Genomic DNA, 54,199 nt, shown 5'->3' with positions numbered 1-54,199 from the left:
CGGGCACGTTGGCGACCTCGCCATAAGTGCCCCAGCGCGCGATATCGAGCGGGGGGATGACGCTGACGGCTTCGCCTTCCGCAAACCCGGTCACGTCCGCGCCGACCGTAACGACAGTGCCGGCAGCCTCATAGCCAAGGCGGCTCGGGAACTCGGCTTCCTGAAGGTAGGCATGGTTGCGGAACATCACCTCGGCGCGGTTTATGCCTATCGCCTTCACCGCGATCTGCACTTCGTCGGCCGCGGGCGCGGGGACGGCCACATCTTCAATCCTGAGGACGCTGGCGTCGCCATATTCGTGGATACGGACGATGCGGCTCATTGGAGATTCCTTGATTATTGAATGATCGTTCTGTAAGGGAGAAGACCACCCGTTTCAAGATATTATTTATCGATCGTTCCATATCATGCACCAGAGATGACAGAGACGAAAGCCCGTCGCCGCGCAGGTCGCCCTCGTGTGTTCGACACTGACGCTGCGCTCGACAAGGCGGTGCGGCTGTTCTGGCAGCGCGGCTACGAAGCGACATCGATGGCCGATCTGGTGGCGGAGACTGGCGTCGCCGCTGCCAGTCTCTATGCAGCGTTTGACAACAAGGCGGGGCTGTTTGCGGCGGTGATCGAGCGCTACGCCGCGACGTTCAGCGTCCACCTCTATGCACCCATCAACGATCCGGCATTGTCCACCTACGAGGCCGTCAAAGGCCTGCTGGAACGAGCGGCGTCATCATTCTCGGAACCTGAAACGCCGGCCGGCTGCTTCATGTATTCGGCAGCGGCAGCCGTTTCGCCGGCGTCCGCCGCCATCGAATGCCTGCTGCGCGACAAGCGCATCGCGGCGGAGGCCCTCCTGATCGAGCGTCTGCAACGCGGCGCCGCGCAGGGCGAGCTTGCGGCCAACTCCGATCCGGCCGTGCTGGGCAAATTCATCAATACGGTCATGGAAGGCATGTCCGTTCAGGCGCGCGACGGCGCTACGATCAACGAACTGCTCTCCATCGCCAAAATGGCACTCGATCGATGGCCGGCCGCGATATGATCGCTACATGGTGGTCATCTGCCAATCCGCCTCCCGCGACCGAACAGTCGAACTCATCTCATAGGACAAAAGCACATGAAACACGTGACATTGCCCGGCGGGGAAGTGGTTCCTTCGATGGGTCAAGGCACCTGGAAGATGGGCGAACGTGCCGAACGGCGATCCGATGAGATCGCCGCGCTGCGCACCGGTGTCGAGCTGGGCATGACGCTCATCGATACCGCTGAAATGTATGGCGATGGTGCGGCGGAAACGCTGATCTGCGAAGCGCTCGGCGATCGTCGCGACCAGTTGTTCCTCGTCAGCAAGGCGTATCCACAGAACGCATCGCGCTTCCGCCTTGCCGGTGCGTGCGAGGCGAGCCTGAAGCGGCTCGGCACCGATCGGCTCGACCTCTACCTGCTCCACTGGCGTGGATCGGTGCCGCTCGCTGAGACGATAGAGGCAATGGAGGCGCTGAAATCGGCAGGAAAGATTCGGCATTGGGGTGTCAGCAACCTCGATACCGACGATATGGGCGAACTTGTCGCTGCCGGCGGGGATGGCTGCGTGACCGATCAGATCCTATACAATCTCGTCCGTCGAGGCCCTGAGTTGGACTTGTTGCCGTGGCTCGCACAGCACAACGTGCCAGTGATGGCGTATAGTCCCGTCGAGCAGGGACGCCTCTCAAGCCATCCCGCCCTCGACAAAGTAGCGGCCCAGGTTGGCGGAACCCCTGCGCAGGTCGCACTTGCCTGGACGTTGCGCCACGATAGCCTTATCGCCATCCCGAAAGCGAGTTCGATTGCACATGTGCGGGAGAACCGCGCTGCCGCAGATATCGTCCTCTCCGACGCCGACCTTGCGACACTCGATGCGGCATTTCCCCGGCCAGCGGGCCGTCGCCCACTCGAAATGCTGTAGCGTCAGATGGCGACATCGTCTTTCAAAGCAACCGAACGGAAATCGGACCGCCTCGAGGCATTCATGGACGCGGTGCTGGCAATTGCCATCACCCTCCCGGTGACCGAACTACACGCACCAGAGCCGACTGACGGCGACCTGGCAGCGGCATACCTAAAGCTGGCACCGGAATATGCCGCCTACGCCCTTAGCGTGATCCTGATCGGTCTTTACTGGGCTTCCAGCCACTTCACCGGCAAGCTTCTGCAAAAAACCGATCATGGCTACAATCTGCTCAGCATCGGCTTTCTTGCCGCTGTCAGCATCACGCCATTTCCTGCGCGGCCGCTCATCGAGCATCTCGGCGGTGACGCGGAAAGCAAGACCGCCGTTTTGGCCTATCTGGGCGTGGCAGCGGCGCCGGCGACGTGGTGGTTCGTGCGTTGGGTCTATGCAACCGCGAGGGGGCTTCCAGACCAGCGCCTGACAGACGCCTACCTCAGGCGAACAACCCTCAAATTCGCCGTCACCGCCGGAGCCTATTGGGCAGCCTTTGCCCTGGCAATCTGGAATTGGCGTGCTGGACTGATCGTCGCGGGGATCGTTACGTTGAGCTATATCGTTCCGCCAGCAAAGCCCAGCTACAAGCCAGGCCAAGAACCGGAGAATGGTTGAGACCGGCTATAGACCCGGCGAGGCGGATGCTCACATCGGCTAATCAATCCAGGATCTTATCGATCGTGATCGGCAGGGACCGCACCCGCTTACCGGTCGCGTGATAGATCGCGTTAGCAATCGCAGCGGCGGTGCCGACGATGCCGATCTCGCCTAGGCCTTTCACCCCAAGCGGAGTGCTGCGGACGTCGCAGCGCTGGTCGACCGCCTCGACCGGTACCTGCGCTCGCTCGAGCACGAGCTATACAAGCCGATGTTCGAGGCAGGGATCGAGGCGTGATTGGTGGTCAGTTGCCCCGGGTGGTGGAGTAGCCGTAGGGGCTGACCACGACGGGGACATGGTAGTGCGCGGCAGGATCGATGACGCGGAACACGAGCTCGATCTCGGGGAAGAATGGCGCCGCTTTCCGTTCGGGTAGCCCGACATGTCGAACTGCAGTCTGTAGATGCCCGGCGCGAACCGCGACGGCTACCTACCCGACGCCGATCTCTCGGTCGAAATCGAGCAAACCTGTAGTCCTGCATTACGATCTGGCATCTTGCATCACCGCGAGCAGCTATCGAAACCGGCGTTTATCACCTACAGTCCTGCAAGGCAGGGTCGCCGGTCCTGCGAAACTGATGGTGGGGGTGCCGTTGCGACCTGTGTCAGCTGCGATCTGTGTTCCGGTCCGCAACGAGGAGACTGCGTTACCGAAGTTGCTGGAGGCGATCGGGCGACTGGACCTGGGCGACGTCGAGGCTGCCGTGTTCTTCCTCCTTGATGATTGCTCGGATGCGAGCGAGCAGGTAATACTCGAGCATGCTGGTCGCATGGCCCTTCCGTTCACGGTGGCTCAGGGAGACCCGTGCCCTGATGCCAATGCCGGTCGTGCCCGCCGGGCCGCCATCGCCCTCGGCCTGCATCATGCGACGAGCACGCCCCACGGTATTCTCCTGACGACCGACGCCGACAGCCAGCCCCGTGCCGATTGGGTCAGGGCGGCACTGCAGGGCCTGGCCTCGGCCGACCTTGTCGCCGGGCGAATCGTCCGGATCGCAGCGGAGCGGGATCCGGTGCAGGGGAGGGTCGAGCGCTACCTCGATCGGCTTCACGCCTACCGACGATCGGTCGACCCCGTTCCGTGGGACAGTCCGACCGGCTCCCACTGCTCGGGAGGCGCCAACATGGCCTTCCGACCCGGAGCCTATCAGGCACTGGGTGGCTTCCAGCCGGTGCCATGCGGCGAGGACGCCGCCCTGCTCGACGATGCCGGGCGCGCCGGGTTGCGCGTGCGCCGCGATCCCGGCATGGTGGTTGCGACCTCCTCACGGCGGCTCGGCCGGGCGCCGGGCGGCATGGCGGCTGCGCTCAGTGCCATCGACCATCACGGGGCACCCTCAATGCCGCATCCCCGAGGGGCGGCATGGCAATACCGACAGCAGGCGGAGGCGCGCCGCATCTGGGCCGGGCTCCCCGATTCCTTTGTCGCAGCTCGCTTCGGCGACCGTATCGGATTGACCGGTGACCATGTGATCGGCGTCGCGCGCGACTGCCCCAACGCAGAGGCGTTCGCCATGCGTGTCGTGCCGGCGCTGCCCGATATACCCGACGTCACCCTCGTCGAGGCCGAGCATGCCCTGGCAACGCTCGAGAACCAGCTTTGCGAGCAGGCGGTATGACGACGGCCGGAGCTCTGCGTCATGGGATCGTCGCGGCGGGGTGGGCGACCGATCCCGCCGGCGATCCGACGACGCCCAAGGCATATCTGGACCTGCTCCGCCCTCTTTACGCTGCGGGACGCCGGGATCTCCCCATCGGGCGCCTGCTTGAGGGGCATGTCGATGCGGTGCAGATCGTGTTTCGATACGGCACGTCGTCCCAGGTCGCTGCGTTGCGGGCGCGCATCGCTGCGGGAGCGACGTTGGGTATTTGGAATGCGGGCCTGCCGGGTGAGCCGCTGGTGCTTACCGGCGGACGGCTGACCGGCGGCAAGGGCTATGCATCGGGGGCGGGGATACTGACTCACGCGCTGGTAACCGCGGATAGCGAAAGCGGACCGCAGCTGCTCCTGCTCGACCTCGAGGCCGATCCGCCTGCCATCGATCGGGAGTGGTGGCAGACGATCGGCATGCAGCGCTCGGAGACACATCTGGTACGCTGGTCCGGCTCTGTGATCGGTGAAGACGGCCGTATCGGCGAGCCCGGCAGCTATGCGCGGGAGCCGTTCTTCAGCGGAGGCGCGCTGCGCTTCGCCGCGGTTCATGCCGGCGGCATCGCCGGCCTGCTCGATGCAGTGCGTGACCACCTGACCACCCACGAGCGCGCTTCCGATCCGTTCCAGGCATCGCGCCTCGCCGACCTGTTCCTGCTTGCCCAGGGTGCAGCGGCGAGCATCCGCGACACGGCGGACGCCTGGTTCAGCGGGACGGATGCGGAACGCGTCGCCCGGGTGTCCGCTGCGCGGCTATCGATCGCCGGCTCTGCCGAGCGCGCCCTCACGATCGCGCAGGAGGCGGTGGGGCTGCAGGGATTGTTCCTGTCGCATCCGCTGGCGGCAAAGATCGCCGATCTCATGGTGTACCTGCGCCAGCCTGCGCCCGATGCGCATCGCCTTCGCGTCGGCCAAGCTGTCGCCGAGCACATCCTCGACCCCATCCTGTGAAGATCGCGCTGCGAAACGTGCGTGTCGCGCTGGTGATCGCCCCGCACCCGGATGACGAGGTCATCGGCGCGGCAGGCCTCATTGCGCGGCTTCGCCGCCATGGAGCTCGGGTCCGGGTTGCGGTCGTGACCGATGGTGCCGCATCTCACCGGGGCAGCCGAAAATGGCCGAGGACGCGACTGGTCGCGGCTCGCCAGCGTGAGAGCCTTCATGCGCTACGTCGTCTCGGCATCGTTGCTGGCGACGTCTCGTTCCTCAATTTGCCCGATGGCCAGTTGCCCTCGATCCCGGGGCGCTGTTATCGCGCGCTGCGCCGCCAGGTCGCACGATGCCGGGATCTCGATCTCATCGTCGGACCGGCCTGCGATGACGACCATCCCGATCACCGCGCCGTAGCCGCGGCCGTAGCCGGATGCCCGGGTGGCGCCAGTCGGCTGACCTACCGCGTGTGGCCGCCTCGCCCGGACAGGTCCGGACCGGCATGGCGCATCGCTGTGCCCGGGGGAGTTTCGGTGAAACGGTCCCTGATCCGCGTCTACCGGACGCAGCTCGGCGCCGTTTCCGATGACCCAGCAGGCTTCACGATCGCGAGACACGAGCTTGCGGCCTTTGCTCGTCCGGTCGAGCGCTACCGGCCGGGTTCGAAGTGACGAGCCCGATCGATCTTGCCGGGTTCGCCGCCAAGTTCGCCGGCGACGACGATCCCTGGCGCACCTTCACCGCCCGTGACGAGGCGGTGAAGCGTGCCGCGATCCTGCACGCGATAGGTCACCGACCGGTCGGACGGGTGCTGGAGCTGGCCAGCGGCAACGGATCCAACAGTGCCGCGATCGCGAGGATGGCGTTGCGCCTCGATGCGACCGAGGGCACGAGGGAGGGGGTCGACCTGACGGCACGCGCCGTTGCCGCCTGGCCTCGTGCGTGCGCATCGCTGCTCGTGCTCCCCGGTCGACCGCCACGTCTCGTCTATGACGTGATCGTGATCGCCGAGATCCTGTATTACCTCTCAGCGCGAGAGATGGCCCGGGTTGCGCGTGAGATGGCCGCTCGCCTGCGCCCAGGCGGCATCATCGTGCTCGCGCACCACAGGATTGATTTCTACGATTTCGTCCAGCATGCGGCAGGGATCCACGCCCGGTTCCTCGCAGAGACCGGGCGTTGTTGGACGGTTCGCACCGCGGGCCGCACCGGCCGCTGGGTCGTTACCGCGGCCCGCGCCGATGGTATGACCCGATCCCGTTGAACGCGAGCGAGGCAGCACGTCCCACGTCCGTGCGATATGAGGCTTGCCGTTAAGTGGAGCGGCAGGACGTCCACCTGCCGCTCCCGCCAGGGTCGTCAGGCCGCCGCGTCGAGATCGACCTTCATCTCCCGAGCCCAGAACCTGAGGTCACGACAGGTCGTGACGAACGCCTTGACGTCCTTGCTCTTGCTTAGGGCTACGAAGCCATCGTCAAGCTCCGGCACCCGAGAAGCGTCGAACAACGTGGCGGCTGCATCGGTGTAGCCGATGAACTTGCAGTGGCCGAACGCGTCCGCCACGAAGTCCTTGGAGGCCGCATCCTTGGCGAGCAGCGCAGCCCCTTCCTCGGACGGAAGCACCGCGACGGCATCGAAAAGGACCGAAGGTCCGCCGTCGATCTTCTGCTTGGCCGCGACCTTGGTGCCGTCGTCGAGCGTGACCCCGCCGATCTTCGGCGCGACCACCTCCCAGACCGCGCCTTCGGCTTCCAGCGCCTTGGTCAGCGCATTGAACAGCTCGGCGCTCGACCCATCGGTCAGCAGCAGGCCCATCTTTCGCCCGGCGAAATTCGCCGGGCCGTTGGCGACGATCGAGAGCGCCGACGATGTCGGCAGGTCTAGCGTCGGCTTGGCCGCCTTGGCGGCGTCCGGCAGGTCGAGGCCGAGCCCGTCCGCGACGGTAGCGGCGAGATCCTCGTCGATGTTGCGCAGGTGGCTGACCGCCCGGGCCCGGATGTCGACACGATCTACCTTCGACAGCTCGAACACCAGCGCGTCGCCGATGTGCTTCTGCTCGATCGGCTGCTGGCTGAGATAGAACTGCCGTGCCTGGCTGTAATGATCGGCAAAGGTTTCGGACCGAATCCGCTGCTTGGTCCCCTGAACCTCGGCGGGGAAGCTGGTGAAGCCGATCTCCGGGTTCTCGCGCGGACCGCCTTCCGCGCCCCAGCTGTTCGGCTCATAGTTCACGCGCCCCTTCGGATTGCGCATCGCCATGTGGCCGTCCTGCTGGAAGTTCATCACCGGACAGCGCGGGGCATTGATCGGCAGGTGGGTGAAGTTCGGGCTGCCGAGCCGCTTCAGCTGGGTATCGAGATAGGAGAAGTTGCGGCCGTGCAGCAGCGGGTCGTCACTGAAGTCGATGCCCGGCACGATGTTCTGCGTGCAATAAGCGACCTGCTCGGTTTCGGCGAAGAAGTTGTCGACGTTGCGATTGAGCGTGAGCGTACCGACGATGCGGACCGGCACGTCCTCCTCGGGGATGAGCTTGGTCGAGTCGAGATGGTCGAAGGGAAGCTTGTCGGCGGTTTCCTGATCGAACAGCTGGACGCCGAGGTCCCATTGCGGGAAGTCACCGCTCTCGATCGCCTCCCAAAGATCGCGGCGATGATAGTCGGGATCGGCGCCGCTGATCTTGACCGCCTCGTTCCACAGCACCGACTGGAGCCCCTGGCGCGGCTTCCAGTGGAACTTGACGAAGGTCGACCTGCCTTCCGCGTTCACCAGGCGGAAGCTGTGGACGCCGAAGCCCTCCATCGTGCGGAAGGAGCGGGGGATCGTGCGATCGGACATGATCCACATGATCATGTGCCAGGCTTCCGGGGTGAGGCTGGCGAAATCCCAGAAATTGTCGTGTGCGGTTTGCGCTTGGGGGAACGCCCGGTCGGGCTCCTGCTTGGCCGCATGGACCAGATCGGGGAACTTGATGGCATCCTGGATGAAGAACACCGGGATGTTGTTGCCGACGATGTCCCAGTTGCCCTGCTTCGTGTACATCTTGACGGCGAAGCCGCGCACGTCGCGCGCCAGATCGCGCGAGCCCTTGTTGCCCGCTACCGTTGAGAAGCGGACGAACACCTCGGTCTGCTGCCCGACCGTGCTCAGCACGTCGGCGCGGGTGTAGTCGGCCAGACTGTCGGTCAGTTCGAACACGCCGTGCGCGCCATAGCCGCGTGCGTGGACGACGCGCTCCGGGATGCGCTCGTGATCGAAATGGAAGATCTTTTCGCGGAGGATGAAGTCTTCGAGCAGCGTGGGGCCCCGCAGACCCGCCTTGAGACTGTTCTGGGCGTCTGCGATCGGGATGCCCTGCTGCGTGGTCATGGTAAGTGCCGCGTCCGAGGTCGTCTGGCGGGTTTCACCGCCATGGCCCTGCTGCTCGGCATAGTTCGTCGGCTGGTCGGCACCCGCCGGCAGCGGCGGTGCCTTCTTGGCCGTCTCGCCCTTGAGTTTCACCGCGCTTTTGATGCTCTTGCGTGCCATGGACGTAATCCTCCGATCATGCCCTTAATGCCACCAGCGCCACGGCGGTGCGAGGCATAAATCTTTGTAGCGACTGGGAACCGACCCGGAGGAGCGAAATCAAGTTATGTCAGTCGAGCATGGTCGCCGGTTCGGACGACAGGCGCGGGCTCGGCAACGTAAGTGTTCATGGCTGCGCAGAACCCGACTGCGGCTTCCTTGGTCCTGGATCACAGCCAGGGAAAGCCGATATGGACCGGTTGAGGATGTCTTAACGCCTTGCCGTTAGCCGAGCATGATGTACTCCCAGGTCGTACAGGTTTTCGACTGCGTCTGGCACGACCACGATCCGTGGTTGGTGCTGCTCGCGGGCCTGGTTTGCCTCTGCGGTATCTATGCGTCCTTTGCCCTGGCCGACCATGCCGTACGCTCAGGGCGGAAGACGCGCAGCCTGTGGGAACCTGTCACCATCGTGTCGGCCGGCTGCACGGCCTGGGCGACCCACTTCATTATCTTGCTGGCTTTCAAGCCGGGCATGCCGTCTGCGTTCAACCCGCTGGCCGTACGGCCGTTTTACGGCCGCTCGTTGATGTAAACGAATCAAATGGACGGGGACCCATGCCGCGGCTCAAGGCGTTGAGCGTCATAGACATGGCCCTGACGACAGGGACATCCACTCAGATGAGGAAACGACATGCGCGCACTATGCTGGCACGGTAAAGGCGATGTCCGCGTCGACACCGTTGCGGATCCCGAGATCAAGCACCCGCGCGATGCGATCATCAAAATAACCGCCTGCGCGATCTGCGGGTCGGACCTTCACCTGCTGGATGGCTACCAGCCCACCATGGAAGCCGGCGATATCCTCGGCCACGAGAACATGGGCGAGGTCGTGGCGCTCGGGTCCGAGGTAACCAACCTCAAGATCGGCGACCGTGTCGTCGTGCCGTTCACGATCAGCTGCGGCGATTGCTGGTTCTGCAAGAAGGGTCTGTTTGCGGCCTGCGATCGGACCAATCCGAACGCCGATATGGCCGCCAAAGCGATGGGCCATTCGCCCGCCGGGCTGTTCGGCTTCAGCCACATGCTGGGCGGCTACTGCGGCGGCCAGGCGGAGTATCTCCGCGTGCCGATGGCGGATGTCGGTCCGATCAAGATTCCCGACAACGTTACCGATGAGCAGGCTCTCTTCCTATCGGATATCTTCCCGACCGGCTACATGGCCGCCGAGAATGCGCAGATCGAGCATGGCGACACCGTCGCGATCTGGGGCTGCGGTCCGGTCGGCCAGTTCGCCATCCGCTCCGCGCTGATGATGGGCGCCGGCCGCGTGATCGCGATCGACGAGGTGCCCGAGCGACTCGCCATGGCGGAGGCCGGTGGCGCTGAGACAATTAACTTCGCCGAAACCGATGTCTATGACGAGCTGCAGGCGCGAACCAAGGGCCGGGGCCCCGACAGCTGCATCGATGCTGTCGGCTGCGAGGCGGCCGCGCACGGGGCGGCGGACGCGGTCATGGACAAGGTGAAGGCAAGCATGATGCTCGCCACTGATCGCGTCCACGTCCTGCGGCAGGCGATCATGAGCTGCCGCAAGGGCGGCACGGTCTCCGTGCCCGGCGTCTACGTCGGGATGGGTGACAAGCTTCCGATCGGTGCAGCGATGAACAAAGGACTAACGATCAAGCTTGGGCAGACCCACGTGCAACGTTACACCAAGCCGCTACTGGATAAGATCGTCGCGGGCGAGATCGATCCCAGCTTTGTGATCACGCATCCGGCCAGTCTTGAGGACGCGCCCGAGATGTACGCGAAGTTCCGTGACAAGCAGGAAGGTGTAATCAAGGTTGTCATGCGGCCGCACGGCTGATTAGCGGAACAACCGGGAACAGGACGCTCATCGATGCCGATCGCCGCCGCCGCTGTGGATTATGTTCAGCGGCGGTGTCGATCAGCTTGCAACCAAGTATGTCGGCAGATCTAGGTGTCAGTCAGGCTGCAACGGATGATTCTTACGGAGAGGCAACGAGCCATAGCCGCAGCGCTTCTTCCTCCATCGGACGGGCAAAATAGTAACCCTGCGCCTCCTCACATTCCAACTCGGCCAGGATCGCCGCGGCTGCGGCGGTCTCGACGCCCTCGGCAACGACCCGGTAGCCGAGATCGTGCGACAGCGTGATCATCGATCGGACAAGCGCCTGTCCACGCTCGTCATCGGCCAGATCTCGAAACGAACGACTGATCGATCGGGCTGGTGCCCACCATCGCGGTCGCGCCGATCGGACATACCGCGACGTTCCTGACCGTGGTGTCCATGGCGGCGCTCGGGCTCGGGGTCGATATCCGCACCGTCGCCAAGGCTGGCGGACGGGTCACGCTGGCGGTGGTGCTGTCGCTCCTCTGCTTGGGCGGAATCAGCCTGATGCTGATTTGCATGTTGAAGCTGTCGTGAGGGGCGGCGCGAAGGGCGTGAAGTTTGGCTTTTCCAGTTTGGCCGCTTACACCTCACCCGATCAACACCTTCTCTCTCGAAGGTGGTGGTGGGACACCCTTGAGGCACTTGCACGCTGCCAAGGTCGTCTGTGAAAAGGGGACGCCGGCGTATTTCGGCAATTGGTACCGCTCCGTCGCCTGTGTTTCGTGGCGGGGCGGTATCCGAACTCATCGGCTGCGTAACAACATACAACCGATCAGCCCGCCGCATCGCTGGTCGGATCCTCGCGTCCGGCATGCGATCGACCGAAGCACCAGATCGCCCCGTATCCGATCATCAACCCGATCAGGACCAACAGCGGGGTGGCGGCTTCAGCGATCGAAGCACCCATCTGGTTGAAGCGAATGAACAGGTGCATGGCGGCCGTAGCCGGCGAGAACCAGGCGATCGCCGCTAGCCAGCCCGGCATCTCATCGAGCGGCCATGCGAAGCCGGCCAGGAAGACGAGCGGCACCGAGGTCGGCATCAGGAGCTTCAACGTATCGTCGCCGCTGCGGAACAGGCTTCCCGCGACGAGGCCGAGAGCGGCTACCGTGGCCGCGAACACAGGAAGGGCGAGCAGCAGGCCGGGCACATTGCCGGTGCGTGGCACGTCCTGCACCCAGAACGCGAACCCGAACACGAACAGGCCGGCAAAGATGCCGATCAGTGTCATCGCTATCCAGGTGCCGAGGGCAGTTGCCCGGTCGCGCTGCCAATCACCACGCCGACGTCGTTCAGCGATCAGCCGCGCCGACGCGAAGGGCAACGTTTGCTGAAGTATGATGTTGGCGATCGCCGGGAACACGTAGTCGCGATAACCACCGGTGGTGTTGAACAGCGGCTGCATGACGATTGTCGCGCCGGACCCACTGCGATGAGCGATGAGGGCCCCAGTCACTTCAACCGCCTGCTCTCTCACGACATCGCCTAGCGCGCGGGCGATCCCTTCAGCACGCACGAAGTACGCCCCGTTGACGATCAAGGCCGCCCCCGCCCCGGGCCGCCCCTTCAGTGCCGCTCCGCCGAGACCTTTCGACAGGTAGAGAATGCCGTAGGCACGCCGTTGGCGCACTTCTTCACGCGCCGCCATGATGTCGGGTGTCAATCGGCGTCCAAAAAGGACCCCCTATCGGCGTGCAAAAGGGACCCCCTTCGTCGAGCAGCGTGACGGGTATGACGGGCGCTTTGTTCGCGCTGGTTGCGGCGTAGGGCGGGCGTAGCCCGACCGGAGGCGCAACCAGCGCGAAGCGTTCTCTGCCGGTGGTCCTGGGCGTCAACTGCGGTGCTTGAAGCGCCAGCTGTCATTGCCCGTTTCGACGATGTCGCAATGGTGGGTAATGCGGTCGAGCAGCGCGGTGGTCATCTTGGGGTCGCCAAAGACGGTCGGCCACTCGCCAAAGGCGAGGTTCGTGGTCACGATGACCGAGGTCTGCTCGTAGAGCTTGCTGACGAGGTGGAAGAGCAGTTGGCCGCCCGAGCGGGCGAACGGCAGGTAGCCAAGCTCGTCGAGCACCACCAGATCGAGCCGGGAGAGCTGGGCTGCCAGCGTGCCGGCCTTGCCAAGACGCGTTTCCTCCTCAAGCCGGTTCACCAGGTCCACCGTGTTGAAGTAGCGCCCCCGGGCGCCGGCCCGTACCACATTGGTGGTGATGGCGGTGGCGAGGTGCGTCTTGCCTGTGCCCGTCCCACCGACAAGCACGACGTTGCGTTGGCCCGGAAGAAACGAGCCGCTGTACAGCGAGCGCACCAGTCCCTCGTTGATGGGGGTGTCATCGAAGACGAAGGCGTCGAGGTCCTTCACCGCGGGCAACCTGGCGGCCGACATCCGGTAACGGACCGACGCTGCATGGCGGTGCGTCGCCTCGGCACGCAGCAGGTCGGTCAGGACCTCCATGGTCGTGCGCTTGCGCTGGAGACCGGTGGTGACCGCCTCGTCGAAGGCGCCAGCCATGCCCTTCAGCCCCAACTCGGTCATGGCCGTCATCATCTCATGCCGCTGCATGGAGACCTCGCAGGCTGTCATAGCGGTTGCAGTCGGCGCGGGGCGGATGGCGCAGCGCCAGGTCCTCGGGGGTGACAATGGTTAGCGGTCGTGGCGGTTCTCGCCTGCGGGCCAGGATGTTGACGATGACGTCGTCGCTGGCGGTGCCGGCCAGCAATGCTTCGCGCACGGCCGCTTCCACCGCCTCGAGCCCGTCATCGAGCACTGTCGCCAGCACCCGCACGAACCGCCGGTCGGCGTCGTCGCCGGCGCCGAGCTTGCGCCGCAGCCGTGACAGCGCAGGCGGCAACTCCCAGCCCTGGAACGGTGCGCCGTTGCGCAGGGCGCCCGGCTTGGTCGCCAACACCGGCAGATAATGCCACGGGTCGTAGATGGTCCGGTCCCGGCCAAAGAACCGGGGATGGTCGGCGACGACTTCACCGTCGCAGCGCACGACGATGCGGTCGGCATAGGCGCGGACCTGAACGGCACGTCGCACCACCCTGGCAGAAACGGAGTAGCGGTTGCGGTCGAAGCTGATGAGGCAAGTGCCGCTTACCGCATGCTCGCTCTCGTGGAAGCCGTCGAAGGGCGCGACAACAGGCTGGAGCACCGCCCGTTCGGCTGCCCATGCCTGGGCGACCGTCAGTTCCTTCCGCTCGGGATGCCGGTGCATGTCGGCCCAGCGCCGACACTCGGCCTCCAGCCAACCGTTCAGCTCCTCGAGGCTGGTAAATCGCAGGCGTGGCTGGAAGAAGCGGCCGCGCGCGGTCTGTACCTGGTTCTCGACCTGACCCTTCTCCCAGCCCGACGCCGGTGAGCAGGCGGTCGGCTCGACCATGTAATGGTTGGCCATGACCAGGAAGCGCCGGTTGAAGACCCGCTCCTTGCCCGTGAACACGCTCGTCACCGCCGTCTTCATGTTGTCGTAGATGCCGCGCGTCGGCACGCCTCCGAAGAAGGCGGCGTGAACACGCTCTACATCACGCCAGGCTCGCCATGGGAGAACGGCTACAACGAGAGCTTCAATGGCTCGCTGCGTGACGAGCTGCTTAACGGAGAGATCTTCTACAGCCTCGCCGAGGCCAGAGTGCTGATCGAGGCGTGGCGGCGCCACTACAACACCATCCGGCCACATAGCAGCCTGGGCTATCGCCCACCCGCACCAGAAGCGGCGACGCCGCCATTGCCGGCCTCCGGTTCCGCTTCGCTCCACCTGCGCCCGGCAATGGCGGCGGAGACGACAATGCACTAACTATCTACCCGGACCACCCGGTGGGGGCTGCTCACGAAGGCTATTGCGACGCACTCTCAAATCACCTATTGCGTTGGTGAGAGAGATTCGCAAAAGGGTCAACGGTGAGAAATCTTGGTATTGGAACTGCACTCGGCTTCGGGCTGCTCACCGTCCCGGCAATGGCTCAAGACCAGTTCCTGCCGGGCCCCGGCAGCACCTCGCAAACGATCATCGTGACCGGCGTCCGCGACGGCTATCAGATCGATGCGACCAGCACCGCCACGCGCACACCGACCGAGCTCAACGATGTCCCCCAAGCGGTATCGATCATCACGGAAACGCAGATCGACGACCAGGCGATGCGCTCTATTGCCGATGTACTACGCTATGTCCCCGGCGCCGTAATCTCTCAAGGTGAGGGACACCGCGATCAGATCATCCTGCGCGGGAACAGCAGCACCGCGGACTTCTTCGTCGATGGCTTGCGTGACGACGTGCAATATTATCGCGGCCTCTACAATGCAGAGAGGATCGAGGTTTTGAAAGGTCCCAACGCGATGATCTTCGGGCGCGGCGGCGGCGGGGGCGTGATCAACCGCGTCACCAAGCGCCCTGTCGCCAACGCCTTCATCAGCGGCAGCGGTTCGGCGGACACATATGGCGCATGGTATGTCGACGCCGACATCAGTCAGCCACTCAGCGAGTCCGTCTCCACCCGGATGAACGCCGTTTACGAGGAGTTCCGAAACAATCGCGACTTCTATGACGGGCGCCGGGTTGCGATCAACCCGACCGTCGCGCTCTCGCTCGGCGGTGCGACTCGGATCGATCTGGGCTTCGAATATAACAGCGACAAGCGAACGATCGACCGAGGCGTCCCCTCGGCCGTCCAGGGCTCGCTCACGAGCCCATCACGTCCGCTTACCGGCGTCCGCGACACCTTCTTCGGTGTGCCGGGGTTCAACGTCAGCGATTTCGAGGCCAAGGTCCTAAATGGCCGCGTTGAGCACCGCTTCAGCGACAATCTGACCCTGACCAGCCGGATCCTGTACGGTGATTATGACAAGCTCTATCGGAACGCCTTTGCGGTAACCCCGGTCACGCCGCGCGGCGGCGTCCGCAGCGTCGGCCTCGAAGCGTATAGCGATCCCACGACGCGCACGAACCTGCTCAACCAGAACGACCTTGTGTGGACCGTCACCACCGGCCCCGTTCGCCACGTGCTGCTCGCCGGCTTCGAAGTTAGCGACCAGCGCACGCGCAACCAGCGGATCAACGGCTTTTTCGGGGGTGGCGATATCGTCAATGGGGGGCGGCGCGTCTTTGTCGGGTTGGCCGACCCGATCACGGTGCCGCCGGTTACGCTGCGCACCGCCGCCAACACCGGCTACCGGTCGGTCCGCACGAACGCCGACGTCACTGCCTTCTACGTGCAGGACCAGATCTCGATCGGCGACCATGTCGATGTCATCGGCGGCGTTCGCCGCGACCGCTTCACGCTCAACGTCGACGACCTGGTTGCCGCACAGAGCTATAGCCGCACGGACACCCTGTGGTCTCCCCGAGTGGGCGTGGTGCTCAAGCGGGTGCAACCTGTCTCGATATACGCCAGCTATAGCCGGTCCTTCCTGCCGCAGTCGGGGGATCAATTCTCATCACTCGATATCACTAGCGCCGCGCTGGAACCGGAAAGGTTCGACAACTACGAGCTTGGCCTCAAGTGGGATATCCTGCCCACGCTGAACCTGACGGCCGCCATCTACCAGCTCGACCGCACCAACACCCGCGCGGCCGACCCCAACGACGCCGCGCGGACGGTGCTGACGGGTGCTCAGCGCAGTAAGGGGTTCGAACTCGGCCTTAGCGGTGCGATCACAGCACAGTGGCAGATCAGCGCGGGCTATGCGCTGCAGGACGCGACAATTCGCAAAACGACGAGTGTCGCCCCGGCCGGGCGCGAGGTTCCGCTGGTTCCCAAACAGCAGGCTTCGCTGTGGACCCGCTACGACCTCACCCCTCGCCTTGGGGCCGGGGTCGGGGTCTATCACCAGTCGAAGAGCTTCACCTCCATCAGCAATACCGCCATCCTACCCGCCTTCACGCGCGTCGATGCCGCGGCATTCTTCAAGCTCACCCCCCAGATCGAGGCGCAAATCAACGTCGAGAATCTGCTTAACAGCGATTATTTCTCGTCCGCCTACAACGACAACAACATCATGCCCGGCGCGCCGACGACGGTGCGCGCGACGGTTAGAATGAGGTTATAACGGCCAACTTGGTCGGTTGCGAGCATATGAACCTTGCAAAAGTTGGTGAGACGCCGCTGGCCGGTTTAGAAACCAGTCTTCGCCGATGGATCACAGGACTGGCGCATGAACTCCAGGGCATCACCGACGCGGCGCACCGCGTCGTTGTCCCCGACGAATATATCGAGACCCTCGTAGGGCTGCGCGCCCCCTTTGATCTCCACCGACGCCTGGGGCGCGTTGGCCGAGTAAAGCGGTCGGATCGCAACCACCTGATCGAGTTTCACGCTGAGGGCGCTTTTGTCGGCGAGCGTGAGCGTAACGAGGCAACCACCTTTCACTCCTACGCTCGTGATCCTGCTGCTCCGCACGAAACCCGGCCAAGGCTTTGCGACGGCTGTGCCGCGGGTCAGCATGTCCTGGATGAATTTCGAAGCACCCGCCACGGTTCGTGGCGCGGCAGGCACCGCTTGCTGAGCCGCCACGGGCGCGGCGCTGCCGAGCGAAAGTGCGCAGATCAATAGGTGAGGACGAAGGAGCATCAGTGAACTGTAGCCGACCCTAGTCTTGCGTGGCGATAGGGAAAGGCGGTGCGGGCGCCCGATGCCGGGCAGGAAACAACGGCACGCCACCCCTGTGATGGCCGTAGCCGTAATCACCTACGTCGAGCTGAAGAAGGCAATTCGCATAGCTCTCCGTTCCAGGCTGGAAGCCATAACTCGCACACGCCGCCCGATGGCGAGCGGCCATTTCTCGCGGACTGACACAGCCAGAAAGCACGAGCGACGTCGAGATGGCGAGAAGCTTGAAAGCGTCACGCACCATTGTCCTGGTCCAAACACGGGCGGAACCCAAAGGGAAGAGCGCCGCCCTAGGCGCAGAATGAACCAGTCCGCAACAAAAGCCAAATGCCATTGTGGCCGGGACTCGCGATGGGAAAGCGGTCGACAACAACGTCACATTAACCTTCTTCCTTCACGGTGGAAGCCGGACCAACCCCGACGCGAGCATAGATGTCGCTTTTCCTCGATCAGACGTTTGCGAGCACCGGGTTAGCTGCGATCCTATTCGGCATCGTCGGCCTCGGCTGCGTGGTGAGCTGGCCGCTCCTACCCTCGCGCCGGGGAGCGCTCATGGTGCAAGGCACCGGCGCGTGCGCCTTCGCGCTGCACTTCGCGCTGATCGGCGCGCCTACCGCTTCGGCCGCATGCGTTCTTTCCCTGATGCAGCTCACCGTCGCGCTGGTGGTTCGTGACCGGGTTGCCAAGCTCGCGCTCGACGGCGCGACGTTGCTCGCGCTGCTATTGCTTACCGTGGCGACCTGGCATGGGCTCCTATCCGGCCTTGCCGCTTGCGGCGGGGCTGCTTCCTTCATGGCACGGACCCAGCGATCAACGACGCGGATGAAGATGGTCTTTCTCGTGGCCGCCCCCTTCTGGCTGGCCCACAATCTTCTCATTGGCGCACCGTTCGCCTTGGCCGTTGATCTTGTATCTGTCGCAGGCAATCTGCTTGGGCTTTTTGCCTTTTGGAAGCGGAAACAGCGTGGAGCGGACGGGCCACGCAGCCTAAGCTGTCCGACGCAGCTTTCCCCACGTCACGCTTTCCGCTCTGGTCACCTATCCCTCGGCAAACTCGCGATTCCAAAGCGCGCGCGCGCGTTACAGGGAGCCCAAGTCTTCACATGACACAGGCGATATACGCGCCCCCACTCCCGCCGGCGCGTTCGATAGCTCAAGTAGGCGGAAAGCGGAGTTGGAGCGAGCCACGCCCGGCGAACCTTGCCGACGCTAAAGCTTTGGTACGCTTGAAGATCGCCCTCGCTCGCGAAGCGGAACATATGATCTTCGATGTCCGAGATCGAGGGGAACTCCTGCGCCGCACAACTGTGGAGCTGAGCGCCGCCGTAGCCGGCGAACGAGGCATCTTCGTCCTGCAACGCATAGGCGACCTCGTCGGCTACATAGATGTGCGGAGCGTGTGCATCGAAGGCGCTGCCGAATTTGCCTCGTTTAATCTGGCTATCCGGACACGGTGGCAGGGACGTGGGCTCGGAACAAGTCTGGTGAAATCCGCCGAGGAATGGGTACGTCGCCGCAGGATACCTTTCCTGATCTTCCACGTTGCTGTTCGCAACGACCGGGCGTTCGCACTCTACCAACGGCTTGGCTATACCGTGTGCGGAGATGTGGTGGCGGCCAACAAAGAATCGGGCGCTACACGTAGCGGCGTGTGCTCGCAAACAGCCTGATTTCCTGCTCACGCTTTCTGCCACTGGCGGGGAGCGTCCTGCTCGAATTATCTGCCAGTGTGCTCGCCATCACCGGCGCTGCTTGCAAACGGGGCGTTGTGCTCACGCTCCGTGCCAATGGGCTCTCCAAACCCGTAGCCGGCAAGCGCTTTTGCGAAGCAGGTTTCCAGAACAGTTCTGACAAGCGGCGGGCCGCAGAAATGCGTTGTCGTCATGGCCCGCCCGCGAGGTCGTCAGAAAGGAAGGTTTTCGCGAACAGGGCCAGCGCATAATAGGCGATGACACCACGCAAGCGGAAAGGGTGCGATGACCAAAACCGAAATGCTGGAGACGATGAAACGCCTCGACGCCCATGCGAATGCCCTGCTGCTGATCGGTGCTTCCGATATCGATCTGCTCGGCGGCATGTTCGACGTGATGCCGGACTTCAAGGCGCTGCTCGATGCCGGATACGGCGAAGAGATCGAGAGAAACGCCGGTCGCTTCCCCGGCCTGCACCGCTACGCCGTCATGCTCTCAAATATCGCCGAAGGGATCGCGGACGGCTCCATCCGGGTGCCACGCTGACGCCACTCCCGCTGGCAGATAATGTGAGCAGGCGACCATGACTGCGAGCAGCGCCGGATGATGGCGAGCACATTGGCAATTAGCGTGAGCAGACTGCTCCGCCCATTGTCAGATAATCCGAGCAGAAAATCGCTCCGTTTGCGAGCACACGCCGCTACGATTGCAAGCGCCTACATGTGTAAGCGTGGCGTGAGGACCGCAGTTTATGCGGCTTGGGCTGTTGGCTGATCTGTCTGGGGCACCCAGTTCCACGGCATCAGCTCGTCCCAGCGGGTGGCGGGCCAGTCGCCGGCGACCCTGGCGATGACATCGGCGATATAGGCCTGCGGGTCGACGCCGTTGGCCTTGCAGGTCTGGATGACGGTGTAGATGGCGGCGGCTCGCTCGCCGCCTGCGCGCGAACCCGCGAACAGCCAGTTGCGCCTTCCCACGGCGACGCCGCGCAGGGCCCGCTCCGCGATGTTGTTGTCGATCTCCAGACGCCCGTCACCCAGGAAGCGGCACAGCGCCGGCCAGCGTTTGGTGCCATAGGCGATGGCTTTGGCCATGTCGGACTTGGGCGACAGGCGGCGAAGGGCAGCGTCGAGCACCTCGCGCAAGGCGTCGACCAGCGACTGGCTTCGTTCCTGTCGCGCTCGACGGCGTACATCCGGCGGCTGACCACGCACCTCCGCCTCGACGGCATAGAGCGCGCCGATGCGCTCCAGGATATCGGTGGTCAGCGGCGTGGAGAGGCGCTCGTGCAGGTCGAACACCTTGCGCCGGAAGTGTGCCCAGCATGCCACCTCTGTGACGCCACCGCGGTACAGGGCGTCATAGCCCGCATAGGCATCGGCCTGGAGAAAGCCGCGAAAGCCGGCGAGATGCGCCTGCGGGTGCGCCGCGGTGCGGTCGGGCGTGAAGCGATACCATGTTGCGAGCGGTGTCGTGCTGCCGGACGCCTGGTCGTCGGCGGCGTACACCCACAGCCGCCCGGTCGCGGTCTTGCCACGGCCGGGTTCGAGCACCGGCACCGGCGTGTCGTCGGCGTGGATCTTGTCGGCCTTGAGCACCTCGTCACGGATACGGCTGACCACCGGGTCGAGCAGTGCTGCAGCTTGCCCGGCCCAGCCCGCGAGCGTCGAGCGGTCGATCTCGAGCCCCTGCGCGGCCATCATCTCGGCCTGGCGGTACAACGGCAGATGGTGGTCGAACTTGGAGACGACGACGTGCGCCAGCGTCGCGAAGGTCGCCTTGCCCCGCGCCACAGCGCTGACCGGCGCGGGTGCCTGGACGATCTTCTCGCAAGACCGGCAGCTGTATTTGGGGCGGACGTTGCGCACGACCCGCCAGCGCACCGGCACGATGTCGAGCATCTCGTGCGCGTCCACGCCCAGCCGGCGCAGCGCACCACCGCAGTCCGGGCAGGTGCAGATACCGGACGCCGGCTCGTGGACGACCTCCTCGCGCGGCAGATGCTCCGGCAGACTGCGGACCGGTGCCAGGCGCGGCGCTACTCCAGGCGCCGCAGTCTCGACTTCGGAAACATCCCGCTCCGTTTCCAGCTCTTCCAGCGCCAGCTCGAGCTGTTCGATCTCGCGGCCCAACTTCTCGGAGGAGGCACCGAACTGCATCCGCCGCAGTCGGGCGATCTGCCCGCGCAACGTGTCGATGAGCAGATCGCGGGCGGCGAGCGCGGCATTCGCCCGGGCGAGCGATGCCTCCAGCGCGGTGATCCGCGCGGTGGCATCAGCAGGGGAAACAGGCGCTTCCAGCACCCGCATTTCATAACAGATCACGCATCGACGGGCGAGAAAAAGCGTCGCAAAACCGCCGTTTTCACCCCGCCAGCGTCGGCGTGAACGTCCGCTCTGGGCGACGCCAGTCGATGCCCTCCAGCAGCATCGACAATTGTGCCGGCGTCAGCGTCACCGTGCCCGTCGCGGTCACCGGCCAGACGAACCGGCCCCGGTCGAGCCGCTTGGAGAACAGGCACAGGCCTTGCCCATCGAACCACAGCAGCTTGACCAGATGACCCCGCTTGCCCCGGAACGCGAACAACGCGCCCGAGTGCGGGTTCTGGGCCAGCACCTGCTGCACCAGTACCGCCAGGCCATCGAACCCTTTGCGCATGTCGGTGACGCCACACGCCAGGAACACCCGCGTCGGCAACGGCGTGGGGCTCAACGCAGCACCGACAACACTCGCGCCAGCGCGCCGGCGTCCACCGACCCGTCCACGCTCACTCGGACGCCACCCGGAAATTCGATGCAGATGAGGCCGGACGTGGATGTCGCCGGCTGCGGCGCAGGTGCGGCGACATCGGCCACGCGCACCTCGGCGAATGCCGGCAGCGCAGGCGCGACCCCGCCCAGCTTGCCCAGCCGCGCCTGCTTGCGCCACGTATAGATCAGGCTGCTCGACACCTCGCGCCGGGCGATGACATCACGGACCCGCACGCCCGGCCGGAACGCCTCGGCCAGGATCTCCAGCTTCTCCGCGTCCGCCCAGCTCCGTCGGCCCGATACCCGGCCGACCACCTCCACACGACCAGTCGTACGAGCGCTCGTATGACCAGTCTCAGAACCGAAAACTTCCCGCACCGCCCGCGCCCTCGTCAAAGACGATAAGCATCCCGGCTACGGCCAAACGGGCAAGGCGGCCCTCAGGCCACGCTTACTACATGTATCCATAATCGCTCCCGCGACCGGCACGATGCTGCCGCCAAATCGTTGATGGCCTGACGGAAATTCGAGGGAGAACATCGAATGCGTAGCCTGGTTGCTGTGTTCACGGTCGGGATATTCGCGATCGCGACCCCTGCCGGCGCGCAGGACATGCCCGGCGCAGTCGATCTGGGCGCGCAAGCGCGCACCCAGGTTCAGTCAGCGACTGCTCGTGGCTATGCCGAACGGGGCGGGGCGGCGACCGCGCGAGGTCCGAACGGGGTGCCACTGTCCGCTCGCGCGAAAAGCTATTGCGACAGCTATTCCGCACGGTTGCGCCAGTACGGCGCGAAGGATGGGCGAGTGATGAAGCTGGCAGCGGCCTGCCGGCAGGCAGGCTATCGCTATTGATCTCACCGCGCGATCGGCACCTGATCGATCCGCGTGGTCCAGGACGGGCTCTTGAAAGCACGCTTGGTGTCGTAGCTCTTCTGGCCAAAGCCCTCGGAGGCAAGCCGCATCGTGTTGCGGCCGAACCGCCCGTTGAGCCCGTCGATCGCGGCGAGCAGGGCAGGGGATCGCGGATCGGGCACCGCGAACAGGTCGGCCTGGTGCGCGGTCATCGGCTCCAGCCCCTCGAGCATGACGCCGCACTTGGTGTAGACGCCGCCAGTTTCGTACATGACATCCGCCATGCGGCCCGCCATACCGCCGATCACGCGCGGATCATTGGTCGCCGGCGACAGCCGCGCTATGCGCGAGGCGGACGGCGCGTTGGGCTTGAACCGGCTTCCGTGGGCAAAGGCGATCAGGCGGGTGGCAGCGAGATCCTGCGCGCGGATCTTCTCGGCCGCGCGGACCGCGCGGCGCACCATCGCCTCGCGCAGCGCCGCGACCTCGCGCACCGGCTCACCGAAGCAGCGGGTCACCGCGGTCGCCTTGGACGGGGGCGGCTCCGGCTCGAAATCGGTGCATTCGACGCCGTTCAGCTCGCGCACGAGCCGCTCCAGCACCACCGTCCCCACGTCGCGCGCGACCTCCGGGGGGAGGGCGGCAAGATCGGCCGTCGTCCTGACGCCGAGCGGTCGCAGCCGCTCGGTCATCGCTCGCGCGATGCCCCAGACCTCCTCGACCGGCCATTGCGCGAACAGGCGCCGCCGCAGCTCGATGTCGTGCAGGTCGACCACGCCCTTCCAGACCTTCTCCGACGCCTTAGCGAGGGCGTTGGCAACCTTGCTCAGCGTCCGGGTCGGGCCAAGCCCGATGCGGATCGGCAGGCCCGTCGCACGCTTGACGGCCGCGATCACGCGGTGCGCGGCCGCCACGTCGCCCAGGCCGTTCGGGAGCACCGGCAGGCGAAAGAACGATTCGTCGATCGAGTACACCTCGACCGTGCAACTGTGCTCGGCGAGGACCTGATTGAAGCGACGATTCATGTCGGCATACAATTCGTAGGAACTGCTGCGGTATTGGATGCCATGCTCGCGGACGATATCACGAATCTTGAACATCGGCGCACCCATCTTGATGTGCAGCGCCTTGGCCTCCTCGGAGCGCGCGATGGCGCAGCCGTCCCCGTTACTCAGCACGATGAGCGGTTTATCGCGCAGCGACGGGTCGAATACCCTCTCCGACGAGCAATAGAAGTTGGAGACGTCAGCGATCGCCCACATGGCGGTCAGCCCTGCAGGTTGCGCACGGAGGCGCGGACGACGCCCCACACTTCGACACTCTCATCCGCGATCACCGCGTCGTAGCGCATCCGCGCGTTGCGGGCCTCGAGGACCGGCTTGCCGTCGCGCCAGACCAACTGGCGGATCACGAAGCCCCCGTCGACCACGGCGATGACGATGCGGCCGCTAACCGGCGTGGCGTCGCGATCGACCACCACCACGTCGTCATCATAGATTCCAGCGTCGATCATGGACTGTCCGCTGACCCGGAACACGAAGCTGGCGGCGCGGTCGAGGCGCAGCAGCGCCACGAGATCGATCGCGGTTTCCTCCCAGTCCTGGGCAGGCGAGGGGAAGCCAGCGCCGGCCGCGCTCACCACCCTCAGGCGAAACGCTGGCGGCAGATCGGCGATCGGCATCGGTTGGGACAGGGGAATCACACACGCGGACATGCGCGCATGATATGCTGGATAAGAACATGAAGGGAACGAGATTTTCCTTTTGTTCTCATTTCGCATGACTCATAGAGTCATGGATGCCGATCCGCCCCGAAAACCGCTGGCTGTACCCGATCGACTGGCCGCTGCTGTCGGACCAGATCCGGTTCGTGCGGGCAGGAGGGCGCTGCGAACGCTGCCGGCGACCGCATCTTCGGCACGTCGCGCATCTGGGCGATGGGCGCTGGTGGGATAGCGAAGCGCGATGCTGGCGATCGGGAGAGGGGCGACGGGTGAAGGTCGGCGACCTCTTCGCGCTCGACGTCGTGCGGATCACCTATGTCGTGCTGGCCTGCGCGCATCTGGATCATGATCCTGGCAATAGCGCGCCGCGCAATCTCGCCGCGCTATGCCAGCGATGTCACATGCTCCACGATGCCGAGGAGCATCGCTGGCAACGCTGGTGGAATGCGTTTCGGCTGCGCGCGCTGCAGGATCTTTACGAAGATCCGCGACACGCTCGCGCGCGAGAACGACGGCGCGGCTAACTCGCGACTGACTGGCAAGCCTTAGCTGCGAAAAAGCCACGTCAGTCTCTGCAAGAACGATGCCGGAAATCTGCCAAGCCATTGATTTAACATAAGATATATTATCGAACAAAACAGGAACGTGGCTTGTGTAGACGCAACGTACAAATGGCACACTCCCGCTATTTAGAAAAGGCACAGCCGTTCTGCAGCGGGCCTCCGGTGCCATAACCATCCTCGGACATCGAGGATGTGTGAGCGATGACGGTGCTGACGATGAGTGCTGCCGAAGTGAGCCGGTTCGATACGCTGAAGCGGCTCGACCGCGGTGAGATCCGGCCGGTCGATGCCATGGCGCTGCTGGGCCTGCAGCGCAGTCAGCTGTACCGCCTGCTCAAGCGCCTCCGACGAGATGGCGCTGCCGGCCTCGTGTCCCGCAAGCGCGGGCGGCCGAGCAACAGGCGGTTCAGCGACGCTTTCCGCGACCATGTCGTTGGTATCGTGCGTGAGCGCTATGCTGACTTCGGTCCGACGCTGGCATGTGAGTACCTGGCCGAGCAGCACGGCATCACGCTATCGCGCGAGACGCTGCGGCAGATGCTGATGGCGGCCGGCGTGTGGAAGGCCAAGGTCGCGAAGCGCGCCCGGCTTCACCAATCGCGCTACCGGCGCGAGTGCCGCGGTGAGCTGGTGCAGGTCGACGGGTCGGATCATGACTGGTTCGAGAGCCGCGGTCCGCGTTGCACGTTGCTGGTCTATATCGACGATGCCACCAGCGAGCTCATGCACCTGGAGATGGCCGAGAGCGAGAGCGCCTTCTCCTACATGCGCGCGACCCGCAGCTACCTCGAGCGGCACGGCAAGCCGGTGGCCTTCTATTCGGACAAGCACAGCGTCTTCAGGAACAACAACGCGACCGCCGACAGCGACGGCATGACGCATCTCGGCCGAGCGCTCGACAGGCTCGATGTCGAGATCATCTGCGCCAACTCGCCGCAGGCCAAGGGTCGGGTGGAGCGTGCCAACGGCACGCTGCAGGACCGGCTGGTCAAGGCGATGAGGCTGGCGGGTATCTCGCCTATCGACGAAGCCAACGCCTTCCTCCCCTCCTATATCGCCCGGCACAATGCCCGCTTCGCCTGTGCGCCAGCGGACCCGCGCGATGTCCACCGCCCGCTGGCCGCGCATGAGAATGTCGAGGCGGAGATGGTGTGGCGCGAGGAACGGACCGTCACCGCTTCCTTGGCGCTGCACTTTAATAAGGCGATGTTCATTCTTGAGCCGACGCCCCTCGCCCGCTCGCTGGCGCGCAAGCGCGTGCATGTGTGCGAGTACCCGGACGGCCGCATCGAGATCCGCCACGGCGAGCGCGTGCTGCCCTACCGAGTGTTCGAAAAGATGCGGCGCGTGAACCAAGCCGCCATTGTCGATAACAAGCACTTGGGTGCCGCCCTCGCTATGGCTCAGGCCATCCAGGCAGCCACACCGCATCATGCCAAGCGCAACAACAGCGAGCCGGCGCGGAGCTCGGGTTCAGTCGGTGTATTCACCCGCCCCGCCCCTGTAGGCGAAGTCGACCGGCGTCGGCTGTGTACGCCGAAGCTGAAGCGGGGCCCTCGCCTCTCCAACGAGGAACTCGTGGCACGCGGCCTTGGCGAGTACGTCCGTTAGCGCTCACCTAATGCACTATTAGCACTATGGTGTTGCCACGCTGTTCCTCGCTCCTGATTTGCGCTAGATATTCGATTGCAGGGGCCTTCCCCCACGCCGGGGAAACCATGACCGCTTCAACCGCCTTGTTGAATCGCTTGCGCGACAGAACCGTCGCCAGACCGCGCCCGAAGCCGATCCGCTACGGGGCGGCTGTTCTTGCCGTGTCGGTGGTGGCCCTTGTGCAAGCGGCGATGCTCGGATCGTCCGCGCCCTGGTTCCTCTACACGCCGGCAGTCGTCCTGCTGACGCTGTTCCTTGGCCGCGGTCCCGGCATCCTGGCGACGATCCTGTCGGCGATCGGCGCGGGCCTGGTGGTGATGAGGGCTGACGAACCGCTGCTGCTCACCCCCGTTCATTGGGGCGCATCGGTCATCTTCGTTCTGACGACGCTGGGACTGGTGACGCTGGTGGAGGCGTTGCGCACCGCTTTGCTCGATGCCGATCGGCTCCGTGAGGAACGCGAACGAGCGCTGGTCGTCACGGCCGAACGTGAGGCATTCCTGTCCGGCGTGCTGGGCAGCTCAACCGACTGCATCAAGGTGCTCGATCTCGACGGCAAGCTGACCTTCATGAGCGAGGGCGGAAAGCGCGTCATGGAAATCAGCGACTTCAACGCCGTGGCCGGTTGTCCGTGGCCCGACTTCTGGCAGGATGCCGGCAACGCAGAGGCAAAGGCGGCGGTCGAAGCAGCGCGGAAGGGCGAGGCCCGCAGCTTTATCGGCAAGGCCGACACTTACCGGGGCACGCCCAAATGGTGGCATGTCGCGGTCAGCCCGATCGCCGGGCCGGAAGGGCGTCCTGACCGCATCCTGTCCGTGTCGCGCGACATCACCGAGCTGCGCGCCAGCGAGGAGGAGCGCGAGAGGTTCGTGCGTCTGGCCGAGAACAGCGCCGATTTTGTCGGCATGGCCCGCACCGATGGCAGCGTGTTCTACATGAACGATGCCGCCAAGCGGCTCGTCGGCTTGGAGGGTGCCGACATTACCAGGCTTACCATCGCCGACTTCTTCCCACCCGAGCAGGTCGAGACGGTCGCGCGTGAGGTGCTGCCGGCCGTGGACCGCGACGGCAATGGGTCGGCGAACTCGACTTCCGGCATTTCCGCACCGGCGAGCTGATCCCGGTCCTCTACTCCGTCTTTCCGGTCACCGACGCGACCGGCGCGCTGATCGGGTACGGCACCGTCACCCGCGACTTCCGCGAACGCCGGCGCGCCGAGGACGACATGCGGCTGATGAACGGCGAGCTGGCGCACCGCCTCAAGAACGTGCTGGCTGTCGTCCAGTCGGTCGCGGCGCAGACGCTGCGCGGCGTACCCGAGGCGGAAGCGGCGAGCCGTAACCTGTCCGCCCGTCTGGTGGCGCTGGGCGCGGCGACCGACGTGCTGACCGGCACCTCGTGGCGCTCGGCCGATCTGCGCGAACTGGCGACACGCGCGCTGTCTCCGCATGGTCGCATCGGCGAACGCATTCTGCTGTCCGGCCCGGCCGTGACGTTGAGACCTGAGCTGACGGTTGCCTTCGCGCTCGCCCTCCATGAACTCGCGACCAACGCCGCCAAGTATGGCGCGCTATCGAACGACATTGGCACGGTGACGCTGGCATGGTCGGTGGACGGGGATGGCGACGATGGGGTGCTGGCAGTGTCTTGGCGCGAGCAGGGCGGTCCGCCCGTCACACCGCCGGAGCGCAAGGGCTTCGGTTCGGTGCTGATCGAGCGCTCGCTGCGCTCCTATTTCAGCGGTAAAGCTGCAACCGACTACCGGCCGGATGGGTTGGTGTTTGAACTCGAAGCGCGGTTGAAGGACGCCGCGATCACGACCGGGAACTGAAACGTGGGCCAAAGTACGCCGATCGGCAGCAAGACGATCCTGATCGTCGAAGATGAAGCCTTGGTACGATTCGACCTCGTAGACTTCTTCTCAGATGCAGGCTGGCGGGTTTTCGACGCGGAGAACGCCGACGCGGCCATCGCCATTCTCGACCTCCACAAGGAAGTTCGGGTTGTCCTGACCGACGTGCAGATGCCAGGATCCATGGATGGGGTGAAGCTAGCGCACTACGTACGGGAGCGCTTCCCCCCCACCGTGTTGTTCGTCGTCTCCGGCAATGTGCCGATCCGAGATGACGAACTGCCGGAACGCACGACATTCTTGCCAAAGCCATTCGATCCGCATCGGCTGTTGCGTCAGATCGAAGCGGCACAAGTGGGGTAAAGCTTACCCGGCACGTTAGTGGCCAGATAGGCTGACCGAGCCCGCTGCTGGCGCAGCGGGTCCGAGGGCGCAAGAGCCGCGATGACGGCGCCCCAGCGGGGGCAGCACTGCGCTGCTTGGGGGGCTACACGCTGCCCCCGCTGCCACGAGGCGGTGTCATTTCTATTTGGCGGGGAATGTGTCTTTTCTAACTGGCGGCAACAACAGGAACGTGGCTTGTGCCGGGTTGGCAACAGCGGCTTAACCAGCGGCCGAACTCTTAACTTGGCTCAATAGTCGAGGTTGCGTTTTTCCATCTGTGCGGCCGCGAGGTCCGCGACCGGACCAGCGCCTTCGGCCAGCTCGTAGATCGCTATCACAGCCCTGTCGTCGAGACGCTCGACCATTGCCTGGACCGCTGACCAGTTAGCCACGTCGAGCGCGACCGTCGTGCTTTCGTTACCGGACACGGCGATCGGCCGCATCAGCCATCTTCGACCAGCGATCGGCCGAATGCAGCATACGGTCCCTAGCATGGGGCAGAACGAGCTGCTGGGCCTCGGCAAGGTCGGCCGCTGCCCTCGCGCGGTAGTCGGCTGCGGTATCGGCCATGAAGTCCCCTCAGTTTAGGCCAGCGTTCTAAAACCCTGGCCCGTTTATCACTTGCCGTTCATCCGATCGCGGACCGCCTTCGCCGGCGCGAACGTCAGCTTGCGTGACGCCGCGATCGTGATCGCCTCGCCCGTCGACGGGTTGCGCCCCTGGCGCTCTGGGGTGTCCTTCAGCTTGAACTTGCCGAACCCGTTGAGGCTGACTTCCTCGCCGGTCGCGACAGCCGCGGTGATGTTCGCAAGGATCGCATCGATGACCTTCCTGGCGTCCGCCTTTGCGAGGCCATGGGTATTGGAGAGCTGTTCGGCCAGATCGGATGTCGTCGTCATGAACACGTCCCGGTGGTGAATGATTGGACCGGCCTTAGCCCGGTTCACGTCGCGCCGCCATCGGGAGTTGCCTCCTGCGCGCTCATCTCGCCCTCATAGGGGCGGACGAGCTTCAGGGCGTCTTCATAGCTGCCGTCGAGCCATGCCGTGAAATCGCGAGGGTGAAGGATCGCCGGCATTGCCTTGGGATGCCAGGGATCGACGGTGGCGTTGGGAGAGGTGGTGCAGAAGGCATAGGCATCGCCGCGCTCGGTCGGCCGCCACAGACCGGCGAAGAAGGCGATGGGCTGGTCGGGCAGCGAAAACCACATCTGGCGGGGTTTGCCATCGTCGCCCGTCCCGCCGTCGGGATGCGGCTCGGCGAAGTGCGTGAACGGGACCAGGCAGCGCCGATCGGGATTCGCGATCGACGGCTTCCACATCGACGATGCGAGATTCCGCGCATTGGTGACGAACTTGTCCAGCTTGACCGCCGGGTCGCGCTTGCTCGCTACCTTGGTCGGGAAGCCCCATTCCATCGCGACCGGTTCGAGCGGACGGTTACCCTCCCCTGCCCGCCTGACGACCAGTCCGTAGCGCGCTGTCTTCTTGCCCGTCGGGAAGATCTCGCGCGGCACCGGGTAGGTCTCGTCCTCGGGATAAGGCGGCTCGAATCCGACCGCCCGCATCACCGCGGCCTGTTTGGCGCTCAGGCGATATCGGTTGCAGATCGATCGGCTCCTTCATCGTGCCCAGGTTAGAAGAACTCCCGGCCACCACGATACTCGCGCCAGGCATTATCCCATTTCGTGCCGACGTCGCCACTAACCGGCCGCGCGCCGACGTCGAATCCGGCCATCACGTCGTCGATATGCGGTGCCGGCGCCGGCGTGTTGAACGGCGCGATCCCGCGCGCCTTCAGGTGCCAGACATAGGCGCACTCGTGATCGGTGACCGGCGCGGCCTTCCCCCACGCCACGTCCTGGAACTGGCGCTGCGCCGCGCTCCTCGGCCGGCGCTCGCGCAGACGCAGCGCATCGTAGAACAGCAGATGCTCGCGCAGCAGCGCCTCGTAGCGTTCGATCGTGCGCGGGTTTTCGCCGTCCTGCTCCACCGTGCCCACTCCGTCAGTACGGGTGAAAATCCTCGCCAAACTCAATCCGATATGCTAGGCTTTGCAAGCCTAATTCTGACCAGCACGGTCAGCCACGGATTGAGGAAGGAGCGGCCATGTTGAACCACGAACCTGGCCAGATGGACTGGGATCGGTTCCCAATCGGTGGCTCGTCTTCAAACGGATATATCAATCCTAGCAACATGTACGATCAAATGACGCATGTAGGCCGGGAGGCATTGGCTGAAGCCACTAGACACGATGAATTTGAGCCACCCGAAGTGAGCGACAACTCACATGCAAAGCTTTTCTTTGTGTTTATTGCAATAGTAATGGCTTTCGCCTTCATCTTCACTCCCGGCCATTCCTAAGCTGGAACCGCCTCGGATCGACCGGAGCGCCATCCTTCCATAATTCATAATGAAGGTGCGAACCGGTCGATTTCCCGGTGCTGCCAACACGCCCGATCACCGCCCCAGCTTCGACCGTGCTGCCGACCTGGAAGCCAGACCGATCCTGCATGTGGAAGTATTTGCTCTGCGACCCGTCGCCGTGCTGCAGGACCACATAATTGCCGGCCCCGTTGGCCTGGAAGTCGTTTCGGATGACCTGGCCCGATGCAGGTGCGCGGATCTCCGTCCCTGCTGGCGCGGCAATATCCACCCCTCGGTGATGCCGTCCGGGCTCGCCAGTGACCGGGTCGATCCGACCACCCATTCCCGAACTCAGCCGCCCCGAAATCGGCAGCATCGCACGTTCACCGCGCGGGACTTCGTAAACATGGCTGGTGCCAGCTCCGATCCCGAGATTGTCACGGACCCAGTTGCGCGCGCCCTCAACACCGGGAAGTGTCGTCGTGATCCACGCATCATTGCGCTCTTGGACATGGTCACCTAGCTGACCCGCCGTCCCTCTCGCCTCGTCGACACCGTTGCCGACCTCGAATGCACCACGGGTGATGCGCGCTGACGCATTCGGGATCGCGTCTGCGACATTGCCGGCCAAGTCGAGATCGCGCGAACTTTCGCGGATCGACACGTCCGGTCCTTGTGCCCTGACACCGGCTGCGCGCTGGTTGCCCCATTGGTTTACCGCACCCGGGGTCGCCGATGCGGGGCCATGCAACTGCCCCGACAGACGCTCAGGCACGCTTACACCCAGTTCGTCGCGGACCGATGCGACGCGGCGCTCCATAAATTCGCCAAGCAGGATATCGCGCACCTGTTCCTGTTGCGGCGTGCGCGGCATGACCATGCCTGGCGTCCACCCGAACTGCGACAGCGTGTCGTCGCCGAGAAGCCGCTCCTGGGCATACACGACAAACTCCTGGCTCTCGTTCCGATTGAGCGACCAGCCCCGCGCCGAGGCCTCCCTGACATCGTTGCTGACCCGCTGGAACGTCTCTTCGGCTCGAGTTGCTTCCAACGACGCCGACCGCGATTCCCCGACGCTGACGCCCAGCTTCTGCGACAGCGACCGAACCTCGCTATCTCCGCTCGTGCTAGATTCACGCATGAATTCGTCGCGTGCTGCCCGGGCCTGCGTCGAGTTAGTTTCCTTTGTAATGTAGTCTTGTAATTCCCCGTAGGCGTTATCGGCCGACAGCGTCCTGTTCGTATTTTCGGTCGCGATCGATGCGATTTTACCGCTGAGGCCAGCCCTTCCGGTGACGCCCCACAACTTCTTAAGAACTTCTATGCCGGCGTTCGCGTCGCCTGTGGTCTGCGAAGCACGGGCGACTTGCTGTGCATCGGACTCACTAAGACCAAAGCGATTGCTCAGTCCGGTGGAAAGGCTCCGAGATGCCTCCGTCATTCTGGTGATGCTGTTATTGAACCCCGACCCCGTCTCGGTCGAACTACCACGCCGATGCTCAGCGGCCGTCAACAGATCCGTCGCCGTCGTCGCCGTCGCGTTCCAGGATTGCGATGCCGCGCTGCGGAGCGACTGGGTGTGCGTCTGCCCGTCCGAGAGCGCCCGGCTCATGCTGCTGTCGAACCCGGCGGTCCGCGTCGGCGTGAATGCGAGGTTCGAGATGCCCTGGCGGGTATCGAACGCGTTGGTCCCGTCCGCGAAGCCGTACGTCACGCCACCGTCGGCGTTGGTGAACGTGCCGACCGAATAGCCCGAATTGAACTTGGGCTGATCGTCGAACTTGTTCGCCTGGGTCATGCCCGACGTCAGGTTCTGGAATGAGGTATTGCCGTACGAGTAGTTGCCGGTGGTGCGCTCGGTCGCGGCCTGTTCGGCCGCGCTGTGCGCCGGTTGCAACATCGAGGTCGCATGCCCCGCGATCGCCATCGCGCCGCGCGCCATCCCGCCGGCGATGAACGGCACGCTCATCATCAGGAAGCCGGCGAGCGTCGAGATCGATTCATTGACGCTCGCCATGCCGTCCGAAACCAGCAGCGTCGGCCCGATCGGCGCCGCCGCGTGATAGAGGCTCGCCGCCCTGCTCATCACGAACATGTGCAGGATGACGTAGAGCGGCCCCCAGGAGGCGAGGTAGAAGAACCCGGTCGCATAGCCCTTGAGCGTCTGCAGGCCGGTCCTGGGGAACAGGAACAGCGGGAAAAGCACCGGGAACATCGCGTAGAATACGACCGTCAGGACGATGCCGAGAAGCGGCACCCAGGTCATCGCCTGCGTAGCGATCGAGGTGTAGGTGTTCTTGGCCTGGGCGTCCGCGCGCTGCGACGCATAGGCGTCCCACCCGGCGTCTGAGAAGCTCTCGCGCGCGGCCAGGAACGCGTCAATCATCGAGATCTGTTTCAGGTACGAATAGGCATCGGTCGAGGTGCCGTGCATCTGCGCCGCGACCACCGGCAGGTCATCGCGAATGCGCTGCGCCGCGATCGTGTCGGCGATGCCAGGATAGGCGTTCCTGGCGAACGGGATCAGATCCTTGTCGTAGGCCGTCTGCCACTGGGCATCCATGCGCGAATAGGCTTCGTTGCACGGGATTATCGAATTTTCGGTGGTGCCGGGACCGGTCGAACTGATCCAGCGCTGGCTGCGCGCCGGCGACCCCGGCCCGATCGACTCCCACAGGTTGCTGGTCTTGGTCAGGTCGTCCATCGCCTTGAAGCCGAGCAGCACGTCATAGAAGGTGCATTGCTTCAGATGCTCATCGAGGTTGGCGCGGAACACGCTGTCGGTGATCTGGAACGTGCGTGCCTTGTCCATCAGCCGCGCGCCGTAGATCATGCCGTTGTTGGTCAGCGCGAGCGCGTTGGGCATGACGAACACGGTCTCGGCCGAGCGCGTCATCCAGTCGCCGACCTGGCTCGTAAACGAGGCCATCACGCCCAGGCCCAGCGGCACGTTGTCGACCACCGAGGGCGCGAGCGCGGGGTTGATCCGGTCGGTCACCTTCACCGTGACGGTCGGGACCATCAGCATCATGTAGATGAGCGTCGACTGGAGGAACCAGTTGAACCACGCCCGCCAGTCGAGCGAGAAGGCGACGACGAACAGCGAGTAGATGAAGCCCATCACCATCACGACCTGGAGCATCGAGCGGTAGCCCCCGCCCCCGGTCCATGCCGCGACCGCGTTGAAGACGTTGACGATATATTCGCCCCCGCCGATCGTGAAGACTTCGAGCCCGCCCATCGCCGTCGCTCCCTTGCCGCCGTTTACCGCAAGCCCTGCGCGCTGAGGCCGCGTCCGAACCGGAGCGAAGCCGACAACTGCGGGCTCATGGTGTTCTTGAGGGTGGATTCCATGAACTGGGTGTACTGGATCACCCGGTAGGTATTGGAGATCTGCCCGGCCATCTTCTCGCTGCGCCGCGACAGCTCGGTCTTCACGCTGTCGACCTGGGCGCGCCACGCCTTGAACTCGTCGGTCGAGACGAACTTCGCGCCCGCCTGCGCCTGCGAGATCGTGTCCAGCATCCGGTCGAGCATCGACATCAGCATGTCGATCGCGACCATCTCGGCGAGCGTCGCGCGATCGCCGCCCGAGAGGCCCATGTGCGCCGCCTCGTTGACGACGAGGATCTTGTAGAGCGGGATCGACGTCATGCCCAGCAGCGCGATCTCGTCACCCGACAGCGCGGCGTTGGAGCGGATCTTGCCCGACATGCTGTCCATCGCCTTCAGGACGCGCGTACGCAGCGCCTCGTTGGTCGAGATGCTCAGCTTGGTGGGCGTGGGCTTCAGACACCCCTTGTCGTCGGTCGTGTCGCACTGCCACACATCGGTCGGTGCCGAGGCGGTGCCGTCGAGCAGCGCCTGATAGGTGTCCCAGCTGGCCGGCGCGATGAACTGGAACGCGCCCATGCTGTCCTTGGCCTTGGTCGCGTCATAGATGATCGTGCCGACCATCGTCATGAGGAACTCGGCATATTCGCGGGACGGCTTGGTCGCGCTTTTGGCGTTCAGCGCATACCAGGTGTAATTCTTCGACTGGACCAATTCGGCATCGTCGCCGGCACGCGCGATCGTATCCTCACGCTCGCCCTTGTTGGTGCAGCCGTGGCGCGCCGCAGCCGCGTCGGAGAAGAACCCCTTCGCCCCGCCGACCTGCTGGCAGATCGTCGAGGACGCCCCGTCCATCGCCGGCCACAGCGAGCCGACCGCCTGCTGCGCCGCTTCGCACGAGGACATGTTGAACGCGTTCAGCTGCTGCACGCGCTGGCTCATGTCCTTCATCACCCCGCCGATCTGCGCGGAGATGCTGTCGATCGCGAGCTGGAAGGCGAAGCCGATCGCGTTGTTGGCGGTCGCCTTGAGCATCGCCACGATCTCGTCGGCGTTGATGAACGAGAACGACCCCGCGAACAGGTCGATGCCACCGCAGCCGCCACGCGCGCTGGGGAGCGCGACGCTGACCGGGTTGATCGACTTCTGCGGAAAGCGGCTCCACAGCGAACCACCCGAGTAATAACCCGCCGACTGCCCCTGAAAGGCGGTCGGGCCGGTCACGTTGGCGGCCGCGCCCGACTTGTTGAAATAGCTGTTCATCTCGCCCTGGACGTCGGCCAGCGCCGGCGTCGCGACGAGACCGCCCAATGCGAGGATCATGCTGGCCTGCGCGAGAACCGCGGCGCAGAAGCGGACGATCGAGCGGACCATCAGAAGTCACTCCCGGGCTTGACGCTGGTCAGTGTGAAGATGCGGTTCATCACCTCGTCGGCCGCCATCACGCCGTAGCCGATCGGCATCGGCTGCTTGGTGACGGTGTCGAACAGGACGAGCGCGGGCACCTGCTGGCCGCGCATCCCCATCGCCTTGTACTGGCCGGTGTCGACCGTGTAGTTCGGGAAGGCGCGGGTCGGCCCGCCATCGAGCGAGATCGCCATGACGGTCAGGCCGAAACGGTCCGAGACGCTGCGCATGATCGGCCCGAAGGTCTCGCAGGCGGCACACGCCGACGAATAGAAATAGAACACGCCGTACCGCTGCGAGATCTGCGACAGGACGCGCTCGCGATCGGCGTTACGCGTATCGAGCCAGGTCCGCTTGCCCAGCTGGCTGACGGGGCGCTGGAGCGTGTAGTCGAGGTCAGGGTTCTGCCACACCGTGCGCTGCCACATGTCGGCGAACGACGAGGCGCGGTCGAGCTGCTCGCGCTGGAAGGCGATATAGTGGCTGATATTCTCGGGCGTCGGCTCGAGGATCGCCCGCGCCTTCAGTTCCTCGAGCTGTTTGGAGATCGCCGCCAGTTGCTCGGCCGACGACCGCGTAGGCTGCGCCGACCGCTGCTCGGCGGGCTTGGCCTTCGGCTTGTCGCAATAGAACCAGGTGCCGAGCCGCCGCTCGCGGCAGTAGAAGTCGTCGCCGGTCTGCGCCGCGACGCGGTCGGCCGAGCCGAGATCGTCCGCGCCGCCGTAGCTGTCCTGGCCGCCATCGCGGCCGTCGTCACCGACATCGCGGCTCGACGACACCGAATCCGGCAGCGGCGTCAGGTCCTGCGCCGTCGCCGGCGTCAGCACGGGCGACGCGACCGAGAGGATGAGAGCGAGGGTCAGGGCCTTGCGCATGTCAGTCGTCCTTCTTCTTCTGCTTTTCGCGATCTTCCTGTTCGCGGCGGGTGAGGTAGGATTTGAGCGTCCCGAGGAGCGACGGCTCCTGAAGCGACACGAGCTGCGCCATGTCGTCGGCGAGGATACGGAACAGGTTGCCGTACACCCCGATGATGAGGTTGCGGGCGTGCCGGCGCGGGTAGAGTGTCTCGCCCCGGCGCAGGATGAGATTGGCGCGGATCAGCCGCGCGATCGTCGGTTCGAGATCGGCGACGCAGAGCTTCGTATCGAACCAGCTGTCGAGCGTCGGGATGAGGAACCCGGCCGGGTGCGGTCCGGCGCGCAGGAGTGCGATCAGCACCGCGAATTCCGCGACCGAAAGGTCGGGAAACGGACGATGGTCCGACAGATGCGTCACGCCGGTCATTGGTTCTTCTTCGCCTCGTAATAGGCCTTGATCCGCTCCTGGATCTGGCGTGAGGTTTCGATCTCGTCGGGCAGCTTCGCGGCGTCGACGAACTCGGCATAGACCTCGGTGAAATCCATCACCGACAGATCGAGGCGCGAGAATTCGTCGAGCGTGAACCCCTTGCAGGTTTCCTTCTTGGCGCTGCCCCACGGCTTGTTGATCTGCGGGCGACCCTGTTCCTGCAGGATGCGCGACAGCTTGCTCTCGAAGCAGCAATAGGCCGTCTTCTTGGAGGTGCAGATGCCCAGCACCTTGTCCGAGCAATATTCGCCCAGCTTGTGGCACATCCCCATCCGGTCCTGCACGTCGAGCAGCTTCTCGTCGTTCGAGCACATGAACATCGTCAGGAACGGCGTCGCGAGCGCGGCGATCGCCACCGGCCCGCCCGCGATCGCGGCCGCGCCGGCAGCGGTCGTGATGAGGCCCGACGCCTTGCCCGCGCAGCAGTTGACCAGTCCGAACACCGGCTTGTGGCAGGTCTGCCGCTTGCCCGAGAACAGCGTCAGCGTATCGGGATCGAACTCGGCATTGGCCTGGCCCAGCGCGTGCAGCCCGACCACGGCGTCCTTGAACTCGGTCGACGCCTCGCGCTCGACCGGTTCGCATTCGCCGTCGATGCAATAGACGTCATCACCGCAGATATATTGCTTGGGACCGGTCGAAGGCGGCGTCGGGACCGGGCATTTGTAGACCTTCGTCGTGACCTGGCACGGACCGGACTGCGGATCGTCGAGGCACTCGTCACGCAGGAAGGTGCATTTCCCGCCGTTCTCCAGATCGCTGCAATCGGACGCCTGGGTGATGCGCTGACAGGTGAACGGCCGCGACCACGCCCAGCACGATGCCGTGACCGACACACCGTCGATGATCCGCGTCTCAGGCCCCTCGGTGCAGACCTCCGGGCCGGTCGCGGTGCAGGCGGTGTCGGACACCAGCGCCGGACAGCTTCCCTCATTGCGCGTCAGCGTGACCTCGCGCGTGCCTTCCTTCCTGAGATACACCGTGCCGGTCGCGTAATTCTGGTGGGCCGGGATCTCGGCCTGGGGTATTTCGGCCGAGCAGGAATAGAGCTGCGCGTTGGTGCGCATCGACGACTGCTTCTTGCACCATTTGCGATAGGACTCGACGTTGCCGCCGCCCGCCCCCAATTCGATCTGCGCATCGCAGATATGCGGCGTCCCCGCCTCGACCCGGCACAGGCCGGCGCTGACCTTGGCCTGCATGACGCTGTTGCGCGCGAACCCCTGGCCCTCGTTCTGGTCGCGCACGCCGTAGTAGAAGTACCTGAGCGTATCGACGATTACCGGGTCCATCCTGCCGGTGCAGGTCGCAGGCGTTTCCTCGAGCTTCGCGCCCTTGTTGCAGGTCGCCTCGTAATAATCGGTGGTGCCATTGGGCGGCAGCGGCTTGCAGCTGCTATCGACACCGCCCACCGACTGACCGGCCAGATAGCTGTTGGGGTCCTTCTCGACGTCCTGCGCGCGCGTGAGGTCGCCGGCGGGCACGGTCACGACCTTGCGGCCCGGATCGGTGACCAGCTGCCATGCCTCGTTAGCACCCGCAGCCGACCCGCCCGCCGCGATCAGCGCGTCGGGATCGTCGGCATAGGCTTCGCCGGGCTGCGTGCCGCTGCTGAAGCCAGGGATGGTCGAGGGAAGGTCGGTCGAGGAGATGATGCCGCCCGATGCCTGTCGCGCCGGGGTCGCCAGCGCCTTCGCCGCGGCGCGTGCCGCCGCCATGTCCCCTTTGGGATAGGTGTAGGTCGAACTGCTCGACTGCGCGCTCGGCTCGGCCGCGACAGCATTGCTCGACGCTGCGGGCTGAACCGTGCGGGCCGTGCTGGCGGTGGTCCGCGCGGGAGCCGCGCTCGGCTCGGCGACGCTGGTCACCGTCGTCCTGGCGACCGGCGCGGATGTGGGTGTGGGGGTCGGGGTGGGCTTGGGGGTCGTGTCGCTGAAGTAGGTGTAGTCGCCCAGGCCGTAGAAGTCGCCGACGCCCTGCTGGCCCTGCTGGGTGGACTGGGCCTGGGCGAGCGCCTGCGCTGCCAGGACCGGCGCGAGGAGACCGATCAGGAGGCGGCCCCCCCGCATGGTTCAGGGATTCCGGCCGAGATTGGCGAGCGCGGTCCGCGCGACCAGCGCGCCGGGACCGTTCTTGCCAGCGAACGTCTCCAGCGCGTAGCGCACGGTGACGTTGCCCTCGATGCGGTCGAACGGAGGCGGCGTCGTCTTGCAGGTGAGACCGTCGCACGGGGTGAAATCGCTCGACGAGACTACCATCGTCGGGACCGCGGTCACATCGAACGCGCGGAACAGGCGCGGGTCGATCCCGATCGAGGCGAACTGCTGGTCCTTTTCAACCACCTTGGAGAGCGCGGCGATGAACGCCTTCCCCGAATTGCCGGGGAAGCCACGGAACACCACGACACCGCCCGCGGCCGAGGTATCGGCGATGATACGCTTCAGCGCCTGTTCGGGCATCGAGGTGGACACGAACACCATGAACTGCGGCGCGGTGCCCTGGTTCTCCTTGAGGTTGGTCGAGGCGGCCTGGATCATCTCGTCGAAGTCGACCGCCCCCGCCGGCCCCGTGGGCAGGCTCGCCTTGTCGATCGTGCGCATCTGTTCCAGCGCGACCGCCTGGACGGTCTGCGCATCCTTGCGGAACGCGTCGCCGCGCCGCTCTACCTCGTTCACCAGCGCGGTCGCGTCCTGTTCGGACTTGGCCGATCGCGCGCGGATCGCGTCGAGATCGAGCCCCTCGACGGTCTGGGCGAGAACCGCGCAGCCGGTCCCGATCGAGGCAATGGCGAGCGCGGAGAGGAGGAACTTCTTCATGTCAGGTCCTCACAGCATGCAGCAGTTGCGCTTGCGCCAGAGCAGGTAGCCGAAGTCCTCGCCCTTGACGGGGAAGGCCCGGCCCGCATCGGGCGGGAGCGTCGTCGCGCCGATCGGCGAGCAGGCATATTTGCCGCTCACCGTGGGCGTCGGGTTGGTCATCTGGATGCGGTATTGCGACTTCTTCAGGATCGGCATGACGTACTTGTTGCAGAGCGCCTTCGATCCCGCGGTGCCCCAGGCCAGCCCCTGCCGGTGCATCTTGAACAGCAGCCGCTCGGCTGCGAGGCGCGAAGACTGGACCGGCGAATTATGCGCCGCGATGTTGCCGTTCATCGGGAACATCGAGCCGTTGCAGCCCGAGCACCAGAACATCGGGTCGATCGGCAGCTTAGCGCTCGCCGCCACGCAGTCGGCCGCGCAGGCGGCGACCGCGATCGGATTGTTGAACAGCGCGACCTCGGGGTTGATGAGCGTGGTCAGCACGTCGTCGTTCCACAAGGGATCGATCTCGGTCATGTAGGCGACGTCGAACGAGGCCTGCTCGAAGCACAGGAAGTCGGTCAGGATCTCCATCCAGTAGAGCAAGGGATAGACGTAATAATGCGCCTGCCAGTTGGCGCTGGCCTGGGTCGCCCCGCCCTTGATGAGCGGGCCGGTATACTGCCCCTGCCCGATATCGAGCCCCGGATTGAGGCGAAGCCCGCCCAGGTTCGGGAAACACCACGGCTTTGTGGTCACATCGACGAGCCGCGCCGGCTCCCAGAAGCCGATCGAGATGCCGATGCGCGGGATCGGCGAACCGCATGCGCAGACCGGCAGGCTCGGGTTCTTGGTGTCGGGTCGGCTTCCCGGCCAGATGTGCGCCCCGCCCACCGACAGCGGGAACAGACACGACCAGCAGACGTCGGTGATCGGGTTGACGAACTTGCCGGTGCAGTTGGCCGGGAGCGCGCTCGCCGGCGCCGGCAGCAGCGCGAACGCGGCAATCATGCCGAACAGAGCGAGCAGGCGGCGGATCATGCCCTGCCCTCCCCGTCCGGCTGCGCCGCGAGGCTCGCGTCGAGGAAGGCGTTATCGGCGCGGTTCTTGGCAATCACATAGACCGGCACGAGCACGACCAGCGCCATCACCAGTCCGGCAAGCGCGCCCCCTGCCCCGGCGCCGAGCGCGGCGCGCAGCGGCTGCAACGCGCAGATGGCGGTCGCCAGCGCGATCGCCGACCACAGGATCGCGAGCCGCATCGCCTTGAGGGCCGGCGTCTCGGGCGCGGCCATCGGCGTCCTGAGCATGTCGAGCCACATCATGCGCCCGCTCCCGGCATCTCGATCTCGCTGATCTTGAGCACCTGGCCCGCCGGTTCGACCACGGCGGGGACGCGCGCGATCCCGAAATGGCTGGTGAGCTTGCCCTGCTGGTCGAAGAAGAAGCGGCGCTTCTTCTCGCCCATACGGTTGAACGGCGAGCCGGCGACGAAGATGATCTTGGCATTCTGCGCGGTCCACCGCTTCAGCGCCCAGTCGACCTGCGCATCGTCACGGCCGTCGATGAACACGAGGTCGGTCTTCATCGCGACGAACGAGAGCGGATTGACGCGCTGCCCGGCGCGCGCGACGAGCCGGCCCTTCTGGTCCTGGATATCCTGATCGAGCACGATCGTCGGGTCGAACGTCCAGCTGCGGCTCTCGCGCACCGCGCCGATGCCGGCGACCGGAATCGGGTTGCGCACGCGCTCCTCGGTCTTCTCGCGGAGCGCCGTCTGCATACGCTCGATGCCGCCATTGGCCTGCAGCGTCTTGAGCCTGGTGTCGATCGTCGCCAGCAGGTCCGGCTCGGCGATCGCCCAGGTCTGGCCCATCACGCCGTGATCCTTTGCGAGCGCGCCCTGCACGACCGGCCAGGACGACGAGGCGACCAGCGCCACGCCCAGCGTTCCACCGAAGAGGCCCGCGCGCCGGATCACAGGATGGGTGTCCCGGTGCCGATGATCTGCTTCGCGCAGGCGAAGCCGATCTCGCCGTAGCGGCTGTCGAACCCGTCGGGGTGCGCGGTGCCGACATAATAGCAACCTTCGGGCACCCGTCCGACCGGCCCCGGCGTCAGCACTTCGCCGAAACGCGAGCGCGGCTTCATGTGGGCGACGCGAACGCCGTCGACATAGACCCATTCCCCGCGATGCTCGACCAGCGCGCCGGCCTCGCCGATCACGCGCTTGCCGAACGGTCCCGAATCCGGTCCAAAGTGGCGGCGCACCAGCTCGCCCTCGGGCGGCGCGAAGAACACATAGTCGCCCTTCGCGGGTACGCGGCCGCGCTGGATGAAGAACGCCCAGTTGGGGAGGCTCTCGCTGGCGTTTATCATGAAGGCGTGGGTCTCGCGCCACGCCGCGATCGAGTTGTAGCCGCCCCACACGATCCCGAGCAGCGCGACCGCGCTCCACTGGCGGACCCGCTTGACGATCAGCGCCTTTCGGGCCGCGCGGTCCCCGGCGACGTCAACCGCCGTGTGGGCCGCATGACCGACCCGCGCCAGCGCCTCAGTTGCCGCTGCCATCGACCCCTCCCGGCGCGGACTGGGTGACCGTCGCCTCGACCGGCGAGACCGGCGCAGGCCCGAACGGCGAAGCGGTCGGGACCGCCGCCCCTGGCGCGGCCGGCGCGACGTTCCCGGAGGCCTGGGGAAGCATCGCACCGACCGCGGGACCGGCCGGGGCGTTCGGCGCGGCCGCGGGGAGCGGCACACGCGCGAAGACCGCGCGGCGGATCTGGTCGGTGATATCGGGGACGTTCTTCGACAGCACCGCCTCGCCGACGAGGACAGTGGTGCCGCTCGCGCCGACCTTCTTCATCTCGTCGTCGAGCGCCGACATGAACGCCTGGGTCTGCGCGGCCACCTGCTGGGGCTGACCATTGCTGTGGCTCTGCGCCTGGACATATTCCGAGACGATGCCTTCGAGCCGGACGCTCGCCATCGGCACGGTCGCGGGCGGGGCCAGGAGATGCTTGGTCACCCACGCCCCCCACAGCAGCACCGCGACCGCCAGCGCGACCGCGACATAGGCGATGACGGGCAGCCCCTGCGGCTTGCGTCGGTCTACCTTGTCCGCGACCGGACGCCGCGGTGCCGCGCCGGCCGCGTCCTCACGGGGTGCCGGCGCCGGGGCGGACGGTTCCACCGCCGCGGACGCGGCCTCGGGACGATCGAGAACATCAACCATGACGGGGGCCTTTCGTGGAAGTGATGATCGCGCCGAGCAGGCGCACGCGGGTCACGGCGACGATGCCGAACGCGACCAGCCACACGACGAACAGCTGGTCGCCGAACGCCGCGCGGCGCGCCTGGTCGGCCGCGACGAAGCGCGTGCCGAGGTTGGCGACCTGCGAGAAGAAGCCGAGCGCGGTGAAGTCGCCGAGCATCAGGAAGAACAGGATCGCGACACCGAAGGTCGCGAGCAGCGTCATCGCCATCCAGCCCGACACGCGCAGCAGGATATAGCAGGCGTCGCCGATCGCGCGCGTGCCCGTGCGTTTCCAGTCGGTCGCAGCCGGCGCGTGCCAGTCGCGCTCATGCGTGAAGGCGTTCATTCCGCCGCCTCCACCCAGGGCTCGCCCGGAGGATTGTCTCGATATTCCTCGGGGAAGGCGACGCGCTCGATCGCCTCGTCCATCGAGCAGCCGAGCTCGATCAGATGCTCGATATCGGCGAAGGTCTGCGGGCTCGAGGAATAGAGCGTCGCCGAATATTTATCGAGGACGAGCCGCCCGACCGCCATCGATTCCGGCCCCTTGATGAGGATGTCGGAATATTCCGCGCCGTTGCGCTTCAAGGAACGCAGCAGGCTTTCGGTGTAGGGGTCCATGTCGAAGCGGCCGTGCTTCTGGAAATCCGAGATCGTGTCGGGTTTCTGCATCAGGATGACCGACCAGTCGGAGTTCTCCAGCGCCGCAAGGCTGCCTTCCGACTTGTAATAGTCGTTGAGAGACTGCGTCGCGGTGATGAGCGACGCGCCATATTTGCGGCAGGTACGGCTGTAGGTCTCGACGAAATCGGCCATCGACCCGCCGCGCAGCATCTGCCACGCCTCGTCGATTAGCAGCGCCTTGGGGATCTGGCGATCCATCCGGCGCATCGTCTGCGACGACATGAACATGATCGCAGTCAGCACGACCGAGCGCAGTTCCTCGCGGCTCGACAGGTCCGAGAGCTCGAACACGGTCAGCGCGTTCGACATGTCCACCGACGCCTCGCCGGTGAAGAAGCTGCCGTAGGTGCCCTTGCCCGAGAACGGGAACATCGCAATCGCGAGATCCGTGCCCTGCACCGAGCCGTCGGAGCCGAGCGCCTCGATCACGTCGTCGACGCACCCTCCCCTGCCCTTGGCCTCCCACACCTGGTTGACCGCGCGGTCGATCAGGCCGCGCTCGGTGTCGTTGAGCTTGTCGATGTGCCGGCCCATCTGCCCGATGATCGACTTGAGCATTGCGAGCGCGTCGACGAGATAGTCCTCGTCCTGCGCCACCAGCGTCTCGTCGATCATCGAGAACGGATTGAGGCTGAACCCGTCGCGTAGGCGAAACTCGACGAAGTTGCCGCCCAGGCTCTTGGCCATATGCTCGAACGAGCGGCCGTCATCGATCACGATGATCTTCGCGCCCACGCCGGCGAACGCCGCGCACAACTCCTGCAGCGCGACCGACTTGCCCGAGCCGGACTTGCCGAACACCGCGACATTGTGGTTGCCCGCCTTGTTCTCGAATGGCGACCAGAAGAAGGGCTGGCCGCGCCGCCCGATGAACATCAGGTGCGGCAGATGCCCGCCGAGATACTCGCCCTGGATCGGCAGCATGTTCGCCGCGGTCGAGGTCAGCATCGTGCGCAGCCGCTTCATGCGCTTCAGGTCGCTGTCGAGCCCGTTGCCCAGCGTCATCGGCAGGCACGACATGAACGCCATGATCTGGAGGAACCGCTCGTCGAGCAGGTCCCAACCGGCCGCCTTGTACATCGACTTGACGGTGCGCTCGTTGGCGTCACCCTGCCCCTTCGGGCTGATGATGCCGACCGCATAATAGGCCTGCACCAGCTTCTTGCCGAGGCGCAATTCCTGGGTGACATGCTCCCATTCGCGGCTCTGGTCCTTCAGCTGCGGGAGCAGCCGCGCCGACTTCGAGTCCGCGAGGCTCGACGTGCGCATGAACTTGTAACCGGCCTTCGACGAGGCGGCCTGTTCGTCCTGGTAACACAGGCACAGCGACGTGAGCGTCGGGCACCCCGGACGCAGCTTGTCGGAGAACATGTCGCCGATCAGCTTCTGCACGTCCCACGGCGCCCAGCGGTTCGGCAGGTTCCTGACCGAGAAGAAGCGATAGTCGAACGTGTCGGGCCGAATCTCCTGATACTGCGTCTCGCCCGACAGGTTCGTCACCGCGCGCAGCGGCTCGACCGACACCAGCAGGCGGTCGGCCTGGACGACGGTCTGGACGTCGCGCCGCACGCACTGGTCGGCGATCGGATCGAGGTCCGAATATTCCGAGACGTGGTCGGAGACGTCGAACGCCGGCGCGGTGATGTCGTCGATCAGCGCGATCAGATCGACCGGCTTCAGCCGGGTTGCCGGCATGTCGATCGACTGCAGGGTCGAGACGATGCTGTCGCGAACGCCGGTCAGCTCCTCGGGCGTCGCCTTGCCGCTGCGGATCGAGACCGACAGGAAGATGCGATGGTTGCGGACGTGGAACGGTCCGTCCTTCGACATCGACACCCATGCGCCGTGGCGCAGGAACGCCGATCGCCGCTCGGCGATCTTGCGATGGATGCCGCCCGCCTTGTAGCGCGGCAGCGCATATTGCGCGATCAGCGCGCCCACGCGCGGGCTCTGGAAGGCGAGCAACTGGACGCGCGCGCTGGGGGGCACGCTCTCGGACAGCATCTGTGCGATGATCTCGCCGGTGCGCTCGTCCGCGCCCATCAATGGCGCGAGTTCCAGCGCGAACGCGATGCTGTCGGTCTGGTAGAACAGGTCGTGCCGCGCGTCATAGCTGCGGTACGGCAGCCACTGCGACAGCATCGGCGCACCGTGCGACGGCGTGCCCTGATCGGGTGCGCGCGTATCGCCGAGCAGGCGCGCGATGAAGCCGGTCTTCGCCATGACGATCAGTCCTCCACGCGCGGCGAGAAGGTCGCTGGACGGTTGCCCGGCGCGCTCGACGCGAGTTCGGGCGGCGCCGGCTTCTGCGTCGCGGCGATCGGGACACCCTTGCCAGCAGCCGCGTCGCGCGCCCTGGCCCGCGCGGCCGCGACCGCTGCCGCACTCGGTGCGCCGACCGCGCTCGCCGCACCTGCAACCGCTGCCGGGGCGGCGACCTGCGCGACCTCGGCGGGCACCGGGGGAAGCGCGGCGATCGGCGCGCCGAGCTGCGAGAGGATCTCGGGGCTGACGTTGAGCGTCTGCGTCGCGGCGAGCGCCGAACCGTGGCCGTCGGTCGCCGCCAGCCACTGGCCGTTGTCGACCACCGCCTGCACCACCGCCGTCTCATGGAACCGCCCCGCGGCGTCGACATGCGAGGGGAACACGATCCGCAAGACCTTCTGCGGCCCGACCCCCGCCGCCTGCGCCGGCACAGGCGTCGAGGCATAGGCGATCCGCTGCGTTCCCCCGGTGTTGCGCGGCGGAGCCTGGTACGGTCCGGCTGGATGATAGCCGCTGTCGCCGGTGATCTCGGCTAGCGCCTTGTCATCGATGACGGTCGCCGGCGCGCAGCTGCCACCCTCGGGCGCGCCGCACGCGAACTTGCCCGAGATGTTGGTGCCCAGCGTGGTGCAGCTGGCGAGCAGTCCCAGGCTCGCGGTCATCGCCAGCGCGGCGATACGCTTTGCGCGGGCGTGCGGGCGATAGTCGGAAACCGGGCAGGCCGGCAGGCGGATCACGGATCGGGTCACGACTTGGCTCCCTTCAACCATTCGACGAGCAGGGCCTTGGGCCTGAAGCCCTCGATCACCGCCCCGTCGGAGCGGACGATGACGGGCGTCCCGTTGATGCCGTGCGCCTTGGCGAACGCCTCGTTCTCATCGAGACCGCTGGTGTCGCACTTCGCGCCTGCCGGGACCGGGTTCTGCGCATAGGCCGCGCGGACCGCCGCATGACGATCGCGGGCGCACAGCACCTGGTCGGCGATCTCGCGGCTTCCCAGCACCGAGATCGGTCGCTCGATCACGCGCACGTTCATCGTCTCGAGCGCCTGACTGAGCGCGCGGCAGTAGCCGCAGCGGAAGTCCGAGAAGACGGTGACCGTCTGCGTACCCGATCCCCAGGTGATCGCGCCCTTGCTCGACAGCCGCGACACATCGAGCGTGCGGGCGACAGCGGGCTGGGTCGTGACGCGCGCACCCGCCCGCGCCGCGCCTGCCTCGGGCGCATCGGGCGCGGCATTGGCCTTCGCCGCGCCGCCCACCAGCATGTCGGGATTAAGCGCGAGCAGCTTGGCGGCGGTCAGATCCTGTCGCGTCTCCATGTCATAGACGCGGCCGATGACGAGGTAGCGCGCCGACTTGTCGACGTAGAACAGGTTCGCGCCCGCCACGACCTCGCACAGCCCGTCGACCTTGGAACAGTCGATCGCGTCGACCTTCGTCTTGGGAAGCCGCTTCTGCAGCGCGACCTGGACCTGCGCGCCGATCGGCGCCTCGGCCGAGCCGGTCAGCAGCATCGCCGCCCCCGCCATCGCGCCGATCATGATAGTATTTGCCATGTGACCGCCTCCTCCCGGGCTCAGTTCTGGATGAAGACGCCTTCGAGGAAGACGATCTCGACATCGATGCCGGTCGGCATCTCGATGATGGGCTGGTACTGTTCGGCCCGCTCGATCAGGTATTTGCTGACCATGTCGGCCGACTGCGCGACGCCGTTGCCGATCCCGGCCTGAGCGATATCGCCGATGCCGAGTTGCTGGCGCTTCCCGTTGACAGTGACGTTGGTGCCCTGGAGCAGCATGTCGGTGTTGGCCGAGAAGCCGCGCCCGAACCCGCCTGCGATCCCGGCGATGAAGGCCTGGGTGACGAGCCCGCCTTCGCGACTGACGACACGGCCGCGCACGCCAGTCTTGCCGGCGAAGCTGATGAAGCCCTTGACGTCCGACACCGCGAACCGGCCATTGGCCTGCGGGCAGGTCATCCGCTGCAGCTTGACATAGACCTTCTCGGACGAGAGGTCGCCGCGCGCCGCACCGTTGATGACGCAGCCCTCGATCCGCGTCGTGAGCAGCTTGCCGTTCTGGTAGACCGAGCGCGCCGGGCCGGTGATGCGCAGGATCACCGGCAGCGGATCGGTCTGCGACTGGACCCCCGCCGAGGCGTCGACGCCGACGATGACCTTCGCCTTGGCGATCGAGTTGGGCGGCAGGTAATTGGGGCTGTCGGTGTAGCTGGTCGTGCCGCCCGAGATCCGTGTCGCGGTGCCCGACGGGCCGCCCTCGAACGATACCAGCTTGATCGAGCGCGACTGCGACACCGCCGCCGCGGCCGCCTCGCCCGCCGTCATCGGCGCGCCGGGGGTGCGGTAATTGGGCTGGCCGGGGCCGTACATCTGTGTCGGCGCCGGCGCGACCGGCGCGGCGTTACGCTGCGCGATCTGCTGGCGAAGCTGGTCGTTCTCCTGCTGATAGGCGCTCATGACCCGCTGGCCGTCGCTCGCCATCGACTGTTTCTCGCCCTGGAGCGCGGCGATCTGCGCCTGCAACTGCTCCATCTGCGCGCGCTGGCCGTCGACGCCTTTCAACTGATTGTTGATCGACTGCATCTGCGCTTCGGATGCGGCCTGCCATTCACGCTGCGACATGTTGCGGTTGACCATGTCGTCGGTGGTGATCTTCACCTCCTTCCCGTCGGTGCCGACCGGCTTCAGCTTGGCATCGTCACCCATGACGTACCAGGAGCCCAGCACCAGCGCGACGGCGCCGCCACAGCCGAGATAGAGCAGCTGCTTCTTGCGGACGGCATCGTTGCCGGCCATCAGCTCGCTGTCCCCGCCCTCCTCCGGCTCGGTATCGAGCTGCTTGGCACGGTTACGCTGGAAGATGTCCCTGAGGCTCATGGCCGCACTCCGTTGGCGAGGCCCGAAGGCGTGACGATATAGGCGGTGGTGGCTTCACCGGGCTTGAGGTTGGGGTTGGCGACCGAGACCGCGATCGCGTTCGACGGCGCGATCGTGCCCTCGCCCAGCGCGACCGGCACCTTGCCCCGGTTCTCGATCCTGAGCGTGCGGCCCGCGAGGCTGGCGCCGCGATATTCGGCGACCATCTGGACCTTGAGCGCGCCGATCATCACCGGGTCGGTGACCGCCGGCCTGACCTCGAACCCTTCGAGCGGCGCGGACTGGAACATCGCCTGGACAAGCGTGGCGGACGCCTCCTGCGGCGATGCCGCGACGGCCGCGACCTGCGTTTCCGCGGCGCCGCCGATATCCTTATTCTCGACGAACACCTGCTGCGCGTCGTCACCGGCGAGGCGGCACGAGAATTTGTAGACATAGCCCTTCGACGTGGTGCCGAAGAACGACACGTTCGGCCGAGAATAGGCTTCCGGGACCGACACATAGATGTCGCCCCGGGTCGGTTCGTTGACCACGGTGAAATCGTCGGTATCGACCCCGGTGGTCAGCTTCGAGACGCTGGCGAAGCGATCGTCCTTGAGGCTGACGCGGGTCAGCCCCGACTTCGACATCGTGCAGGCGACCTCGCTGTTGTCCTTCGCCAGCACATGCTCGTCGGCAAAGGCTGGCGCGGCGAGCACCATTCCGCCCGCGACGATCATCCCTGCCCCGATCAGGCGCGATAGCGAACACAGGCGCGATGCGAAGGCGGTCCCGCCCCCGATCAGCCCGACTGCGACCCAGGCGGTCATGCGTCGTCTCCGATGGTTGCCGCGGCGTCCTTGTCGGCCTTGGTGACCATCCCGAAGCCCTTGAGCTGGAGAGTCAGGCCGCGATACGCCCAGTAGAAGCGGAACGTCTTCGGCTCGGCGGTGACCGACTTCGAGCCGACGACGGTGTGCAGCGTGCCGGTCACTTCCGAGGTCAGTTTCTCGGTGTCGACCTTCATGCCGGCGAGCGTGAAATACTGGCTGATGCTCGATCCGCGCTGCTCGTTGAGGATCTTCATCAGGTCGCGCTTGAGCGAACCATGTGCTTCCGGCGTGGCGATCGCCAGGATCGAGTCCATCCAGTATTCGAGATTTTCGGGCGAGCGGTTGAGCGTCATCAGCGCGGTGTCGCGCGTGACCATCTCCAGATACTGCTCGCTGACCCCGCTCGACGACAGCGTCAGCGGGGAGCGGACGATCGGCTGCAGGACGATCTCCCGGTCACGGGTCGCGCCGACCAGGAACAGCAGCACCACGAGGCCCGCGAGGACCAGCGCGACGATGCCGAGCATGTTGCGCTGCTTGAGGACGCGCTGCGACTGCGCGAGACCGACAGAATAATCCATTTAGCCCACCATCACGCGAAGGTGGGAGGGCGGTGTCGCCTTCAGCCCGGTAAAACTCGACGGCAGGTGCCAGTAGGCCATGTGGAGAATCCACGACGTGGCCTTGCCGGCTTTGAGTTTCCGAAAACCCCACCAGCCGAGCAACGAGACCATCAGTCCGATCACGACGTGCTGCGACAGGATCCCCCAGATGAAGGGGATCGCCATCGCGAGGAACTCGTCCAGCGTCCAGAAGCCGATCAGCTCCGGGTCGTCGAGATGCGAAGGGATGGTGTACCGGTCCATAAGCTAAGCCGCCCTCCCAGCGGTTGATCCAGCCGACGCCTCAGATCGTCGCGGTGACGGTCGAGGTGACGATCGGGATACCCGTGCCCGCGCCGACGCCGACGGCGACGGGAACGGCCACCTGGCCCAGGCTGAAGCGGCCCGACGCCAGCGCGACGATGCCGCCCGCGAGGCTCATGACGGTGATGATCTTGCCGCCCGAGCCCTCGAGGAAGTCCGTGAACTTCGTCAGCGCGGTATTGAACGTCGTGTCGGCGCCGGCGAACGCCGCCGACGCGCCCAGGACCATCAACATCGCGATGATCGCCAGGCCGAGAAGGACACCATTGATCTGGCCACCCTTCGGCATTGAAAGTGCAGACATGCTCTTTCCCCTTGGAAGACGAAGCACAAGCGCGTCGTCTCCCTAAGGATTTCGCAAGTATTGACCCTCGACAAGACGGAAAAAAATTACCGTATCGACTTTGACTGCGGGAAAGCCCGACTACGCATTTCCGCCAAAAAACTGACGCGATGAGTCTGCAGACAAACATAGAGCAGGTAATTTTTTTACCACCTGCGGAATTTTTTTACCGCCTTCGTTGCGAAACTGGAATGACCATCCCCGGTCGTGCGGCAATGATTGATTCGAGAAACTATCAATCCAGATGGTATGCGCTCGTCCGCACTCGGGTTATCCGTTCCCCATGTCGAATGTGATCTACGCCTTCCGGGTCAGCGATGAGCTGTTCCGTCTCACAACAGAAGCGATCAGAACCCGGTCGCTGGCAACGCGACGGTTTGAGACCGTTTCCTCTACCGCCCTGTATGGACTGGAGAAATTCCTGGATATGCCGGATTTCGAACTGATGCTCGAACGCGCCTCGACGATCGAGGACAATGGTGAAAACCGGGTCGGTTTCCGCATTCAGATCGATCAGAAGGCGCTTTTCCAGGCCGCGCGGGACAGGGCCACTACCGACCCCACCACCCCTGCCACAGCGCGTTTCCTGCTCACCGTGTCGATGCTGTGCGTCTTCGATTGTGCAATTCGTCGAAAAGTTCCGACTAACGCTTAAAAAATATTGACAGCCTCTCGGGCTATAACCGTATATAGCGCCCAGAAGGGGGGTCGTCATGACTGACCAGAGGGATGCAGCAAGCCGACAGACCGAGACAGACTTCTACTATCCGCTTATCATCGAGCAGTGGAATCGCCGTGGCGTAACCAATGTCGAAATGGCCCGGAGACTCGGGAAAAGCGTCAGTCTCATCGGAAAGGTCAAATCCGGTCGCGCCAGCTTTACGGCCGCGATGCAGATAAGGGTCATGGAGATCCTGGAGATCGACCGGCAACGTGCGTTTCTTGCCGCAGTCTGGATGAAGACGCCCCTCGCCTATTTCGATGACAGCTTCGACAAGATCTACCTCGTCGCGTGCCGCTTCGTCGAAGCTTCCTGCCCCCAGTTACTGTCGCTCGCCGAGCAGGTGAAAGGCGATGGGCTTGCTCCCGAAGCGATCGAGCGGGTTTTGCAATCCATCCTGATGAACATGCTCAATTCGGTTCCCCCGCCCCGGACCGGAGCAAACTGAACCAATTCCGGTGGTGAACTCCGTTCCCATCAAACGAGCTTTGGAGAGTGACACCTGTTTCGCTTAGAGGGCGATATGGACTCTCAGCCGAAACCCGCGCGGTCGACCCTGTCGATGCGCCGCAAAAAAGAACGCGAGGATGCTGCGGGTTACAAGCGGTCCACCTATGCGCTCTCCCCTGCATCGCTGCGAGTCGCGGACGAGATCCAGCGTCGCTATCAACTTGGCTCCCGCGAGGCCGCTATCAACGCACTTCTCGAACTCATCGACCGCGATCTGTTCCTGTGGCACGACATCCTTGTGTCGGAACGGCGATAGAGGCCTCTGATGGATCTGCGCACCAGTCCGCCAGCCGACGAATCGGGTCATGCCATTGTCGATTTTCTCGACGAGCATCGACTGCCGCACAGCCCCGAGAATTACGGCTTCGCTCACACCTATTTCGAAGGTGCTGACGAGGCCCATTTCATGGCCGTCGCCAATCTGATCGACGGCGGTTATCGCCTCAGACAGGAAGACGTGCGAGCGATTTCGGCACCAGCGGATCTCCATGGCACCGCGACGACGATCGGTGAGCTTTCCACGGAGGTCATGCACATCATCGGGGCAACCGCCCAGGAAGCCAATGCCTTCGTCAAATCGCTCACGCTCACCGCGGCCGAACTGGTCTCGACAGACGGCAACATTCACAGCGCGGTCGCTCGGATGACTGCCCAGGCCGAGCGCGCCGAGGAGCGGTTGAAGCAGATGAGCCTTCAGACGGCGCTAGTCCGCGAGCGCCTACGCTCGCTGGGCGTCGATACCGACATCGATCCTGCTACCTCGCTCCTCAACCGCATCGCGATCGACTCGGTGCTCACCGCCGCACTCGAGCGGGAAGGCCCTACCCTTCTTGCGCTGGTTGCGCTCGATCAGGTCACCTCGATCGGGGCGGCTCATGGGATCGGCGTCGTCGAGCGGGTCCTGCGCGCGCTGGGCCAGACATTGCGGGATCATTGCATGCCGCACCGGGTCGGCCGCTGGGAGGCAAAGCGGATCGCCATCGTGTTCGACAACTGCGACCCCGAAGCCGCCCGCGATATGCTGAACGCAGCCCGCAAGGCATTCTCGAGGCGAAAGCTGCAGCGCGTCGAGAATGAGACGCCGATCGGCGAGGTGACATGCTCGGCGGGTCTCGTACTCGCCCCCAACGCTGTCTCCGAGGATCTGATTGCAGACGCAGCCGATGCGCTGGCACGGGCTTCGAATGGCTTGGGCAACCGGGTTATTCTTGAGCAGCCAGCTGCGCGCCCATTCCCGTGATACGCCGCACGCGTCGGCACCGCAGCTATCGCGCGGGAAAATGCCTGTAAAAGGTCGAGATCGAGACGCCGATCGCGCGCGCGATCTCACGCGACGACATCTCCGTCTTGAGCAGCTTGGTGGCCGCGTTCCGGCGCTCTTCGGTCATCATCGTCTTTCGCCCGCCGAACCGGCCCTTGCGCCGTGCGACGGCCAGCGCAGCAGTGGTCCGCTCGCGGACCAGCTCGCGTTCCATCTGGGCCATCGCCGCCAGGATGTTGAAGACGAGCCGCCCCGCCGTTCCCGAAGTGTCGATTCCATCGGTGATCGAACGCAGCCCGATCCCCTTCTCGTCGAGGTCGGCCGACAAATCGACCAGCCCCTTCATGGTGCGGCCGAGGCGGTCCAGCTTCCACACGACCAGCACGTCACCCGATCGCGCATAGGCAATCGCTTCGGCGAGGCCAGGACGATTCACTTTCGCGCCGCTGGCCTTGTCGGAATAGATGTAGCGCGACATCGTCGGTGACTGGTCAGCGACATTGATGGTGATGTGTCAGCGGTGACGTTGGGGATAGTGTCACACGAGGTTGGCCTG

The 54,199-nt window shown here is 65.0% G+C and carries 64 protein-coding genes and 3 pseudogenes (1 of these 67 cut by a window edge); 27 read left to right on the top strand and 40 right to left on the bottom strand.

The genetic code is table 11. The features are described from left to right. Window positions 1–322, bottom strand: partial view of a zinc-dependent alcohol dehydrogenase family protein gene (locus tag A7X12_RS13365; RefSeq protein ID WP_009823890.1) — the 5' end (the start) only. Its footprint begins 668 nt before the window's first position; the window shows 322 of its 990 coding nt (coding positions 1–322); the start codon lies at window positions 320–322; the stop codon falls past the left edge of the window. Between the two features lie 138 nt (window positions 323–460). Between A7X12_RS13365 and A7X12_RS13360 the strand changes: the two genes are divergently transcribed. The 3 genes from A7X12_RS13360 to A7X12_RS13350 all read left to right on the top strand — a co-directional run bounded on the left by A7X12_RS13360 (window position 461) and on the right by A7X12_RS13350 (window position 2,599). After that, window positions 461–1,039: a TetR/AcrR family transcriptional regulator gene (locus A7X12_RS13360; protein WP_231729962.1), complete on the top strand. Its 579-nt coding sequence runs from the start codon at window positions 461–463 to the stop codon at window positions 1,037–1,039. Window positions 1,040–1,114: 75 nt separating this feature from the next. Next, window positions 1,115–1,945, top strand: a complete 831-nt coding sequence (locus A7X12_RS13355; RefSeq protein WP_062127102.1) for an aldo/keto reductase — start codon at window positions 1,115–1,117, stop codon at window positions 1,943–1,945. 6 nt (window positions 1,946–1,951) lie between these two features. Further along, window positions 1,952–2,599 (top strand): TMEM175 family protein, encoded by a 648-nt coding sequence (locus A7X12_RS13350; RefSeq protein WP_062127104.1) that lies wholly within the window; start codon window positions 1,952–1,954, stop codon window positions 2,597–2,599. Between the two features lie 43 nt (window positions 2,600–2,642). Here A7X12_RS13350 and A7X12_RS13345 read toward each other — a convergent pair whose 3' ends face one another. Then, window positions 2,643–2,837 (bottom strand): hypothetical protein, encoded by a 195-nt coding sequence (locus A7X12_RS13345; protein ID WP_007406887.1) that lies wholly within the window; start codon window positions 2,835–2,837, stop codon window positions 2,643–2,645. 49 nt (window positions 2,838–2,886) lie between these two features. Further along, window positions 2,887–2,973 carry a hydroxyisourate hydrolase gene (locus tag A7X12_RS26295; protein ID WP_231729964.1) on the bottom strand — a complete coding sequence of 29 codons (87 nt, stop codon included), beginning with the start codon at window positions 2,971–2,973 and terminating at the stop codon, window positions 2,887–2,889. On the opposite strand from A7X12_RS26295, the pseudogene A7X12_RS26785 reads away from it, so the two are divergent. The 5 genes and pseudogenes from A7X12_RS26785 to A7X12_RS13320 all read left to right on the top strand — a co-directional run. Then, a pseudogene (locus tag A7X12_RS26785) lies at window positions 2,960–3,607 on the top strand (glycosyltransferase); the annotation flags it as partial. The gene A7X12_RS26295 and the pseudogene A7X12_RS26785 overlap by 14 nt on opposite strands. Before the next feature lie 159 nt (window positions 3,608–3,766). Beyond that, window positions 3,767–4,261, top strand: a complete 495-nt coding sequence (locus A7X12_RS26285) for a glycosyl transferase (protein WP_018250469.1) — start codon at window positions 3,767–3,769, stop codon at window positions 4,259–4,261. After that, complete coding sequence (locus tag A7X12_RS13330; protein WP_007406880.1) at window positions 4,258–5,244, top strand: hypothetical protein; 987 nt, start codon at window positions 4,258–4,260, stop codon at window positions 5,242–5,244. Before A7X12_RS26285 ends, A7X12_RS13330 begins: the two co-directional genes overlap by 4 nt. Beyond that, window positions 5,241–5,894: a PIG-L deacetylase family protein gene (locus A7X12_RS13325; RefSeq protein ID WP_007406874.1), complete on the top strand. Its 654-nt coding sequence runs from the start codon at window positions 5,241–5,243 to the stop codon at window positions 5,892–5,894. Before A7X12_RS13330 ends, A7X12_RS13325 begins: the two co-directional genes overlap by 4 nt. Then, complete coding sequence (locus tag A7X12_RS13320; RefSeq protein WP_007406872.1) at window positions 5,891–6,487, top strand: class I SAM-dependent methyltransferase; 597 nt, start codon at window positions 5,891–5,893, stop codon at window positions 6,485–6,487. The genes A7X12_RS13325 and A7X12_RS13320 overlap by 4 nt, the downstream gene beginning before the upstream one ends. A gap of 95 nt (window positions 6,488–6,582) precedes the next feature. On the opposite strand, the gene A7X12_RS13315 is transcribed toward A7X12_RS13320, so the two are convergent. Continuing rightward, window positions 6,583–8,748: a catalase gene (locus A7X12_RS13315; RefSeq protein WP_064312079.1), complete on the bottom strand. Its 2,166-nt coding sequence runs from the start codon at window positions 8,746–8,748 to the stop codon at window positions 6,583–6,585. A gap of 274 nt (window positions 8,749–9,022) precedes the next feature. On the opposite strand from A7X12_RS13315, the gene A7X12_RS13310 reads away from it, so the two are divergent. Next, the gene (locus A7X12_RS13310) at window positions 9,023–9,322 is read left to right on the top strand and encodes a diguanylate cyclase (RefSeq protein ID WP_231902888.1); all 300 of its coding nucleotides are present in this window, start codon (window positions 9,023–9,025) and stop codon (window positions 9,320–9,322) included. Between the two features lie 99 nt (window positions 9,323–9,421). Then, window positions 9,422–10,597 carry a zinc-dependent alcohol dehydrogenase gene (locus tag A7X12_RS13305; RefSeq protein WP_062127116.1) on the top strand — a complete coding sequence of 392 codons (1,176 nt, stop codon included), beginning with the start codon at window positions 9,422–9,424 and terminating at the stop codon, window positions 10,595–10,597. Between the two features lie 142 nt (window positions 10,598–10,739). Here the strand turns inward: A7X12_RS13305 and A7X12_RS25580 are convergent, their stop codons facing one another. Continuing rightward, window positions 10,740–10,949, bottom strand: coding sequence for an EAL domain-containing protein (locus A7X12_RS25580; protein WP_206378459.1), 210 nt, complete (start codon window positions 10,947–10,949; stop codon window positions 10,740–10,742). Window positions 10,950–10,981: 32 nt separating this feature from the next. Here A7X12_RS25580 and A7X12_RS25575 point away from each other — a divergent pair, with 32 nt between their 5' ends. Continuing rightward, window positions 10,982–11,179: a hypothetical protein gene (locus A7X12_RS25575; protein ID WP_007406878.1), complete on the top strand. Its 198-nt coding sequence runs from the start codon at window positions 10,982–10,984 to the stop codon at window positions 11,177–11,179. A 238-nt stretch (window positions 11,180–11,417) separates the two neighbouring features. Here A7X12_RS25575 and A7X12_RS13295 read toward each other — a convergent pair whose 3' ends face one another. The 3 genes and pseudogenes from A7X12_RS13295 to A7X12_RS13285 all read right to left on the bottom strand — a co-directional run. Next, complete coding sequence (locus A7X12_RS13295; RefSeq protein WP_082746193.1) at window positions 11,418–12,308, bottom strand: ABC transporter permease; 891 nt, start codon at window positions 12,306–12,308, stop codon at window positions 11,418–11,420. A gap of 168 nt (window positions 12,309–12,476) precedes the next feature. Beyond that, window positions 12,477–13,205 carry an IS21-like element helper ATPase IstB gene (gene istB, locus A7X12_RS13290; RefSeq protein WP_064312078.1) on the bottom strand — a complete coding sequence of 243 codons (729 nt, stop codon included), beginning with the start codon at window positions 13,203–13,205 and terminating at the stop codon, window positions 12,477–12,479. Next, window positions 13,192–14,148 (bottom strand): annotated as a pseudogene (locus A7X12_RS13285) (Mu transposase domain-containing protein); the annotation flags it as partial. The gene istB and the pseudogene A7X12_RS13285, both read right to left, overlap by 14 nt. On the opposite strand from A7X12_RS13285, the pseudogene A7X12_RS13280 reads away from it, so the two are divergent. After that, window positions 14,149–14,439, top strand: a pseudogene (locus tag A7X12_RS13280) (integrase core domain-containing protein); the annotation flags it as partial. It abuts the pseudogene before it with no gap. A 104-nt stretch (window positions 14,440–14,543) separates the two neighbouring features. Continuing rightward, the gene (locus A7X12_RS13275; RefSeq protein WP_232318502.1) at window positions 14,544–16,688 is read left to right on the top strand and encodes a TonB-dependent receptor; all 2,145 of its coding nucleotides are present in this window, start codon (window positions 14,544–14,546) and stop codon (window positions 16,686–16,688) included. A gap of 65 nt (window positions 16,689–16,753) precedes the next feature. On the opposite strand, the gene A7X12_RS13270 is transcribed toward A7X12_RS13275, so the two are convergent. Next, entirely contained in the window at window positions 16,754–17,209 is a 456-nt protein-coding gene (locus tag A7X12_RS13270; protein WP_037569531.1) for a hypothetical protein, read from the bottom strand. Between the two features lie 471 nt (window positions 17,210–17,680). Between A7X12_RS13270 and A7X12_RS13265 the strand changes: the two genes are divergently transcribed. From A7X12_RS13265 to A7X12_RS13255, 3 genes are all read left to right on the top strand, one after another. Next, complete coding sequence (locus tag A7X12_RS13265) at window positions 17,681–18,355, top strand: YgjV family protein (protein WP_082731248.1); 675 nt, start codon at window positions 17,681–17,683, stop codon at window positions 18,353–18,355. Beyond that, on the top strand, window positions 18,352–18,918 hold the full coding sequence (locus tag A7X12_RS13260; RefSeq protein ID WP_082731249.1) for a GNAT family N-acetyltransferase: 567 nt from the start codon (window positions 18,352–18,354) through the stop codon (window positions 18,916–18,918). The genes A7X12_RS13265 and A7X12_RS13260 overlap by 4 nt, the downstream gene beginning before the upstream one ends. Before the next feature lie 333 nt (window positions 18,919–19,251). Further along, window positions 19,252–19,485, top strand: coding sequence for an arylsulfatase regulator (locus A7X12_RS13255; protein WP_231372556.1), 234 nt, complete (start codon window positions 19,252–19,254; stop codon window positions 19,483–19,485). Between the two features lie 203 nt (window positions 19,486–19,688). Here the strand turns inward: A7X12_RS13255 and tnpC are convergent, their stop codons facing one another. From tnpC to tnpA, 3 genes are read right to left on the bottom strand one after another with little or no spacing between them, the layout of a single operon-like run. Next, window positions 19,689–21,248 (bottom strand): IS66 family transposase, encoded by a 1,560-nt coding sequence (gene tnpC / locus A7X12_RS13250; RefSeq protein WP_064312076.1) that lies wholly within the window; start codon window positions 21,246–21,248, stop codon window positions 19,689–19,691. A gap of 55 nt (window positions 21,249–21,303) precedes the next feature. Continuing rightward, complete coding sequence (tnpB, locus tag A7X12_RS13245; RefSeq protein WP_025292355.1) at window positions 21,304–21,651, bottom strand: IS66 family insertion sequence element accessory protein TnpB; 348 nt, start codon at window positions 21,649–21,651, stop codon at window positions 21,304–21,306. Continuing rightward, complete coding sequence (gene tnpA / locus A7X12_RS13240; protein WP_062127372.1) at window positions 21,648–22,010, bottom strand: IS66-like element accessory protein TnpA; 363 nt, start codon at window positions 22,008–22,010, stop codon at window positions 21,648–21,650. Before tnpA ends, tnpB begins: the two co-directional genes overlap by 4 nt. A gap of 222 nt (window positions 22,011–22,232) precedes the next feature. On the opposite strand from tnpA, the gene A7X12_RS13235 reads away from it, so the two are divergent. Further along, window positions 22,233–22,541, top strand: coding sequence for a hypothetical protein (locus tag A7X12_RS13235; protein ID WP_010409222.1), 309 nt, complete (start codon window positions 22,233–22,235; stop codon window positions 22,539–22,541). 2 nt (window positions 22,542–22,543) lie between these two features. Here the strand turns inward: A7X12_RS13235 and A7X12_RS13230 are convergent, their stop codons facing one another. Continuing rightward, window positions 22,544–23,803, bottom strand: coding sequence for a Y-family DNA polymerase (locus A7X12_RS13230; RefSeq protein ID WP_007406368.1), 1,260 nt, complete (start codon window positions 23,801–23,803; stop codon window positions 22,544–22,546). Window positions 23,804–23,808: 5 nt separating this feature from the next. Then, entirely contained in the window at window positions 23,809–24,255 is a 447-nt protein-coding gene (locus tag A7X12_RS13225) for a LexA family protein (RefSeq protein ID WP_010409225.1), read from the bottom strand. Window positions 24,256–24,338: 83 nt separating this feature from the next. Between A7X12_RS13225 and A7X12_RS13220 the strand changes: the two genes are divergently transcribed. The 5 genes from A7X12_RS13220 to A7X12_RS13200 all read left to right on the top strand — a co-directional run bounded on the left by A7X12_RS13220 (window position 24,339) and on the right by A7X12_RS13200 (window position 28,695). Then, the gene (locus A7X12_RS13220; RefSeq protein WP_007406364.1) at window positions 24,339–24,788 is read left to right on the top strand and encodes a hypothetical protein; all 450 of its coding nucleotides are present in this window, start codon (window positions 24,339–24,341) and stop codon (window positions 24,786–24,788) included. A gap of 240 nt (window positions 24,789–25,028) precedes the next feature. Beyond that, the gene (locus A7X12_RS13215) at window positions 25,029–26,438 is read left to right on the top strand and encodes an ISNCY family transposase (protein WP_064312075.1); all 1,410 of its coding nucleotides are present in this window, start codon (window positions 25,029–25,031) and stop codon (window positions 26,436–26,438) included. A 107-nt stretch (window positions 26,439–26,545) separates the two neighbouring features. Next, window positions 26,546–27,598, top strand: a complete 1,053-nt coding sequence (locus A7X12_RS26280; protein WP_064312074.1) for a PAS domain-containing protein — start codon at window positions 26,546–26,548, stop codon at window positions 27,596–27,598. A gap of 107 nt (window positions 27,599–27,705) precedes the next feature. Then, a complete protein-coding gene (locus A7X12_RS26275) occupies window positions 27,706–28,311 on the top strand; it encodes a sensor histidine kinase (RefSeq protein ID WP_064312073.1) in 606 nt (201 codons plus the stop codon). 3 nt (window positions 28,312–28,314) lie between these two features. Next, window positions 28,315–28,695, top strand: coding sequence for a response regulator (locus A7X12_RS13200; protein WP_064312072.1), 381 nt, complete (start codon window positions 28,315–28,317; stop codon window positions 28,693–28,695). Window positions 28,696–28,964: 269 nt separating this feature from the next. On the opposite strand, the gene A7X12_RS13195 is transcribed toward A7X12_RS13200, so the two are convergent. Genes A7X12_RS13195 through A7X12_RS13180 form a run of 5 tightly spaced genes read right to left on the bottom strand, consistent with a single transcriptional unit; the run spans window position 28,965 to window position 30,708 of the window. Next, window positions 28,965–29,159 carry a hypothetical protein gene (locus A7X12_RS13195; RefSeq protein ID WP_010409232.1) on the bottom strand — a complete coding sequence of 65 codons (195 nt, stop codon included), beginning with the start codon at window positions 29,157–29,159 and terminating at the stop codon, window positions 28,965–28,967. Further along, window positions 29,134–29,286, bottom strand: a complete 153-nt coding sequence (locus tag A7X12_RS25570) for a hypothetical protein (protein ID WP_007406311.1) — start codon at window positions 29,284–29,286, stop codon at window positions 29,134–29,136. Before A7X12_RS25570 ends, A7X12_RS13195 begins: the two co-directional genes overlap by 26 nt. A gap of 47 nt (window positions 29,287–29,333) precedes the next feature. After that, window positions 29,334–29,615: an HU family DNA-binding protein gene (locus tag A7X12_RS13190; protein WP_010409234.1), complete on the bottom strand. Its 282-nt coding sequence runs from the start codon at window positions 29,613–29,615 to the stop codon at window positions 29,334–29,336. Window positions 29,616–29,659: 44 nt separating this feature from the next. Continuing rightward, the gene (locus A7X12_RS13185; protein WP_269747821.1) at window positions 29,660–30,325 is read right to left on the bottom strand and encodes an SOS response-associated peptidase; all 666 of its coding nucleotides are present in this window, start codon (window positions 30,323–30,325) and stop codon (window positions 29,660–29,662) included. A 26-nt stretch (window positions 30,326–30,351) separates the two neighbouring features. Continuing rightward, window positions 30,352–30,708 carry a hypothetical protein gene (locus tag A7X12_RS13180; RefSeq protein WP_010409236.1) on the bottom strand — a complete coding sequence of 119 codons (357 nt, stop codon included), beginning with the start codon at window positions 30,706–30,708 and terminating at the stop codon, window positions 30,352–30,354. Between the two features lie 116 nt (window positions 30,709–30,824). Between A7X12_RS13180 and A7X12_RS25565 the strand changes: the two genes are divergently transcribed. Further along, window positions 30,825–31,079, top strand: coding sequence for a hypothetical protein (locus A7X12_RS25565; RefSeq protein WP_029623254.1), 255 nt, complete (start codon window positions 30,825–30,827; stop codon window positions 31,077–31,079). Here the strand turns inward: A7X12_RS25565 and A7X12_RS13175 are convergent. The 20 genes from A7X12_RS13175 to A7X12_RS13080 are packed head-to-tail and all read right to left on the bottom strand — an operon-like array spanning window position 31,060 to window position 51,043. Next, window positions 31,060–34,323, bottom strand: a complete 3,264-nt coding sequence (locus A7X12_RS13175; protein WP_064312071.1) for a conjugal transfer protein TraG N-terminal domain-containing protein — start codon at window positions 34,321–34,323, stop codon at window positions 31,060–31,062. The genes A7X12_RS25565 and A7X12_RS13175 overlap by 20 nt on opposite strands. 23 nt (window positions 34,324–34,346) lie before the next feature. Next, entirely contained in the window at window positions 34,347–35,789 is a 1,443-nt protein-coding gene (locus A7X12_RS13170) for a conjugal transfer protein TraH (RefSeq protein WP_064312070.1), read from the bottom strand. Then, entirely contained in the window at window positions 35,789–36,697 is a 909-nt protein-coding gene (gene traF, locus A7X12_RS13165) for a conjugal transfer protein TraF (protein WP_064312069.1), read from the bottom strand. The genes A7X12_RS13170 and traF overlap by 1 nt, the downstream gene beginning before the upstream one ends. A 1-nt stretch (window position 36,698) precedes the next feature. Further along, the gene (locus tag A7X12_RS13160; RefSeq protein WP_064312068.1) at window positions 36,699–37,106 is read right to left on the bottom strand and encodes a hypothetical protein; all 408 of its coding nucleotides are present in this window, start codon (window positions 37,104–37,106) and stop codon (window positions 36,699–36,701) included. Further along, window positions 37,103–39,238, bottom strand: coding sequence for a conjugal transfer protein TraN (locus A7X12_RS13155; protein ID WP_064312067.1), 2,136 nt, complete (start codon window positions 39,236–39,238; stop codon window positions 37,103–37,105). The genes A7X12_RS13160 and A7X12_RS13155 overlap by 4 nt, the downstream gene beginning before the upstream one ends. A 3-nt stretch (window positions 39,239–39,241) precedes the next feature. Beyond that, complete coding sequence (trbC, locus tag A7X12_RS13150; RefSeq protein WP_064312066.1) at window positions 39,242–39,985, bottom strand: type-F conjugative transfer system pilin assembly protein TrbC; 744 nt, start codon at window positions 39,983–39,985, stop codon at window positions 39,242–39,244. Window positions 39,986–39,994: 9 nt separating this feature from the next. Next, window positions 39,995–41,008 (bottom strand): conjugal transfer pilus assembly protein TraU, encoded by a 1,014-nt coding sequence (gene traU / locus A7X12_RS13145; RefSeq protein WP_064312065.1) that lies wholly within the window; start codon window positions 41,006–41,008, stop codon window positions 39,995–39,997. After that, window positions 41,005–41,292 (bottom strand): hypothetical protein, encoded by a 288-nt coding sequence (locus A7X12_RS13140; protein ID WP_064312064.1) that lies wholly within the window; start codon window positions 41,290–41,292, stop codon window positions 41,005–41,007. Before A7X12_RS13140 ends, traU begins: the two co-directional genes overlap by 4 nt. Beyond that, window positions 41,289–41,948 carry a type-F conjugative transfer system protein TraW gene (gene traW / locus A7X12_RS13135; protein WP_064312063.1) on the bottom strand — a complete coding sequence of 220 codons (660 nt, stop codon included), beginning with the start codon at window positions 41,946–41,948 and terminating at the stop codon, window positions 41,289–41,291. The genes A7X12_RS13140 and traW overlap by 4 nt, the downstream gene beginning before the upstream one ends. Beyond that, complete coding sequence (locus tag A7X12_RS13130) at window positions 41,945–42,538, bottom strand: S26 family signal peptidase (protein ID WP_064312062.1); 594 nt, start codon at window positions 42,536–42,538, stop codon at window positions 41,945–41,947. Before A7X12_RS13130 ends, traW begins: the two co-directional genes overlap by 4 nt. Continuing rightward, window positions 42,522–43,202, bottom strand: coding sequence for a TrbI F-type domain-containing protein (locus A7X12_RS13125; RefSeq protein ID WP_064312061.1), 681 nt, complete (start codon window positions 43,200–43,202; stop codon window positions 42,522–42,524). The genes A7X12_RS13130 and A7X12_RS13125 overlap by 17 nt, the downstream gene beginning before the upstream one ends. Then, window positions 43,195–43,569, bottom strand: a complete 375-nt coding sequence (locus A7X12_RS13120; RefSeq protein WP_064312060.1) for a hypothetical protein — start codon at window positions 43,567–43,569, stop codon at window positions 43,195–43,197. Before A7X12_RS13120 ends, A7X12_RS13125 begins: the two co-directional genes overlap by 8 nt. Then, a complete protein-coding gene (gene traC / locus A7X12_RS13115; protein WP_064312059.1) occupies window positions 43,566–46,130 on the bottom strand; it encodes a type IV secretion system protein TraC in 2,565 nt (854 codons plus the stop codon). Before traC ends, A7X12_RS13120 begins: the two co-directional genes overlap by 4 nt. 5 nt (window positions 46,131–46,135) lie before the next feature. Further along, window positions 46,136–46,921: a hypothetical protein gene (locus tag A7X12_RS13110; RefSeq protein WP_064312058.1), complete on the bottom strand. Its 786-nt coding sequence runs from the start codon at window positions 46,919–46,921 to the stop codon at window positions 46,136–46,138. Further along, a complete protein-coding gene (locus A7X12_RS13105; protein ID WP_064312057.1) occupies window positions 46,918–47,730 on the bottom strand; it encodes a DsbC family protein in 813 nt (270 codons plus the stop codon). Before A7X12_RS13105 ends, A7X12_RS13110 begins: the two co-directional genes overlap by 4 nt. A 20-nt stretch (window positions 47,731–47,750) precedes the next feature. Further along, window positions 47,751–49,070, bottom strand: a complete 1,320-nt coding sequence (locus A7X12_RS13100) for a TraB/VirB10 family protein (RefSeq protein WP_064312056.1) — start codon at window positions 49,068–49,070, stop codon at window positions 47,751–47,753. Beyond that, entirely contained in the window at window positions 49,067–49,879 is an 813-nt protein-coding gene (locus A7X12_RS13095; RefSeq protein WP_064312055.1) for a type-F conjugative transfer system secretin TraK, read from the bottom strand. Before A7X12_RS13095 ends, A7X12_RS13100 begins: the two co-directional genes overlap by 4 nt. Next, on the bottom strand, window positions 49,876–50,463 hold the full coding sequence (locus tag A7X12_RS13090) for a type IV conjugative transfer system protein TraE (RefSeq protein WP_064312054.1): 588 nt from the start codon (window positions 50,461–50,463) through the stop codon (window positions 49,876–49,878). The genes A7X12_RS13095 and A7X12_RS13090 overlap by 4 nt, the downstream gene beginning before the upstream one ends. After that, complete coding sequence (gene traL, locus A7X12_RS13085; protein ID WP_007406330.1) at window positions 50,464–50,748, bottom strand: type IV conjugative transfer system protein TraL; 285 nt, start codon at window positions 50,746–50,748, stop codon at window positions 50,464–50,466. A 40-nt stretch (window positions 50,749–50,788) separates the two neighbouring features. Then, window positions 50,789–51,043, bottom strand: coding sequence for a hypothetical protein (locus A7X12_RS13080; protein WP_420794432.1), 255 nt, complete (start codon window positions 51,041–51,043; stop codon window positions 50,789–50,791). A gap of 391 nt (window positions 51,044–51,434) precedes the next feature. Here A7X12_RS13080 and A7X12_RS13075 point away from each other — a divergent pair, with 391 nt between their 5' ends. The 4 genes from A7X12_RS13075 to A7X12_RS13060 all read left to right on the top strand — a co-directional run bounded on the left by A7X12_RS13075 (window position 51,435) and on the right by A7X12_RS13060 (window position 53,622). After that, the gene (locus A7X12_RS13075; RefSeq protein ID WP_064312052.1) at window positions 51,435–51,806 is read left to right on the top strand and encodes a hypothetical protein; all 372 of its coding nucleotides are present in this window, start codon (window positions 51,435–51,437) and stop codon (window positions 51,804–51,806) included. Window positions 51,807–51,864: 58 nt separating this feature from the next. Then, entirely contained in the window at window positions 51,865–52,320 is a 456-nt protein-coding gene (locus A7X12_RS13070; protein WP_064312051.1) for a helix-turn-helix domain-containing protein, read from the top strand. A gap of 75 nt (window positions 52,321–52,395) precedes the next feature. Continuing rightward, complete coding sequence (locus A7X12_RS13065; protein ID WP_024310628.1) at window positions 52,396–52,638, top strand: hypothetical protein; 243 nt, start codon at window positions 52,396–52,398, stop codon at window positions 52,636–52,638. A gap of 9 nt (window positions 52,639–52,647) precedes the next feature. Then, entirely contained in the window at window positions 52,648–53,622 is a 975-nt protein-coding gene (locus tag A7X12_RS13060) for a GGDEF domain-containing protein (protein ID WP_064312050.1), read from the top strand. Window positions 53,623–53,647: 25 nt separating this feature from the next. Here A7X12_RS13060 and A7X12_RS13055 read toward each other — a convergent pair whose 3' ends face one another. After that, window positions 53,648–54,121 (bottom strand): recombinase family protein, encoded by a 474-nt coding sequence (locus tag A7X12_RS13055; RefSeq protein ID WP_084445426.1) that lies wholly within the window; start codon window positions 54,119–54,121, stop codon window positions 53,648–53,650. Window positions 54,122–54,199 lie beyond the last annotated feature (78 nt).

It is taken from the genome of Sphingomonas sp. TDK1 (assembly GCF_001650735.1).
In the GTDB taxonomy this organism is placed as follows: domain Bacteria; phylum Pseudomonadota; class Alphaproteobacteria; order Sphingomonadales; family Sphingomonadaceae; genus Sphingomonas.
The sequence above is the reverse complement of the archived record's forward strand: the minus strand, read 5'-3'. Positions and strand labels throughout refer to the sequence as shown.

Excerpts from the sequence above, each read along its gene's own strand:
- A7X12_RS13355 (WP_062127102.1), top strand. The coding sequence starts at position 1,115 with ATGAAACACGTGACATTGCCCGGCGGGGAAGTGGTTCCTTCGATGGGT.
- A7X12_RS13350 (WP_062127104.1), top strand. The coding sequence starts at position 1,952 with ATGGCGACATCGTCTTTCAAAGCAACCGAACGGAAATCGGACCGCCTC.
- A7X12_RS26285 (WP_018250469.1), top strand. The coding sequence starts at position 3,767 with ATGGCCTTCCGACCCGGAGCCTATCAGGCACTGGGTGGCTTCCAGCCG.
- A7X12_RS13330 (WP_007406880.1), top strand. The coding sequence starts at position 4,258 with ATGACGACGGCCGGAGCTCTGCGTCATGGGATCGTCGCGGCGGGGTGG.
- A7X12_RS13315 (WP_064312079.1), bottom strand. The coding sequence starts at position 8,748 with ATGGCACGCAAGAGCATCAAAAGCGCGGTGAAACTCAAGGGCGAGACG.
- A7X12_RS13310 (WP_231902888.1), top strand. The coding sequence starts at position 9,023 with ATGATGTACTCCCAGGTCGTACAGGTTTTCGACTGCGTCTGGCACGAC.
- A7X12_RS13305 (WP_062127116.1), top strand. The coding sequence starts at position 9,422 with ATGCGCGCACTATGCTGGCACGGTAAAGGCGATGTCCGCGTCGACACC.
- istB (WP_064312078.1), bottom strand. The coding sequence starts at position 13,205 with ATGCAGCGGCATGAGATGATGACGGCCATGACCGAGTTGGGGCTGAAG.
- A7X12_RS13270 (WP_037569531.1), bottom strand. The coding sequence starts at position 17,209 with ATGCTCCTTCGTCCTCACCTATTGATCTGCGCACTTTCGCTCGGCAGC.
- A7X12_RS13265 (WP_082731248.1), top strand. The coding sequence starts at position 17,681 with ATGTCGCTTTTCCTCGATCAGACGTTTGCGAGCACCGGGTTAGCTGCG.
- A7X12_RS13260 (WP_082731249.1), top strand. The coding sequence starts at position 18,352 with ATGACACAGGCGATATACGCGCCCCCACTCCCGCCGGCGCGTTCGATA.
- A7X12_RS13255 (WP_231372556.1), top strand. The coding sequence starts at position 19,252 with ATGAAACGCCTCGACGCCCATGCGAATGCCCTGCTGCTGATCGGTGCT.
- tnpC (WP_064312076.1), bottom strand. The coding sequence starts at position 21,248 with ATGCGGGTGCTGGAAGCGCCTGTTTCCCCTGCTGATGCCACCGCGCGG.
- A7X12_RS13235 (WP_010409222.1), top strand. The coding sequence starts at position 22,233 with ATGCGTAGCCTGGTTGCTGTGTTCACGGTCGGGATATTCGCGATCGCG.
- A7X12_RS13230 (WP_007406368.1), bottom strand. The coding sequence starts at position 23,803 with ATGTGGGCGATCGCTGACGTCTCCAACTTCTATTGCTCGTCGGAGAGG.
- A7X12_RS13225 (WP_010409225.1), bottom strand. The coding sequence starts at position 24,255 with ATGTCCGCGTGTGTGATTCCCCTGTCCCAACCGATGCCGATCGCCGAT.
- A7X12_RS13220 (WP_007406364.1), top strand. The coding sequence starts at position 24,339 with ATGCCGATCCGCCCCGAAAACCGCTGGCTGTACCCGATCGACTGGCCG.
- A7X12_RS13215 (WP_064312075.1), top strand. The coding sequence starts at position 25,029 with ATGACGGTGCTGACGATGAGTGCTGCCGAAGTGAGCCGGTTCGATACG.
- A7X12_RS26280 (WP_064312074.1), top strand. The coding sequence starts at position 26,546 with ATGACCGCTTCAACCGCCTTGTTGAATCGCTTGCGCGACAGAACCGTC.
- A7X12_RS26275 (WP_064312073.1), top strand. The coding sequence starts at position 27,706 with ATGCGGCTGATGAACGGCGAGCTGGCGCACCGCCTCAAGAACGTGCTG.
- A7X12_RS13195 (WP_010409232.1), bottom strand. The coding sequence starts at position 29,159 with ATGCGGCCGATCGCCGTGTCCGGTAACGAAAGCACGACGGTCGCGCTC.
- A7X12_RS25570 (WP_007406311.1), bottom strand. The coding sequence starts at position 29,286 with ATGGCCGATACCGCAGCCGACTACCGCGCGAGGGCAGCGGCCGACCTT.
- A7X12_RS13190 (WP_010409234.1), bottom strand. The coding sequence starts at position 29,615 with ATGACGACGACATCCGATCTGGCCGAACAGCTCTCCAATACCCATGGC.
- A7X12_RS25565 (WP_029623254.1), top strand. The coding sequence starts at position 30,825 with ATGTTGAACCACGAACCTGGCCAGATGGACTGGGATCGGTTCCCAATC.
- A7X12_RS13175 (WP_064312071.1), bottom strand. The coding sequence starts at position 34,323 with ATGGGCGGGCTCGAAGTCTTCACGATCGGCGGGGGCGAATATATCGTC.
- A7X12_RS13170 (WP_064312070.1), bottom strand. The coding sequence starts at position 35,789 with ATGGTCCGCTCGATCGTCCGCTTCTGCGCCGCGGTTCTCGCGCAGGCC.
- traF (WP_064312069.1), bottom strand. The coding sequence starts at position 36,697 with ATGCGCAAGGCCCTGACCCTCGCTCTCATCCTCTCGGTCGCGTCGCCC.
- A7X12_RS13160 (WP_064312068.1), bottom strand. The coding sequence starts at position 37,106 with ATGACCGGCGTGACGCATCTGTCGGACCATCGTCCGTTTCCCGACCTT.
- A7X12_RS13155 (WP_064312067.1), bottom strand. The coding sequence starts at position 39,238 with ATGCGGGGGGGCCGCCTCCTGATCGGTCTCCTCGCGCCGGTCCTGGCA.
- trbC (WP_064312066.1), bottom strand. The coding sequence starts at position 39,985 with ATGAAGAAGTTCCTCCTCTCCGCGCTCGCCATTGCCTCGATCGGGACC.
- traU (WP_064312065.1), bottom strand. The coding sequence starts at position 41,008 with ATGATCCGCCGCCTGCTCGCTCTGTTCGGCATGATTGCCGCGTTCGCG.
- A7X12_RS13140 (WP_064312064.1), bottom strand. The coding sequence starts at position 41,292 with ATGATGTGGCTCGACATGCTCAGGACGCCGATGGCCGCGCCCGAGACG.
- A7X12_RS13130 (WP_064312062.1), bottom strand. The coding sequence starts at position 42,538 with ATGGCAGCGGCAACTGAGGCGCTGGCGCGGGTCGGTCATGCGGCCCAC.
- A7X12_RS13125 (WP_064312061.1), bottom strand. The coding sequence starts at position 43,202 with ATGGTTGATGTTCTCGATCGTCCCGAGGCCGCGTCCGCGGCGGTGGAA.
- A7X12_RS13120 (WP_064312060.1), bottom strand. The coding sequence starts at position 43,569 with ATGAACGCCTTCACGCATGAGCGCGACTGGCACGCGCCGGCTGCGACC.
- traC (WP_064312059.1), bottom strand. The coding sequence starts at position 46,130 with ATGGCGAAGACCGGCTTCATCGCGCGCCTGCTCGGCGATACGCGCGCA.
- A7X12_RS13105 (WP_064312057.1), bottom strand. The coding sequence starts at position 47,730 with ATGGCAAATACTATCATGATCGGCGCGATGGCGGGGGCGGCGATGCTG.
- A7X12_RS13100 (WP_064312056.1), bottom strand. The coding sequence starts at position 49,070 with ATGAGCCTCAGGGACATCTTCCAGCGTAACCGTGCCAAGCAGCTCGAT.
- A7X12_RS13095 (WP_064312055.1), bottom strand. The coding sequence starts at position 49,879 with ATGACCGCCTGGGTCGCAGTCGGGCTGATCGGGGGCGGGACCGCCTTC.
- A7X12_RS13090 (WP_064312054.1), bottom strand. The coding sequence starts at position 50,463 with ATGGATTATTCTGTCGGTCTCGCGCAGTCGCAGCGCGTCCTCAAGCAG.
- traL (WP_007406330.1), bottom strand. The coding sequence starts at position 50,748 with ATGGACCGGTACACCATCCCTTCGCATCTCGACGACCCGGAGCTGATC.
- A7X12_RS13080 (WP_420794432.1), bottom strand. The coding sequence starts at position 51,043 with ATGTTGATGGTCCTGGGCGCGTCGGCGGCGTTCGCCGGCGCCGACACG.
- A7X12_RS13075 (WP_064312052.1), top strand. The coding sequence starts at position 51,435 with ATGTCGAATGTGATCTACGCCTTCCGGGTCAGCGATGAGCTGTTCCGT.
- A7X12_RS13070 (WP_064312051.1), top strand. The coding sequence starts at position 51,865 with ATGACTGACCAGAGGGATGCAGCAAGCCGACAGACCGAGACAGACTTC.
- A7X12_RS13065 (WP_024310628.1), top strand. The coding sequence starts at position 52,396 with ATGGACTCTCAGCCGAAACCCGCGCGGTCGACCCTGTCGATGCGCCGC.
- A7X12_RS13060 (WP_064312050.1), top strand. The coding sequence starts at position 52,648 with ATGGATCTGCGCACCAGTCCGCCAGCCGACGAATCGGGTCATGCCATT.
- A7X12_RS13055 (WP_084445426.1), bottom strand. The coding sequence starts at position 54,121 with ATGTCGCGCTACATCTATTCCGACAAGGCCAGCGGCGCGAAAGTGAAT.